Below are 57671 nucleotides of genomic sequence, written 5' to 3' on the forward strand. Positions count from 1 at the left end.
CCATGAACAAAACCAGAAGGAATAAGTGCTATGACATGTTTACCGGACACCAATAATTGGAATATGGTGAACAGCGACGGCATGAGAAACAGCAATGCCAATGTGCCCACTGTCATGCCGCCGATTACGCCTGTTGCAAGCGAGCGGCTGCCGTTGGCACTCACGCCATGAGCCGTCACCAGCGGAATAAGCCCGAACACAATAGACAAGCCGGTCATCATGATGGGGTGCAGACGAGCCTTTGCAACGCTGCATGCCACCTGTGACAATGTCACGCCTTCCGACCGCCGCCTGCCTGCATATTCGGTCAGCAGAATGGCGGTCTTGGAAAGCAGTCTGATAATCATAATCAGTCCGGTCTGCATGTAGAAGTTGTTCTCCAGCCCGAACAGCCATATGAAAACAGAAGCCCGCCTGCACAGATGGTACTGCGATGCAATGCGGGAGAGTAGGAGCCCGCCTTTTTTAGTTCCCCCGAGACACGGCAAAGAGTTTCTTTTTCCGGTAATCCGGAGAGATAAACTCTCTTTTTTTGTTTGGGATTGGGGATGATGGGAGGAAATTGATGGGAGAGATGGGAGATTTGTCGCCATGCGAACCTGAAGCATCCGGGCTGTCATAAGTAGCCTCCATTTGTCTCCTTTCCATCAGCATAGCACCACGTTGTTGCCCTTCTGGTGTGCTTTTTTGTAATATAATAAGGCTTTGTATATGTTGCGCCTCGTACCGTAAGCATGCTCGTTACATATGCCAAGGATATTTGCAGTGTACATATTTATAGTGTCTTCACTTGCCAAATATCTCTCATCGACAGTTCCCTTCAGCAAGTCGTATGACCATTTATAGTCTCGGTCTACGACTTCACCATAGAAATACAGTTTCCCGAGGAGGAATTTAGCATCCGTATTGCCTTGCGCGACACCTTTTTCCAGATATGCAGCCGCTTTCTTTTATCCGATGCGACACCCTATCCGGAATAATAGATATATCCCAACTCCGTGTAGCCTTTCCGATGTGAGACGATCGGTTGCCGAGTGCGTCGCAATAGCTTGCGAAATGCCTTACAACGGGTATTCCGTTGCGGATAGCGGCAAGAATAGTCACGTCATACGATGCGGTAATGACGGTGTGTATCGCCGTCCGTATCGTATGTACAGACATATTTCGACTGCAAATAAAGTGTTAAATCCGTGATATAATATTTACACCTGCTTATTCGCCGGACTTCTCATTTGGAATGTTTGCCTTCTCGTTCGGGATGTTTGCCTCCTTGGTCACGTACCGCTGGTAGTATGCGATGAGCAGGGTGGTAAGCGGAAGGGCAATTATCAGTCCGATAAATCCGAGCAACGCTCCCCATACGGATAGAGACAGGAGCAGTATGGCCGGATTGAGCCCCATGGCCTTACCCATTATTCTGGGAGTTAATATCATGTCTGTTATAAGCTGAATAATTCCGAACACAGCCAAGGCAGACAGTAATATCACCCAGAAGTTTGTTCCTGTGTCTGCCGCTTTGAGCAGTGAGAGGAATACGATGGGAATAAGAGCCAGAGTGTGTACGTATGGTATAAGGCTCATCACGCCTATCATTATTCCCATGCCTATAGCCATCGGGAAACCTATGATTGTAAATCCGATGCAGAAAAGCACTCCGATACATAGTGCCACAAGTCCCTGGCCTCTGATATAACTGTTCAGCTCACGTTCGGCGTCATCGATTAGGGCACGCCAGAACGGTCTGCTCTTCTTGGGAAATATCTTTATCAGCCCGGCTGCCAGTATCTCGTAGTCGAGCAATATGAAAAACATGTATAGCAGGGCTATCAATGATGCCACGATGCTTATGATAATATTTGCCGTCTGGCTTATCACAGCAAACAACTGAGGCATTATTTTTCGTGCTGTGTCGGGGAGATTGCTGTCTTTGAAGAATCGGTTTATATTGTCATGATTGTTTGATATCCAGTCTCTGGCGGCTATCGGGAAGTTGGGGATGTTTGTCACCTCATGCAGATATTTGTTTACCAGATAGCCCAATTTCTCAAACTGTTCCACCATCGACGGTATTATAAGATATGTTATGCCTCCGATTACCAGTAGCACCACAATCAGTGTTATCATTATAGACAGTACCCTGTTTTTGACGTGCATGCGGTATTGTACAAATCTTACAGCCGGATATAGCAGGTATGCGAGCAGCCAACCGATGAAGAAAGGCAGCAGAACGTTGCCCAGATAATTGGTTATATAGAGCAAGGCGGCGGCGAAAAGCATGCCAAGCATGAGCCGTACGAAGCGGTCGAAAGTAATGGTTTTGTCAAGCATTGTAGGTTACTCTATGTGATTATTCGCAATGGCTTTCTGATAACAGTCGCGGCATAACGGTTCGTATTCTTGCGTCTCGCCGAGCAATACTCTGCTGCTGTTCTCCACCGTGCGGTGACTTACGTATGCCAGCGCTCCGCATCTTACACAGATGGCGTGCACTTTTATCACTTCGTCGGCAATGGCGCATAGTGCCGGGATTGGGCCGAACGGTATTCCCTTATAGTCCATGTCAAGCCCGGCGATGATGACCCGCACACCCCTGTTGGCCAGTTCGTTGCATACTTCTGGCAGTCCGTTGTCGAAAAACTGTGCCTCATCTATTCCTATCACATCTATTTCCGAGGATAGAAGCAGAATTTGTGCCGAAGAATCTATCGGTGTCGATTTTATCGTATGCTTGTCGTGGCTGACCACTTGCTCATCGGAATATCTGGTGTCTATCGCCGGTTTGAATATCTCTACTTTTTGGCGTGCAAACATCGCACGTCTCATCCTCCGTATCAGTTCTTCTGTTTTGCCTGAAAACATCGAGCCGCACACCACTTCTATTCTTCCGGGGCGGTGTGTCTCCCCAGTCAAGTTTCCTGTCATTTGGTTGCAAAAATACAAATACGTTTTAAAAATTACAAAGAAACAGGGCATTTTTTTGGATATAGAGAATAATTACGTACATTTGCCAGTGATATGGGAACACTATATATCGTACCCACGCCGGTGGGAAATATGGAGGATATGACGTTCAGAGCGGTCAGAATCCTCAAAGAGGCCGACCTCGTGCTGGCAGAGGATACCCGCACGTCGGCCAAACTGTTGAAGCATTACGACATACAGAATCATCTGATGTCGCATCACAAGTTTAACGAGCACGGCACGTCGGCATCCGTTGTGTCCCGTTTGCAGGCCGGACAAACAGTAGCGCTTATCAGCGATGCCGGTACTCCGGGCATCAGCGATCCGGGTTTCTATCTCGTGCGGGAGGCAGTCCGTGCCGGTGTCGAGGTGCAGTGCCTGCCTGGTGCCACGGCATTTGTGCCGGCTCTGGTGTCAAGCGGTTTGCCTTGCGACAGATTCGCCTTCGAAGGTTTTCTGCCGCAGAAGAAAGGCCGTCAGACAAAACTGGAATCGTTGAGAGATGAAAGTCGCACAATGATATTCTATGAATCGCCATACAGGCTGGTGAAAACTCTCGGCCAGTTGTCAGAGGTGTTTGGCGAGGAGCGTCAGGTTAGTGTTTGCCGTGAGATCTCAAAGGTGCATGAAGAGAGTGTGCGCGGTACGCTTGGCGAGTTGACAGCCCATTTCGAGGCCACCGAGCCGAGGGGAGAGATTGTCATCGTAGTGGCAGGAGTGTCGGAAAAAGAGAATAAAAAGCATAAAGTCAGAGAGCAAGAAAATTAGAAACATAGATTAAGAAACATAAAAAATAATGAGTTATGAGAAAGTTATTATTTATATTAATGTGTTTGGTGGCCGTAGCGTCATGCAAGCAGGAGAGAGCAAACGCCGATCTTACGGCTGAACGTCAGCGCGATTCGTTGAATCAGATAATCGCTCAGCGAGACAATGAGATCAATGACATGATGGCTACTTTCAATGAGATAGAAGAAGGCTTCAAGGAGATTAACGAGGCCGAGCAACGTGTGAGCATAGCCAAGCAGGGCGAGGGAGCAAGCCGTGAGCAGCGTATCAGGGAGAATGTCCAGTTCATACAGTCGGCCATGGCGCAGAACAGAGAACTGATAAACAAACTTAAGCGTCAGTTGCGTGAGAGCGCTTTTCAGGGAGATCAGTTCAAGCGTACTATAGAAAATCTTACAAAACAGCTTGAAGAGAAAGACCAGCAGCTGACTCAGTTGCGTGCCGAACTGAGCGCAAAGGATATCCACATCGCCGAACTTGACGAGAAAATAACAGGTCTGAATACTGATGTCTCTTCACTGCAAGAGGAAAATACCCAGAAAGCGACCACAATCAGCACGCAGGATAAGCAGCTCAATACCGCATGGTTCGTGTTCGGAACGAAGAGCGAATTGAAGTCGCAGAAAATCCTTGTGGACGGAAAGGTGTTGCAGTCTAACTTCAACCGCGAGTATTTCACCAAGATAGATATCCGTGTCGACAAGGAGATAAAACTCTACTCCCGTTCCGCTAAGATGCTCACAGCCCATCCGGCAGGCAGCTATTCTTTGCAGCAGGATGCCGGCAAGCAGTATGTTCTTAGAATAACAGACCCGCAGAAGTTTTGGAGCACGAGCAAATATCTGGTTGTATTGGTAAAATAATAAGGGTTTATTAAATATTTAACCGGCTCTTTACGGCAGTCACTGACTCCGTAAAGAGCCGGTTTTTGCATACTGTAAATCCAACGCCGCTGCCATGTATGATGAAATTGACGGACAGTAAGCATATCTGTAGTGGTGTCTGTTAATTCCCAATATCCATTATATCAATCTTTATTAACAATCGTGGGTGATTTGTGAAATTATCTTTATCTTTGCAAAAACCAATACAGTATATATATATGAAGAAGTTGATTATCTTTTTAGCGGCATTTATGGCAGCAATGAATGCTTTTGCGCAAACAACCCAGACTCTTTCTTTTGTTACCAAGAAGAATGTCAACATGCGAGCCGCACCTTCTCCTCAGGGCAAGGTCGTTGGAAAAGCCGCCCAAGGCATGGTGTTTATCACGGAATCGTCGAAGAACGGTTGGACGTTAGTGAAAGATCCGCTTGGCAAGAGTGCTTATGTCAGTGCGTCGATGCTCGACAGGATACGTCCCGATGAGATGAAAATATATAAGGCCGCAGACCTGCTTATATCTCCGTCGGAGGTAGGTGGCGACGAACAGGACGCCCATTATGTTGACACCAAAAGTAATTCCGATTTCGAAACGACGGAGACATGGGCTTTTATCGGAGACAAGAGCGGTAAGAGCAGGAAAGTAAAGGCCGTCCATAAAGGCCGTGTGGTGTACAGTACCGGTCGCATCATGACATATGAAAACTATTACTCGGGAGAGCTTTGCGGCTGGTATATGCTGCTTACCAAAGAAACGGACCCGGATGGAAAGGTATTGGACAATTGCGAGACACCTATCGTTGTCTATCCGGCATTTTCATCAAACCGTGGCGCCTTTGTTGACGGAGCATATTTTATGGACATTACCGACACAGACAACTGGGATTGACGGCCGGTCTGCAGGCATGCCATTGCCGCCTTGATTATATTAACTACACTGTAAATAAACACATTGACACGTAAACATAATGGAATTAAAAGTATTAAACAAGTTAGAGAATGCGCTCTTTTCACGTTCGAATCCAAGCCATGTCCCAACTTCTGGAAGACTTGTTTTTCACGCTCTTATAGGCGGAGCGATAATAAGTCTTATAGTTTTTGTCCTTCAAATGACAAGTATCGGTAATGGCACTGTCGAGATAATAGCCGGCATACTGCTGGCCGGTCTGTTCGGTTATATGGGCTATAAGTGCCTGCCGGCAATAAAAGAGTTTCCCGGATGGGGCGGCAGGATAGGTTACGTAGTATACATGGCCGTGCTTACTTTCCTTTCGTTCTATCTCGCGATGATGCTCGTCATGGTGGCTCTGCTGGGTATCTTCCTTTACGTAATAGTGAAAGTGTTCTTCGGCGGTTCTAAGAAGGGCAAGTGGAAAGTAAGATACAGTGACGGGACCGAAGAGGAAGCTGAAGAAGTGGGAACCGGTATTTGTGGTGAAAAATACGTCAGTACAAAAGACGGCGTAGAGCATATAGTGCCCTGACTTTTCCTGTTGTTCCGATAGAAATCCTGTTTGTGTTTATCGGCCGCACTGCCGATAAACACAAACAGGATTGTAACATTGAGCTAATCCGTATCCAGTATCCTCACGTAGACTTGTTCCTGAACTGTATTGGTGATAGTCCCGTCTCTCTGCGAAACATCCTGCACATATATGAAGGATCTTCGAAGCCGAGCTTATTGGCTATATCTTTGACCGACATGTCAGTGTCGGTCAAATACGTTTTTATCTCAACTGTAAGTTGTTCGTTAATCATTGATTTCGGGGATACGCCGTAAATGTGGCGGCATACCTTATAAAGATAGCCCGTGGTGATGTTCATTTTGTCGGCGTAGAACTTTACGTCGCGTTTTGAGTGTACGTGTATCGAGAGCAGTAGCATAAACCGTGACGTTATGGCCCATGCCCTGTTCTTCTCTATGTATTTCAGGTTCGGATAGAATTTTGACAGGCATGTGTCTATTGCGATGAACAGGTTGTAAGTGTTGTTGTTCACGAGTTGTGCGCGCAATGCGCCCGATACGTTATTCATTATCCACTCGTTTTGGTCTGTCCACTGTGTTATTAAGGCCTGTTGCGGCTTTGTCGGCCTCAGGATGGGTGTGCGGTGAAGAAACTCCCACAGCCCGAAGTTCGGTATTTTATAATACGCCGAGTCGAGCATGCCTTTCGACAGCGATATATATCGGGCATGGAAATCTTCCGATACGTCTTCTATCGAGAAGTATATATCGGATGTGAGTATCAGTATTTCTCCCTTGACGAACGGTCTTGTGTTTTCCTCGTTATGCCATGTGGATACAGGTTCTGGTCGCCGTAGTGAACATTGCGCTCGATTGGTACATGATATTCTCTTTGGACATGGGTGTCAAGGGAGCGGCCGTGGCTACGTCGGCAGCGTGTGTTTTCGGAGGATTGATGGCCCTGGCGTATTTCGTCCGGTTCTCGTATAAGTTGAGGTTCTACCGACTGAAACTCTCCGTCACGTCCTTGCTTCTCTCCATACGCAATGTCACTTATATCATGAAGATAGGATTTGCCACTTTCCTGACCGAGCTTGCCATGGGCGTGATAATGCTCACAGGCAATTATATGTTCATGTCTATGCTCAACGAAGAGGGCGTGGCCGCTTTCGCCGTGGCGTGCTATCTCTTCCCAATAGTATTCTCTATAAGCAACGCTGTCGCCCAGTCGGCCCAGCCGATAATAAGTTTTAATCACGGAGTGCGCAGTGATGCCCGTGTGGCCCGCACCCTCCGTGTATCCCTCTTCACGGCCGCTGTTTGCGGCACGGTCGTGTCGTTGTGCTTGTGGATAGGCGCTCCAGCCATAACCGCCTTGTTCCTCACCCCGTCCGAGGCGGCCTACGGGATAGCCTTGGCTGGGCTGCCGTTGTTCGCTTTGTGCGCTGTCTTTTTCTCGGTCAACATCGCTTTCATCGGATATTACCAGAGTGTAGAGCGTGCCATGGCATCCACCGTGTTCACGTCGCTCAGGGGCATGCTTCTGCTTGTGCCGAGTTTTGTGCTCCTGCCGCATGCACTCGGTGTCAGCGGGCTGTGGCTTGCCATTCCCACCGCCGAGTTCCTGACTTTAGTTTCGGTGTCTCTGTTCTATCTGCGGCAAATCAAAAGATCAGCCGCATGACTTTTTTCAAGCATGAGCGTAGACGGATGTCGGAGGGGGCGAGCGGCCTTTTTCGCCATGTCCGCCCGTTATTCCGCCGCCGGATGCAATATGGACGCCGTTTGTCCGTTATATAAACATGAATATAGAAGCAGTCCGTGATTACTGTCTTACGAAGAAAGGATGCGAGGAGTCTTTTCCGTTCGACGACAAAACCCTTGTCTTCAAGGTCATGGGCAAGATGTTTGCCGTGTTGTGCCTTGATAACCCCGACCTCGTGATAGTGAAGTGTGACCCGGAGCGGGCCATCGAGTTGCGGGAGAGATATTCGGCCGTTGAGCCGGCTTTTCACTTCAACAAGAAGTATTGGAACCAGATATATTTCAATGCCGATGCCTGCGACCGGCTCATATACGAATCTATCGACCACTCGCTTGATGAGGTGGTCAGGAAGTTCACCAAAAAGATGAAAGACGAGTATGCCGCCATGTGACAGGCATCCGTTTGCCATTGGTCTAAAAGTCGGGCGTTTTCATTCGTCTGTAATGTGCATATACAGTGCGTTTCGGGTTGTCCGCAAGGGTAAATAGGAATGCGCTTTTCCCTTTAAATAATTGATACTCAACACTATGTAATAGCGTGATAAATACTCTTTTTCTATATTTTTCTTGGTTGTTCGGATTTTTTTTCGTAATTTTGCACCCGATAACAGAACAAGTATTGTTTTTGTCTCGCGGTGAGACGTTTATACTTGTAGTAAGTAAATAGGAGCCAGGCATGGCATTGATAGTGTTTGATTAGCGTCATGCCGAGGATATTTTAATGATGTCCAGTTCCATAAAATCATTTATGATGAGTATTTTTAATAAAATCGTATGTTTAGTTTTAATTTCAATTTTATCGAATCCTACTCCGGTCTTTGCCGGAAATAACTCTGCTGCATCATCAGCCTCATTTGACTGGAATCCGGTTATCGACGCCATAATAATGGTCGAGAGCGAGGGAAACCCAAGGGCGGTAAGCGGCAATTCGGTCGGCGTGATGCAGATTACACCTATTCTTGTGCGTGAGTGCAACAACATCTTGAAGGGCAGGAAAAGCAAGAAAAGGTATACGCTGAAAGACCGTTTCAGCGTGGATAAGTCTAAGGAGATGTTTCTTCTGATACAGTCTCGGCACAACACCGCAAACAATGTGGAGCGTGCCATCCGTTCGTGGAACGGCGGCATGCGTTACAGCGTGAAACGCACACAGCGTTATTACAACAAGGTGATGGCGAAGATGAAAAAGCGCGGCTCCTGAGCCGTGTCTCTTACGGCGATAAGTCAATGCAAACTGATAGTCATGGCGGCGGGCGACAGTCCGGCGCCGTTCTTTTTTTTCAGTCGGTTTTATTCCGTGGTGTATCGTGAAGTGTATCGTGGTAAAATTTGCTTTGCGCCGCTTTTTGACATATCTTTGTGGCGGATAACCCTTGATTAAACATTAGTATTTATGATAAAAGTTTACAAAGCGACATCATTGTGCCATACCTTAATACGCTTCCGGTGCATAAATATACATCATTTCGTGACATTGTTTTTTGATAAAAGGAGATTTTGCGTCTCCTGACACATATTTGTTTATATATCCGTGTCTGCATTTTCGTATTTCCGTGCAGGCGTAAAAGGCTTCCGGCGTTCTGCGCTTGAAGCCTTTTATGTTTTGTCCAAGACGGCTTTTGGGCCTGTATTCGGCTATCGGTTGTCTTGCGTTTAGCCGCTAAACGCAAGACAACGGGTATCCCGTTGCAATCCAACCAGTATCCGAATGCAGAGCGACGGGATACCCGTTGTGAAAAGTTGGCGTTTGGGTTTTATTACAATGTCTTTACTGTCAAAAAACAAAGGATTTTTCCGGTTTTTAATTTGCTTTTTGCATTAATATGCATTTCTTGCGGATTATGTCGTGTGTGATATTTTTATTACAAACTGAAGCTCTCTTCCACTCTTCTTTAAGGTGCCCCCGCGTCTGTGGCAGATATAACCCGGCAATATTTTTTTCAGTCGGCGTTTTGCCATGTTTGCCACCCGGTATTATAAAAATATGATAAAATACTGATTAATGTTTAAAAGAGTGTCGTAAACTCGGTATTTAGCATTATTTTTGTAGAATGATAAATGTGGGGAAGGTCCCGCTCAAATTTAACGAAAAAGAATTATTATGACAACAGTAATTATTATTTTAGTGGTAGTGGCGGTTATCGCCATCTGGTGTATCGGAATCTACAACAACCTCGTGAAGTTGAGAAACAACCGTGAAAACGCTTTTGCCAATATCGATGTTCAGCTCAAACAGCGTCATGATCTCATTCCACAGCTTGTGTCTACGGTGAAAGGTTATGCCTCGCACGAGAAAGAACTGCTCGTAAGGGTGACCGAGGCCCGGACGGCAGCAATGGGCGCCTCAGGCATCAACGACAAGATAAAGGCTGAAAACGCGTTGAGCAACGCTCTCTCGGGGCTGCGAGTGTCTCTCGAAGCATATCCCGACCTGAAAGCCAACCAGAACTTCCTCCAGTTGCAAGGCGAGATCTCCGATATAGAGAACAAGCTCGCCGCGTCCCGTCGTTTCTTTAATTCCACCACACGCGAGCTTAACAATGCCGTGCAGACATTCCCGTCCAATATTTTCGCAGGCATGTTCGGTTTCCACCGTGAGCCGATGTTCGAGATTCCCCAGGCCGACCGCGCCACCCTCGACAAGGCGCCGGAGATTAAATTTTAAGCCATGAAGTATGTAGGAATGCAGACCCAGATAAGGCATAACAACATGATGAGCATGTTGTTGCTGCTGTCGTTTCCGGCCATTCTGCTCGGCACGGTCTGGGTGTTTCTCGCTCTGGTCAATTATTTCGGCACTTACTATTACGACGAGTACGGACGGATGGTAAATGTGTTCGATGCCGAAGTGGTGAACAGCCATTTCGTGGGCACCATACCATACGTTGTCATAGGTGTGGGCGTATGGTTCCTGATTGCCTATTTCTCTAACACGGCCATGATAAAGAGCGCCACCGGTGCTCGTACGCTCGAGCGCAGGGAAAATCCCCGGGTATATAATATTGTGGAGAACCTGTGCATGTCGTGTGGCATGGACATGCCGAAGATTAACGTGATTGACGACCCGCAGCTCAACGCTTTTGCGAGCGGTATCGACCGCAAGAGCTACACGGTGACCGTCACCACGGGATTGTTGTCTCTGCTTGACGACGACGAGTTGTCGGGGGTGATAGCCCATGAGCTTACGCACATCCGTAACCGTGACACACGCCTGCTGGTCATCAGCATCATTTTCGTGGGAATAATCTCGGCGATAATGGGTATGACGGTACGCATGATGTACCATGTGATGTGGTTTGGCGGCGGCAGCAACCGCGACGGTGAGAAGGGCAACGGCCTCTCGATGCTGGTAATCATGCTCGTGGGACTCGTTTGCAGTGCCGTGGCATATTTCTTCACGCTGCTCACCCGCTTCGCAATCTCTCGCAAGCGTGAGTATATGGCCGATGCCGGTGGAGCCGAACTGTGCGGCAATCCGCTCGCCCTGGCTTCAGCGTTGCGCAAGATTTCAGGCGATCCGGGTCTGCGTAATGTAGGTCGCGACGACATTGCCCAGATGTATATCATCCACCCGAAAAACTTCTCGCAGGGCATGATGAGCATGGTGAACTCGCTTTTCAGCACTCATCCGAGCACAGAGAGCAGAATAAGGATACTCGAACAGTTCTGACGATGGACATCCGATTTTTAATATCAGCATGCGCATGCCTCATGGCTGCGCATGTTTTCGCTCAGAAGGTGGCTTACCGTCCTACCCGCCACTATGGCGAGCGGGTGGACATGTTTGCGTCGCTGCCTGCGGTAGACTCCACCGCCACGGTGATGCTGGGCAACAGTCTTACCGAGTATGGCGGCGATTGGGGCAGGATGTTGCGTGCCGATAATGTTGTAAACCGCGGCATTGCCGGCGACGATGCCATGGGCATTGCCCATCGCCTGTGCCAGATCTTGCCGGGGAAACCGCGCCGCATATTCCTCATGGTGGGTATCAATGATCTCAGTCACGGTATCACTGCCGCCCAGACAGCGTCGCTCGTCTGCCGGTTGATAGACCGTATACGCCGCGACGCTCCCGATACCGAGCTGTATGTGCAGAGCGTCCTGCCGATAAACGAGAGCACGGGGCGGTGGAAGCGTCTGGCGGGACGCACAGACGATATACCCGAGATAAACCGCCTGCTCAATATTCACTGCTCGAAGCTCGGCATAGTTTATGTGGACCTGTATCCAAAGTTTGTCAGGCGTGGCACCAATGTATTGCGCCGCGAGCTTACTTCCGACGGGCTTCATCTGTCGCCGCAAGGATATAAGTTGTGGGCTTTCGAGCTGAGAAAGTACATGTGAGGATGTGGCCGGCATGAATGTATGCGATGTTGCCGCATGGATGATAGCCTGTAAAACTGCCGGTTGTCTTTGAATTTGATATTTTTATCGGTAAAAATATTACGATTTGTTTGTTGTTTTGAGTATAAATCGTTAACTTTGCAACGAAATAAAAAGAAGAAACATCATGGTTAAGTCAAATCTTCTACACATTATTAATATTATCATTCGACTTAAACAACCGGTCGGAAGTGAAAAGGTGTGTATGTAGACGAGCCGTAATAACGATATGGAGCCTTTCTCACTTCTGATGTGGGAAAGGTTCTTTTTTTAGTTCTCATGACGGTATCGTATTCACGATGTAGGATAGTTGGGGAGCCTGGCATAACGGACTGGATGTTCTTAAGTGATAAAAAGAAAAAGAGATATGAGCGACAGACTATTTATTTTTGACACAACGCTGCGCGATGGCGAGCAAGTGCCGGGATGCCAGTTGAACACGGTAGAGAAAATTCAGGTTGCCAGGCAGCTTGAACAATTGGGAGTGGATGTGATAGAGGCCGGTTTCCCGGTATCGAGTCCGGGTGATTTCAATTCGGTGATAGAAATATCGAAAGCTGTGACGTGGCCCACAATCTGTGCGCTGACCCGTGCGGTGGAGCGCGACATAGAAGTGGCGGCAGAGTCTTTGAAGTATGCCAAGCACAAGCGGATACATACTGGAATAGGCACGAGCGACTCCCATATACGCTATAAGTTCAACAGCAACCGCGAGGAGATAATAGAACGTGCCGTGGCGGCGGTGAAATACGCCCGCCGCTATGTGGACGACGTGGAGTTTTATGCCGAGGATGCCGGCCGTACTGATAACGAGTATCTCGCAAGGGTGGTGGAGGCTGTGATAAAAGCCGGAGCTACGGTTGTTAATATTCCCGATACCACCGGCTACTGTCTGCCCGCCGAGTATGGCGATAAGATAAAATACCTCATGGAGCATGTCGACGGAATAGACAGGGCTATAATCTCGACACACTGCCATAACGATCTTGGCATGGCTACGGCAAACACGCTCAGCGGTGTGCTCAACGGCGCAAGGCAGGTGGAAGTGACGATCAACGGTATCGGAGAGCGGGCCGGAAACACGTCGCTCGAAGAGATTGCCATGATATTGAAGTGCCACAAGCATATCGACATAGACACGAACATCAACACAAACAAGATATATCCGACAAGCCGCATGGTGTCGAGCCTGATGAACATGCCCGTGCAGCCCAACAAAGCCATTGTCGGCCGAAACGCTTTCGCGCATTCCAGCGGTATCCATCAGGACGGTGTTTTAAAGAACGTGGAGACATACGAGATAATGAATCCCAAGGATGTGGGACTTGACGACAACTCGATCGTTCTCACGGCGCGTTCGGGGCGCGCCGCGTTGAAATACCGTCTCGGTGTGCTCGGCGTGAATGTGGACAATGAGGAGACGGTGGATAAGATTTACCAGAAGTTCCTCCGGTTGGCCGACCAGAAGAAGGAGGTGAACGATGACGACATACTGATGCTTGCGGGTGCCGATACCGCTGACGCTCATGCCGTGAAACTCGACTTCCTTCAAGTCACCACAGGCAAGGGGGTGAAAAGTGTGGCGAGCATAGGTCTCGATATTTCTGGGCAGAAATTTGAGGAGGCTTCGAGCGGTAACGGCCCTGTGGACGCGGCTATCAGGGCTTTGAAGAAAATCATACGCCGCGAGATGTCGCTCAAAGAGTTTACCATCCAGGCCATCAGCAAAGGCTCTGACGATGTGGGCAAGGTTCACATGCAGGTGGAATATAACGGCAGCATATATTACGGTTTCGGGGCAAATACGGATATAGTGACGGCTTCGGTCGAGGCTTATATCGACTGTATCAATAAGTTTAAGTAGTAAGGAGATGAGTGGTAAGGAGATGAGTGGTAAGTGGAAATGTAATATAAAGCAGTAATAATATAAGATGAACACATTATTTGATAAGATTTGGGACAAGCACGTGGTGCAGATGGTGGAAGACGGCCCCACGCAACTTTATATCGACAGGCTGTACTGTCATGAGGTGACTTCGCCTCAGGCTTTTGAAGGCATGCGCCGCCGCGGGCTAAAATGTTTTCGCCCGGCGCAGATATACTGCATGCCCGACCATAACACGCCGACGCACGACCAGGACAAGCCTATAGAAGACCCGGTATCTAAAAAACAGGTTGACACGCTGGCGGCAAATGCGGCAGAGTTCGGGCTGACACACTACGGAATGATGTCGCCCGATAACGGTATCATCCATGTGGTGGGACCGGAAAAGGGATTGTCGCTGCCCGGCATGACCATTGTCTGTGGCGACTCGCACACTTCGACGCATGGCGCTATGGGTGCCGTGGCGTTCGGCATCGGTACGAGCGAGGTGGAAATGGTTATGGCATCCCAGTGCATATTGCAGCAGAAACCGAAGTCGATGCGCATCAATATAGAGGGAACGCTCGGCAAGGGAGTCACGGCCAAGGATGTGGCTCTCTATCTGATGGCACGTCTCACAACATCGGGCGCTACGGGATATTTTATCGAATATGCGGGCAGTGTGGTCAGAGACATGACAATGGAAGGTCGTCTCACGCTCTGCAACCTCTCTATCGAGATGGGTGCCCGTGGCGGATTTATCGCCCCCGACGCCACAACCTTCGAGTATATCAAAGGACGTCAGTATGCCCCGGCAGGCGAAGAGTGGGACAAGGCGGTGGAATACTGGAAGACATTGAAGAGTGGCGACGATGCCGTGTTCGACAGGGAACTGACTTTCAATGCCGCTGACATAGAGCCGATGGTGACTTACGGCACCAACCCCGGTATGGGAATGGGCATCACCGAGGCTATACCCACGCTTGATGAGATAGACGAGGCCGGTAAGGCTTCGTTCTCGAAATCGCTCGATTACATGGGATTTGCTCCCGGAGAGAAACTTGTCGGGCACAAGATTGACTATGTGTTCCTCGGAGCATGCACCAACGGACGTATCGAAGATTTCCGTGCTTTCGCGTCTATCGTGCGTGGACGACATAAGGCCGAGGGTGTCACGGCATGGCTCGTGCCGGGTTCTTGGGCTGTGGATAAGCAGATACGGGAGGAGGGGCTTGATGCCGTTCTTGCCGCGGCGGGGTTTGAAATCCGCCAGCCTGGATGCTCGGCATGTCTCGCCATGAACGACGATAAGATACCGGCGGGCAAATATTCCGTGTCTACGAGCAACCGTAACTTCGAGGGACGTCAGGGACCCGGCGCAAGAACTATACTCGCCTCGCCGCTCGTGGCGGCGGCAGCGGCGGTGACAGGAGAAATAACAGACCCACGAACACTAATGTAAGAACAGGCAATGAAACAGAAATTTGACATCATAACAAGCACATGCGTGCCGCTTCCGCTTGAAAATGTGGATACAGACCAGATAATACCGGCACGCTTTCTCAAAGCGACTGATAAGGAAGGATTTGGAGAAAACCTCTTCCGTGACTGGCGATATGACAAAGACGGGTCGCCAAAGGCCGATTTCGTGCTGAACAATCCGCTTTACGGCGGTTGTATACTCGTGGCCGGCAAGAATTTCGGTTCGGGCTCGAGCCGTGAGCATGCGGCATGGGCTATTGCGGGATATGGTTTCCGGGTGGTGATAAGCAGTTTCTTCGCAGATATTCATAAGAACAACGAACTGAACAATTTCGTGCTTCCTGTGGTTGTCTCTGAGTCGTTTCTCGAAGAGCTTTTCGACTCTATAAGCACCGATCCGAAAACGGAAGTGGAAGTGAACCTGCCTCTGCAAACAGTCACCAACAAATCGACGGGCAGGAGAGAGACGTTTGAGATAAACGGATATAAGAAGCATTGCCTGATGAACGGGCTTGACGATATCGACTATCTCATACAGAACAAGGATAGAATCGAGGGATGGGAAAAGCGCAACAAGTGAACAGACGGCGGGGGATACAGCCGTTTATCGAGATAATGGACTGTACGCTTCGTGACGGTGAGCAGACCAGCGGCGTGTCTTTTCTTCCGCATGAGAAACTTGTCATTGCCCGTATGCTGCTCAAAGACATCAACGTGGATCGCATAGAGGTGGCGTCAGCGCGTGTTTCAGAGGGCGAAAAGGAGGCTGTGAAGATGATTTGCCGCTATGCCAAGCAGATAGGCATGATAGAACGGGTGGAGGTCCTGGGCTTTGTGGACGGCAAACTGTCTATCGACTGGATTGCCGACTGCGGCGGAAAGGTTATCAACCTGCTTGCCAAAGGGTCGCTGCGCCACTGTACGCATCAGCTCCATAAAACGCCCGAAGAGCATATCGACGAGATAAAACGCTCGATAGATTATGCCTCAAGCCGGGGCATCAGTGTAAATTTGTATCTCGAAGACTGGAGCAACGGCATGAAATCGTCGCCCGAGTATGTATATATGATGATGGACGCGCTGCGGGACACGGCCATAAAGCGGTTCATGTTGCCGGATACTCTCGGCATAATGAATCCTTTGCAGGTCATTGAGTTTTTCAGGAAGATGCTGAAGCGTTATCCCGAAAAGCACTTCGATTTCCATGCGCACAATGATTATGACCTTGCGGTGAGCAACTCGCTCGCTGCCGTTCTCAGTGGTGCAAGAGGCTTGCATGTCACGGTCAACGGGCTTGGCGAGCGCTGCGGAAACGCCCCGATGTCGAGTGTCCAGGTGATATTGAAAGACCAGTTTCAGGCAAAGACAAGCATCAATGAGGGTAAACTGAATGATATAAGCCGCTTGGTTGAAGGCTATTCAGGTATTGCGGTGGCTCCGAATCAGCCTATTGTCGGTGAGAATGTGTTTACGCAGGTGGCCGGAGTGCATGCCGACGGTGACAACAAGAGCAATCTTTACTGCAATGATCTTGTGCCGGAGCGTTTCGGGCGGAAGAGGGAATATGCCTTGGGAAAGACCAGCGGGAACGCCAATATCGAGCGGAACCTGCAGGAACTCGGTCTCGAGCTGACCGACGAGCAGACCCGTAAGGTGACGAGGAGGATAACGGAACTTGGCGACCGTAAGGAGATTGTGACACGTGAAGACCTGCCTTTCATTGTAAGCGATGTGCTGAAGCATACTACCCCTGAGGACAAGGTCAAGCTTGTGAGCTACATGGTGTCATCGGCATACGGCTTGAAGCCCATCGCCTGCGTGAAAGTGGAGATAGACGGCAGGCAGTATGAGCGGGAATCGACCGGCGACGGACAGTATGACGCATTCGTGAAGGCTTTGCGCAAGATATATAAGGATGCCCTTGACAGGACATTCCCTATATTGGCAAACTATGCCGTCACCATTCCACCGGGCGGACGGACCGACGCTCTCGTGCAGACGGTCATCACATGGCGTAGCGGAGAGAAGATCTTTCGCACGCGCGGACTTGACGCCGACCAGACGGAAGCGGCCATCAAGGCGACAATAAAGATGCTCAACATGATAGAGGAGGATGGCAATTGATGTAAATGCAGATGTCATCTATTCGGGCTTTTACTGATTAATGAGTGCTGTTTATGCGGATAACCGATATTTTATAAGCAACCAATATCAAAAATAGCGGTAAAGCCGGATATTACTTACAGTGAGAATGGATACATATCCGATAGGAATAAATACAAAAAACAACGATATTATGAAATTGAAGATAGCGGTTTTGCCCGGAGACGGAATCGGGCCTGAGATAATGAAGCAAGGCGTGGCGGTGATGGATGCCATCGCTTGTAAGTTCGGACATGAGGTAGAGTATGAAGAGGCTATATGCGGTGCGCATGCGATAGATGAGGTCGGTGACCCGTTCCCCGAAGATACATACCGCGTTTGCCGTGATGCCGATGCCGTGTTGTTCGCAGCTGTCGGCGATACTAAGTTCGACAATGACCCCACGGCCAAGGTGCGCCCCGAGCAGGGATTGCTTGCCATGCGAAAGAAACTCGGTCTTTTTGCCAATATCCGTCCTGTGCAGACGTTCAAGTGCCTTGTGCATAAGTCTCCGTTAAAGCCGGAATTGGTTGAAGGGGCTGATTTTATTTGCATCCGTGAACTTACCGGCGGAATGTATTTCGGTGAGAAATATCAGGACAACGACAAGGCGTACGACACCAACTATTATACTCGTCCCGAGATAGAACGCATCCTTAAAGTGGGTTTTGAATATGCCCGGCGTCGTAATCGCCACCTTACTGTTGTCGACAAGGCCAATGTTCTTGCTTCAAGCCGTCTTTGGCGACAAATAGCCAAGGAGATGGAGCCGCAGTATCCTGATGTGGATGTAGACTATATGTTTGTCGATAACGCATCTATGCGAATGATAGCTGAGCCTAAGTTCTTTGATGTCATGGTCACAGAGAATACTTTTGGCGATATACTTACAGACGAGGGGAGCTGCATTTCCGGTTCAATGGGACTGTTGCCGTCGGCCTCTACCGGTGAGAGCACGCCGGTGTTCGAGCCTGTCCACGGCTCGTGGCCGCAAGCCAAGGGGCGGAATATAGCCAATCCGCTGGCTCAGATACTTTCCGTCGCCATGCTTCTTGAATACTTCGACCTTAAAGAGGAGGGCGCGTTGGTGCGCCGTGCCGTCGACGCGTCGCTCGACGCCAATGTGCGCACTCCGGAAATACAGGTTGATGGCGGGGCCGAATATGGCACGAGTGATGTCGGTGCATGGATTGCAGACTATATAACCAAAGCCTGACGTGCGTAGAATATTTGTTATTATTACAGTGTTGTTGCCGCTGTCGCTGTCTGTCTGCGGACAGACAGCCGGCCGGTGGCGGGACTCACTGTCTGTGATTAACAGGCAAATAGCCTCATATCCGTATTCATCGGACCTGCATTTGCGTAAGGCTGCTATAAACATAGAGCTGCAACAATGGGAATATGCCGTCGACGAATACGGCACGGTGCTTTCCCATGAACCGGACAATCTTGCCGCCTTGTTTTACCGTGCTTACGCAAACACACACTTGCGGCATTACGATCTTGCCAGGAATGACTATGAGGCTTTTCTTAAATTGGCTCCCGTGAATATGGAGGCTCGTCTCGGACTTGCTCATGTACTGGTTAAAATGAAGCGCAGTGCCGATGCGATGGACCAGATGAACAGGCTTGTCGAGCTTCATCCCGACAGCGCCGTGGTATACGCCGCCCGTGCCGGTTTCGAGTCGGAGAGCCGTGCTTACGATGCCGCTCTGTATGATTGGGACGCGGCCCTGCGCCTTGCTCCCGGCAATACCGATTATATCATATCACGTGCCGATGTGCTTTTGCGGCTTGGCAAGAAAGCCGAAGCCCGCCGTGCTCTCGACGATGCGGTGAGAAAGGGCGTGGCACGTGGCGCTCTTCGCGAGTGGTACAGGCGTTGCAAATAGTGCCTTCGGGATAGGTTCCAATGCTTTTTTCTGTGAAAGTACAACGTGGGGAAACAGACATCACCACGAAATATAAGATTGGTTCAAATGCTATCCAGCGAAAGTACAACGTGAAATAAGTTATATTTACAAGCAATATAATTTATTTCACGTTATCCCAATGGCTCCGTTATGTCTTGACTGTGCCTGGATATGCTCGTCAGGCCGCCAATCAGGCGCGGCTGCTTTTCTTCGGTCACTCCATGCTTACAATCTCGATGTCGGCATGTTCGTTCAATATGCCGTTCATCCAACTGTCGTATACTACTCTTTTCACTTTCAGCTCGATCGTTATGCAGTACTTCTTCTCATTGGCACTGCCTTTTTCTTTTATATTGTATGTATATAGTTCCACACATTCCTTCTTGATTAGGGCGGTCACTTCTTTAAGGTTTTCCTTTGAAGAAGATTGCAGGGTGATTGACATGTTCCTCGTCCCCAGGCGTCGCATGATGACGTTCAGAACCTCAAGACACAGCAGGACGAGAGCCGTAGTGGCAAAGGCGAGTGTGTAAAGCCCCGCTCCGCATGTCAGTCCGATAGCCGATGTGACCCATAGTCCGGCAGCCGTGGTGAGCCCGCGGATCACGTTTCTTTGGAATATAATCAGTCCGGCACCTATAAATCCGATGCCCGTCACCACTTGCGACGCTATTCGCGACGGGTCGAGCGATGCCGTCCTGTCGAGGTTCAGTGATGTGTCGAATCCGAATTGCGACAAAATCATGAACAGCGCGCTGCCCAAAGCCACAAGGAAATGGGTCCTGAAGCCGGCGTCTTTCGCTCTGTATTCCCTTTCAAGGCCTATCAGTCCGCCAAGTATGGCGGCTATGAAGATACGTAAAAAAAACTCGAACGTCATATTATTCTTTTCCTACAAACTTGTTATATCCGAAATAAAGCAGGGCGTAGATGGCCACGGCAGAAACCCAGCCGGCGAAAACGTCTATCGCATAGTGCGCGTATATATATACGGTAGACAGGCACAGCAGTATGTACAGCGGCAGGATGCAGTAGAACATCCGGCGATTGCGGCTGTCCCATGCCAGTATCATGAGTATTGTCGTCACTCCTACATGACTGCTTGGGAATGCCGCCGTGGGGCGTTCGCCGGCGTTGTGCGCGTCTACCACCATCTGATAGAACATACCGTCGGTGTATCCCGGTGTGGCGAGTGCCTCCTGGTTTGCGGCGAAGAAACTGCCGACATCGGGAAACACACCGTGTGCTATCTGATCGAGTCCTACGGCGTTGTAGTAGTATTGCGGACCGGCTACCGGCAGTATTATGTATATGATGTAGTAGATGAAGAACGAGCCGAGTATTATGAACGACGCTCTGGCAAACTGATTGTATCGCCGCACGAAATAAAACATTGTCACTACGGCTATCAGCGGGTAGTAGCTTGCATACCCGAGACACATCAGCTCGCTGAACACACCGTTGCTGAACACTTGAGAGAATAGCAGTGCGGGCTGGCATCCGAACAGGTACTGCTCGTATGCGGCGAACAGATGGTCGAGATTGGGAAACATGCGGTTGAACTCATACGTGTCGGGATACCACCATGAGAGCAGTGCCATCTGCACTATTATGCGGCATAGCCTGGTCATTCGGCACGGTATCATCCTGTATACGCCCCATAGCGCAATCGTGATGGCAAATATTCTGACACGTCCCCATAGCATGGATTCGGGGTTGGTGAGCTTCGTGTATGTGAAGAACATCAGCAATAGTGTTATCACAAGATATGCCATTGCTGCCCATTCAGCCGCGAGAAGTCCTTTCTTCGGCTTTTTCTCTATTTTGAAAAGATTGTTCATTTTGTTTGGTTGTGGGTGGAAAAGTGCAGTGTCGTGAGTGAGGGTGTTGGCTGTCAGGTATCAGAGCCATCCGTTTTCCTTATACCATTTCACGGCTTCGGTCACTCCACGGTCAAGGTCGTACTCCGGTTTGTAACCCAGTTCTTCTTTTGCCGGAGTGATGTCGCAGCGCCAGTTGCGCTGTCTCATTATGTTGTACTTGTCGTTGTTCAGTGCCGTCACCTTCCCTCTCAGCCTCCCGGCATATTCTCCGATCCATGTCACTATGCGCAGTATCCATATCGGAGCCTTTATCCGAAGTACCCACGGGTTGCCCAGTTCGCGGCAAAGCAGGTCGCTGAACGTTCGCGATTGGTATGTGTTTCCGTCGCTGAGAATGTATTTGGAGCCGTTTTTCCCTTTGGCTATGGCCTTGAATACTGCCTGCACAAGGTCTTTGACGTAAATGAATGTCAGGTGTTGGGGGCGGTAGCCGACAGAGAAGTCTGTATGTCCCTTTATGCTTTTTGCCATCATGAAATAGTCTGTCTCTCTCGGACCGTATACTCCGGTCGGCCTTAGCGTGACGCATGGAAAATCTTCCAGCGAGTCGAGAAACTTCTCTGCTTCCAGTTTGCTCTGCGCATAGAGCGTGTCGGGCACCGGTGTGTCGGTGATTTTTATGTCCTCGTCGGGGCGCGAGTCTTTCACCGGCCCATATACGCTGAGGCTGCTTATGAACACAAACATTCTCAACTGCGGCTGTGTCTGTCGTATGGCGAGTGCCAGATTGCGAGTGCCGTAGTAGTTCACACGGTTGAAATCGCTTGCCCGCAGGCATTTGGTGGCTCCTGCCGCATGTACCACATAGTCGAGTTCGAGTCCGGTCAGTTGTCCGGCAAGTTCTGCCGGGCTGTCAAGATTAAGTTCTATGAAGTTTATCCTGTTGTCGGTAAGATACTTCTTGCTGCTCGTCTTTCGCATGGCGGCCCACACGTTCATGCCGCGTCTCAGTGCTTCCTCGACCACAAAACTGCCGATAAAACCGCTTGCGCCTGTGATTAGAATGTTCATTATATATAGCTATTTGGTTGCAAAGATACTATTTTAAAATAAATTATTACTCTAAATGCCTGAAATAGGGATTAATTTTGTTTCTTTGCAGGGAACGGAGGACTAAGGAATAATAAAAAACATAATGACCATGGGAAAGAAAAAAGGTGGAAAGCGAATGACTAAAAAACAACTGTGCGAGGCTCTGCAAGAGTTTTTCATGAACAGTCCGGAAAAGACATTCAGCTTCAAGTACATATTTAAAGAACTCAAACTTAACACCCATCCGCTCAAGATGCTTGCCATCGACCTGATGGAAGAGATGGCGTGGGATGATTTTCTCACCAAGGTGAGCGAGAACTCATACCGTCTGAACACAAAGACACAGGTGCAGGAGGGACGTTTCCGCCGTAAGGCGAACGGTAAGAACAGTTTTGTTCCCGATGATGGCAGTCAGCCGGTGTTCGTGGCAGAGCGCAACTCCATGTCGGCTCTCGACGGCGACAAGGTGCAGGTGGCGTTCCTTGCGCGGCGTGCCAACCATATCAAGGAAGCTGTGGTGACGGCAATCATTGAGCGGGCGCGCGACTCGTTTGTCGGCCGTCTGCGGGTGGAGCGTGACTATGCGCTGCTCGTCATGCCCGACAACGTGTTTGCCCACGACATGATAATACCCAAAAAGAAACTCAAGGGAGGCAAGACGGATGACATGGCCGTGGTGAAGGTGACGCAATGGCCCGATGCCGAGCATAAGAACGCCGTGGGCGAGGTGATAGACGTGCTTGGCGAACATGGCGACAACGATGTCGAGATGAACACCATTCTCGCACAGTATGGCTTGCCGTATAAATATCCCAAGGCGGTGGAAGAGGCTGCAAACAAGATTTCAGACGTGATTACGGATGAGGATCTTGCCGGGCGGGAAGATTTCCGCGGTGTGTTCACTTGCACTATCGACCCGCACGATGCCAAGGACTTCGACGATGCGTTGTCCATAAGGAGAATATCCCCTGAGTCACGGACGCAATCATCGAGGAGAGGGTCCTCCCTATGGGAAGTCGGTGTCCACATAGCCGATGTGTCCCATTACGTCACTGAAGGATCTGTCATAGACCGTGAGGCGGTCAAGCGTGCCACGAGCATATATCTCGTAGACCGGACCATACCGATGTTGCCCGAGAGACTGTGCAACTATATATGCTCACTGCGTCCCGATGAGGATAAGCTGGCATACAGTGTGATTTTCGATATGACGGACGGTGGCGAAGTGAAGCGCTGGCGGTTGGCGCATACCGTAATACGCAGCGACCGCCGCTACGCATACGAGGAGGTGCAGGCCATTCTCGAACAGAACGGGGTCGTCGACGGGACGGGAGAGCCGGCGCCGCCGGCCGGCAAAGACGGATATACTGGCGAGAATGCGGAGATGCTCATACAGCTTGACCGGCTGGCCAAGAAACTGCGTGAGGCTCGGTTTAAGAACGGTGCGGTGAAGTTCGACCGCGAGGAACTTCGTTTCGATATCGATGAGAAAGGGCGGCCCACACGTTGCTACTTCAAGAAGTCGAAAGATGCCAACAAGCTGATAGAAGAGTTCATGCTCCTCGCCAACCGCACGGTTGCGGAGAGTGTCGGACGGGTGAAGAATGGAGGCACTGCCAAGACATTGCCCTATCGTGTGCACGACCAGCCCGACCCGACCAAACTCGAAACGCTGCGCGGTTTTGTCGTCAAGTTCGGATACAAGATGAAGACGGCAGGCACCAAGGGTGCCATAGCACGCAGCCTCAATACCTTGCTCGACGAGTGTGCCGGCAAGAACGAGCAGAAGCTCATAGAAACAGTGGCGCTAAGGGCTATGATGAAGGCCAAATACAGCATTCACAACATAGGGCACTACGGACTGGCGTTCGACTATTACACGCATTTCACCTCTCCGATCCGCCGCTATCCGGACACAATGGTGCACCGTCTGCTCACGAAGTATCAGCAGGGAGGGCGCTCTGCCGGCAAGGACAAGTATGAGGAGCTGTGCGAGCATTGTTCCGACATGGAGCTTGTGGCGCAGAACGCCGAGCGCGATTCCATCAAGTACAAGATGGTGGAGTTCATGGCCGGGCATGTTGGCGAGGTGTTCGACGCCCATATCAGCGGCATACAGAGCTACGGCATATACTGCGAGATAGACGAGAACCACTGCGAGGGTATGGTGCCGATGCGTGATCTCGATGACGATTATTATGACTTCGACGAGAAAAACTATTGTCTTGTGGGGCGTAGGCGTCATAATAAATACCAGCTTGGCGACGCCGTGCGCATAAAAGTGGCGCGGGCAAATCTCGACAAGAAACAGCTTGACTTCACAATAGAGAGATGATTAATTCACATAAAACCGGCCGGCCTCAGGAAAATCCTGAGGCCGGTTTGTGTGTTCAATCGCCATCCCCAACAATCGAAAAAAACATTCTGTCATTCCTTGGTGTTCGGTGGGTTGAGCCTTCGTCGCAAGGCAATGGATATGTTTTTCCGGGCGAAACCGTTGATACTAAGTTAAGAAAAACACTTCATATCCGAGAAATACTATCGCATTCTATATAGTGTTATTCCTTGTTTTTCGGTGTGTTTTTGACTATATTTGTGTGTCGAAAATGAAAAAAAGAACATGAAAATAACGAGAAATATTTACAGAATACAGTCGTGTCTCAATTTTGGCGCAGGCCGAAAGTGCATATTTATGCAGAGCGGTGGAGGTAATGTGTATACAGGCTGGTCTGTGATTTTTGATAATTCGGATAAAGCCGGGCTGCCTGTAAAGAGTGCTTTTGACATGAAATGCGCCGTTTATAACACTTATATATAGCGTTTTTCGGGTATTCCGTATCGTATGTATATCTTTCGGGTGTGATATTCCGGCATGACGGTAATCGGTGTTTAAGGCTTCCGACGCTTGGTGTCGGGGGCCTTTTTTGTTGCAATTCGGCCTTTTTTTGATCTGCATTTAGACGCTCGTTGGCTTCCATTTAGATGCTAAACGCACTCTAACGGGCATCTAAATGCAGAGCAACGGGTATCCCGATGCAGCATGGCGGGTATCCCGTTGTGGCGAAACAGTATTTTTGCGTTTTATTACTGGACGGTTGTCGGTTTTAATTACTTTTTCTGTCAAAAAACAATGGGTAACCGTTTGTCTTACAATCTGTTTTTGCATAAATATTCACATCGTATATTGAATATTCTGTATGGATGTTTGTTATATATCTTATGATGTTTTATTTACATACTGTATGCTTGGTTTTCTTTATCGGTATATGTCGTGATTTCCTTTGACTGCTGTTTCTCTACCATGCTTTTGTTCTGTCTTTCATTTTTTATTTCTTGGCTATTATTTATGTGTAAGTTTGCCTGTTATATATAAATATGTGACTAAACGGTAGATGTTTGAAAATATGTTAAAAGGCTGTGGGTGTAAAATGTTTTCACATTTGTTTTCTTTTTTTTGTCAAATTTTAACTACCTTTGTCCTGACCTAATGATAAAAGTATCGAAGTGTATTTATTATATTAACTAAAAACAAAATGAAAAAACTATTTACTTTATTGACGCTTGTGATATGCTCTATAGGAGTTTCATGGGCAGGTGATGTTTTTACCATTTCATATAATGGTAAAGATGTCCAATCGACAGACGGATATTTTACCCATTCGGCAAAACATAATTTTAATACCAAGTTTTCCGGTGGAAATTATGGCGGCATAAGTTTTAAGAGCGGACTTAAAATGGAAGGAGCCACAGAAATATATTTCACGTCCAATTCCACCGCTACTTTGACGATAGTCCAGTCTGCTTGGGAAAGTAACGGTGTTGTGCAGACAAACAAGCTCGATGGAACAGAGCTTGTAGAGGGGGTGAGAGACGATGTAAACAAAGTAGTAGTCCACACAATAGAGAATTTGCCGGCTGGCGAGCATAAAATAACCCGTGGCAGCGGAGAAAATGGACTGTACTATGTTAAAGTGGAATATACGGGCGAGGCAATGATACAGTTGGCAACTCCTGAAATTTCCTATGATGCGTCTACCGGTGTAGTGACGATTGCGGATATATCAGATGCAAATGGTATTTATTATACAACAGACGGTACGACACCGTCTGCCGATAACGGAACAAAGTACGAGACATCTTTCACGGTTGATGACGGAACGTTAGTTAAGGCTATCGCTGTCGGTAATGGTACAACGACAATGAGTTCTTCTATTGCCGAGAAACAAGTCATTCGTACCGGTATAACAATAGCCGCTCCGGTCATTTCGGTTTATAATGGGACTGTGGCTATCATGTGTGCCAGCAAGAATGCTTCTATAGAATACAGTACTGATGGAACAACATATACCGCTTATGGACGTGCCTTTACTCTGATGGAGGATAAGACCGTGTACGCTCGTGCCTCGAGAGAGGGCTGTACTACGTCTGAAATCGCGAGCAAGGCAGTGGCAGCGGTTCCGGCAGGTGTGAAGTCTAAGACTATCTACATGGGATTCGGCTCTTTTGACTCTCCTGCGAATATTGACGGATTTCACACATTAAAAGGTCGTGCTGGTGATCCGGCAGAGGGATATTCGCTGATATTGAATGTATCCGGCAAGACTTGGAGCAGTTCTAACGCTAAGGTTACTATGGCCAATAATGAAACTCGCACCGCTATTAAGGGTTCAAACGGAGCACAGACCATTTTGAGACTTCCCGAAGGGATAAAGGCAACAAAGCTGACCCTTTACAGTTTCATCAACGCCGCAAGCGGAACAAGAACCACAGGATGGAGAGAAGTGAACGGTGAGGATTTGACATCAATAGTCAATGAAGTGCCGATGGGAGCCAATAGTGACAAGAAAGATTATCTGACAAATCCGGATATGCGCGTGTTCCCCTTGGATAATGTCTCAGGTGAAATTACATTTGCAAATACAGGCGAGCAGGTTTGTTTTGTTATCGCTCTTGATGTGATAGAGCCTTCTCAGACTGTCACAATCTCCGATGCCAAGTTCGCCACTTGTGTGGCAAATACCGATCTCGACTTTGCCGGTACAGACGTTACGGCGTATACCGTGAGCGAGGTTGGCGAGACAACCGTGACACTTGTGAAGACAGACAAGGTGAAGGCCGGACAGACTGTGGTAGTAGGGGCGGAGGCCGCCGGAGCGTATGACATTCCCACTACTACGGAAGTGTTTACGGCTGCGACCAGTCTTATGGCATCTTCTGAAACCGAAGTGCCCGTGACGACCGAAAACAGCTATTATATCGTGGCTAACGGTGACAACGGCGTGGGATTCTACCCCGTACAGACCGGCACGTCAATCCCGGCCGGCAAAGGCTATATAGAAGTGCCGGCCAACAGTGCCAAAGGCCGTTTCCTAAGTTTCGGAATCGGTGGCGGTACAAGCGGTATCAGTGACGTGAAAGCCGCAACGGCAGAGAAAGGCGAGATATACAATCTCAACGGACAGCGTGTGGCCGCTCCCGCAAAAGGTCTCTACATCATGAACGGAAAGAAGGTTATATTCAAGTGATGAGCCGGTAAACCTTTTTGAAACAACAAGAAAGCGTAATCAAAATAAGAAACAATTTAAAGAAAGGAAACAAGAAATGAAAAAATATATCAAACCCGAGATAGAAGTGTGTGTGTTGAACGTGGAGAATTGTCTGCTTGCGGCTTCCGATCCACGCGAAGGCGATAATATCTTCAATACGACACCTGTGGATGGTCCGTCGGCTCTGTCAAAGGACCATAGCTTCGACCTCTGGGCAGACGATGAGGAATAAGAATAGAGGATAAAGATTTAATATAAAAACCAGTCGGGTGGCCGTTTGCATGCAAACGGCCACCCGACTGGTTTTTTGAATAATGACAGGCGCATGGTTGGTTTACCATAAATCCGCTCATACCGCGGGGGCGTTGACATGCGGCGACCCGTTTTTTGTTTTGAAAAAAATCACATTAATATTGGATTTTACATATTTTCTTCATATATTTGCATAACCGTTGTTTATGGCGGAATAACCTGATGACTGTGGAATCATGATATACGTGGAGTTGCCCGACGATAGGGTGAGGAGGCTTTCTTTCTATCTGGCGATGGAGGAATATGTGGCACGGCACATGGATGAGCGTGACTTCTTCTTCATGTGGCAGGTGGAACCGAGTGTTATTTTCGGCCGTAATCAGTTGATAGAGAACGAGGTCAATCTCGAATTCTGCCGCAACCGGGGCATAAGGACATACCGGCGCAAGAGTGGAGGCGGGTGCGTGTATGCCGATATGAAAAACATAATGTTCTCATACATCACGAGCGAGGAGAATGTGGGCTTCACATTCAACCGATATATAAATATGGTGGTGCTGGTGCTGAACCGTCTCGGAGTTGATGCCAGGGCCAACGGCCGCAATGACATAATGATAGGCGACCGCAAAGTGTCGGGCAACGCATTCTACAAACTCCCGGGACGGAGCGTCGTTCACGGTACCATGCTGTATGACACGGACATGGAAAACATGGTGGGAAGCATCACTCCCACGGACGGGAAACTGCTGAGCAAAGGGGTGCGGAGTGTCCGTCAGCGTATAGCGTTGCTGAAAGACCATATCGGTATGGATATGGATGAGTTCAAACTGTTCGTGCGGGATAATCTGTGCAAGAACCGCGTGACGCTCACCGAGAGCGACGTTTCGGCTGTTGAACACATCGAACGCGGTTATCTGTCGGATGATTTCATATACGGGAACAACCCGAGATATACCGTGACGCGGCGCGGCAGGATAGAGGGCGTTGGCGAAATGGAGGTGCGGATGGAATTGAAAAACGACATTATAAAGGCCGTCAACATCGTGGGCGACTATTTTCTGACAGGTGATATGGATTCAATGTTAATAGCCCCGCTCATAGGAACAAGGCTGACAGCGGAGGAACTGACCGCCGCCCTTCCCCGAAATACGGAAGACGTGGTGATGAATCTGAGTCGGGAAGAGCTTGTCAAGCTGTTGATGTCAAAGTGATAAAGGTCCGGAACTGTGTATGGCGGCGCTTGCGCTCGGAGATTGGTTACGATAAAGGGAGATGAAAGACCGGTGGTACAAGTATATCGCCATTGCATAATTAATTTAGGAACTACTAATTAAAACAACTATATGGAAAACAAAAGAACATGTCTTTACGATAAGCATGTGGCTTTCGGGGCATTGATAAGTCCGTTCGGAGGTTTCGACATGCCTATACAGTACAGCGATATAAAAGACGAGCATAACGCCGTGCGCACGGCGTGCGGTGTGTTCGACGTGTCGCACATGGGCGAAGTGATGGTTGACGGCCCTGATGCCGAACGCTATGTGAACCGCATTTTCACCAACGATGTTACCGGAATGCCGGCCGGAAAGATACTCTATGGCATGATGCTGTACGACAACGGCGGAACGGTGGACGACCTGTTGGTATACAAGATGGGCGGTGACAGTTTTTTCATAGTGATAAACGCCGCCAATATAGATAAGGACTGGGAGTGGATGGTACGTCAGGCTGAGGGTTTCGACATCGACATACGCAACATGTCGGAGCATTACGGTCAGATAGCCGTACAGGGACCTCGGTCGGAAGAGGTGGTCGAGCAAGTTCTCGGACTGCCTTGTAAAGAACTGTCTTTCTATACATCGAAAGTCATTGCGGCTGCCGACGGAAGCGAGGCGGATACAGCCGCGTCTTCGCTTGATATCATAATAAGCCGCACGGGATATACCGGAGAGGACGGTTTTGAAATATACGGCACTCACGGTTTCATACGTGAGCAGTGGGACAAGCTGATGGCGAGCGGACGTTGCAAGCCCTGCGGACTCGGATGTCGCGACACTTTGCGTTTCGAGGTCGGGCTTCCTCTATACGGAGACGAGCTTTCTGCCGACATATCGCCGCTTATGGCCGGTCTCGGTTTCTTCTGTAAGCTCGACAAGGAAGGGTTTATCGGCCGTGAAGCGCTTCTCCGTCAGAAAGTCGGTGGCGTGCGGCAAAAGATTGTAGGAATAGAGCTTGCCGACAAGGCGATACCCCGTCACGGATATGAGGTGCTCAAAGACGGTGTGCGGATAGGTGAGGTGACGACCGGATACCACACCATTTCGACAGACAAGAGCGTGTGCATGGCACTCGTCGATTCGGATTACGCCGCCCTCGATACACCTGTGGAGATACGGATTCGCAAAAAGACGTTTCCTGGCAAGGTCGTGAAAAAGAAGTTCTACGACAAGCATTACAAGAAATAATACGGTTAATCACAAGCAAAATATAAATTTAAAACATAACAATATGGCAAAAGTTATTGAAGGACTCTATTACTCGGAGTCGCACGAATATGTGAGAGTGGAAGACGGTTTCGGTTATATAGGCATTACGGATTATGCGCAACATGCGCTTGGTAATGTGGTTTACGTGGACATGCCTGAGGCAGACGACGAGGTGACGGCGGGCGAAGAGTTCGGTGCAGTGGAGAGTGTCAAGGCCGCAAGCGACCTCAACTCGCCTGTGAGCGGTACGGTGGTGGAGGTCAACGAGGCGCTCGACGATACCCCGGAGTTGCTCAATAAGGATGCATACGAGAACTGGATAATAAAGGTTGAGTTGTCGGATAAGGCCGAACTCGACAGCCTCATGGATGCAAAGGCATACGAAGAGTTTTGCGAATAATTACGGTCTATGAGCCGATGGCATGATATGCGTCGGCTCATAGACCGCAGGTTATCAAGCAATGATTTGCCGATCGCGGTGCCGGGAGCGGATAGGCGTGGACAAGGAATTTTAAAACCTTGATCTATGGCCTGCCGGTTCAGGGCCGATGAGTTGTAAATCTTCAATCTGTTAGTTACAAATACTGAAACAATGAGTTACAAATATTTTCCTCATACAGACTCCGATATTCGGGATATGCTTGCCAAAATCGGTGTCACTTCGCTTGAAGAGCTTTACGCCGAGGTGCCTGATGAGATACGTTTCAAAGGCGATTATGAATTGCCCGAGGCCATGAGTGAGCTTGATGTGCGCCGTTTGTTTGCCACGCTCGGTTCACAGAACAGGCAACTGACATGCTTTGCCGGTGCGGGCGTATATGACCATTATACTCCTGCCGTGGTGCCGGCCATTGTCAGCCGTTCCGAATATCTCACGTCTTACACCCCGTATCAGGCCGAAATATCTCAAGGCACGCTGCATTATATATTCGAATACCAGTCTATGATGGCCGAACTTACTGGCATGGATATTTCAAACGCTTCCATGTATGACGGCACTACGGCCACGGCTGAGGCCGTGATGATGGCTGTCGCCGCGGCCAAGAAGTGCGATAAGGTGCTCATATCGTCTACCGTTGATCCGAAAACACTTGCCGTAGTGCGTACTTATGCACATTTTAAAGGTATAAGGATAGAGATGATAGACTCCGTGGACGGTGCCACTGACAAGGCCGATTTAGAGCGGAAGATGGCTGCCGGAGGTGTCGCCGGCGTGCTGGTGCAGCAGCCAAACTACTTCGGTGTGGTGGAAGACTATTCCGGATATGCCGAAACTGTGCATTCGGGAAAAGCGGTTCTGATAATGAACAGCGTGGCGGCAGACCTCGCCGTTCTTAAAACGCCGGGTGAGTGGGGAGCCGATATCGCTGTCGGCGACGGCCAGAGCCTTGGCATACCGATGGCGTTCGGAGGCCCGTATGTCGGTTATATGTGCTGCACGGAGAGGCTGATACGAAAGATGCCCGGCCGTATTGTCGGCCTTACGAAAGACAATCGCGGGCAGAGGGCGTTCGTTCTCACCCTGCAAGCGCGCGAACAGCATATACGAAGGCAGAAAGCCACGTCGAATATATGCTCAAACGAGAGTCTCATGGCGCTTTTTGCCACCGTCTATATGTCTGTGATGGGCAGGCAAGGACTGCGTGAGGCGGCCGAGCTGTCGTATGCCGGAGCGCACTATCTGTGCGACCGTCTCATGGCTACCGGACGTTTCTCTCTTGCTTATGACCGCCCGTTCTTCAACGAGTTTTGCGTGCGTTATGATGGCGATGTCGATTCACTGCAGGAGCGTTTCACTGCCGCCGGCTTCTTTGGAGGCGTAAAGGTGGCGGGCGACACGATCATGTTTGCCGTCACCGAGAAACGCACAAAAGAAGAGATAGACAGGCTTGTGGAAGTAGTATAACAACAGGAAAGTACATTTTAGGATATGAACAACAGATTATATGGAAGCCTGATATTTGAGCTTTCCCAAGAAGGAAGACGCGGTTATTCGCTGTCCAGGAACCGTTTCGGAGACTATAAGGTTCCGTCGGAGATGCGGCGCAAGGAAGATGCCCGCCTGCCGGAGTGCGATGAATTGACCGTTGTGAGGCATTATACCAATCATAGTGCAAATAATTTTGGTGTGAACAACGGTTTTTATCCGTTGGGTAGTTGTACCATGAAATATAATCCGGCAATAGACGAGGAGGTGGCGGCAATGCCTGAGTTCGCCAATCTGCATCCGCTTCAGCCACACGGCACGGTAAAAGGGGCGGAGGCTTTGTGCGGTATGCTGTCGAGGGCGTTGCAGGCAATCACCGGTATGGCTGCGTTTACTTTCAAGCCATATGCCGGAGCGCACGGCGAGCTGGCCGGACTGATGGTCATTAGGGCATATCATGAGAGTAGGGGAGACGTCAAGCGGACGAAAGTCATCGTCCCGGACTCCGCTCATGGCACCAATCCGGCGTCGGCATCAGTGTGCGGTCTTGATGTTGTCGAGGTGAAAAGCCGTCCCGACGGCACTGTCGATGTAGATGATTTGAGAGGTCTCCTTGATGACACTATAGCCGCGATGATGATGACTAACCCCAATACGCTCGGGCTTTTCGAGAAGAGTATTCCGGAGATTGCCGCTTTGGTGCACGACTGCGGAGCGCTGATGTATTATGACGGGGCAAATCTCAATCCGATGCTCGGTGCGTGCAGGCCCGGCGATATGGGCTTCGATGTGATGCACATCAACCTGCACAAGACATTCGCCACGCCTCATGGGGGAGGCGGGCCTGGTGCCGGGCCGGTGGGAGTGCGCCACGGTCTCGAACAGTTTATGCCGATGGTGAGTCCTTATCACGGCAACTTCGCGGTAGAGATGCGTGCATACGCCTATATACTCAGCCTCGGACGGGAGAACATCAAGTATGTTGGGCCGCTTGCCACGCTGAACGCCAATTATATAAAAGAATCTCTTAAGGATGATTACGAGCTTCCCATCGACGGCCTGTGTAAGCATGAATTTGTGTTTGACGGCCTTAAGGACAAGTCTACAGGTGTGACGACGATGGACATTGCCAAGCGCTTGCTTGACTACGGATACCATGCCCCGACGATTTATTTCCCGTTATTGTTTCATGAAAGCCTCATGATAGAGCCTACGGAGAGCGAAAGCAAGGAGACGATGGACGGGTTCATAGATGTGATGCGTCGTATAGCCGTGGAGGCACGGGAGACCCCCGATGTGGTAAAGACCGCTCCGCACAGCACTCCGATAGGTCGTGTCGATGACGTGCTGGCAGCCAAGCATCCTGTAGTCACCTACCGGCAAATGTGTTCCGGAGCATAGAGTGAAACACGTACACACGCAAATATTTCAGCTATGAAGACAGATTTGATAATCATAGGCAGCGGCCCGGGAGGATACCGGGCCGCCGAATACGCAGCCGCTCATGGTCTGCAAGTGGTCGTGATAGAGGAGAATGAGGCCGGAGGGACATGTCTTAACCGGGGCTGTATACCCACGAAGGCGCTCTGCCGCAACGCCGAACTTATAGATTCCCTGCGCGATGCCGAGGCGCTTGGGTTTGCCAACATGGCATACGACATTGATTTCGGCCTTGTAAAGGAGCGTCAGGCCAAAGTTGTGGAGCAGTTGCGTGCAGGTGTCGAGTATCTGATGGCGAAGCCGGGGATAACGTTTGTCCGCGGCCGGGGGTGTTTCAATGACTCACATACCGTGGCAGTCGGCAATGAAGAGTATATGGCCGACAATATTATTATAGCCACTGGGGCGCGTCCCAAAATGCCGGCCATACCGTCGCTCGATGCCGATGCTGTGATTACGTCCGACGGGTTGCTTGCCGTAGACCGTATCCCTGCCAGGCTGTGTATAGTCGGTGCTGGTGTGATAGGCATGGAATTTGCGTCTGTTTTCGCCTCTTTCGGCAGTGAGGTGACTGTTGTCGAGTATCTGAAAGAGTGTCTTCCTATGATAGACAGCGATGTGGCGGGGCGGCTCCGCAAGGCCGTAGCCCGCAAGGGAGTGAAGTTTTTCATGCAGTCGGCGGTCACATCGGTAGCCAAGGGCATTGTCACTTTCGAACGCAAGGGCAAGGCTCAGACCGTGGAGGCCGATGAGATACTGATAGCCACCGGCCGGCAGCCGAATGTAGAGGGACTTTATCTCGAAGCGGCGGGTGTGCAATACAGTCAGCACGGAATACCGACAGACGACAACATGACGACAAACATCCACGGGATATATGCCGTCGGCGACGTGAACAGCCGCTGTATGCTGGCACATGCCGCCACGATGCAGGGTATCAGGGCTGTAAATGCCATTCTCGGGCTGTCGGACAGCATACGTTTCGACATCATGCCGTCTGCCGTGTTCACCAATCCAGAGGCTGCAAGCGTTGGTGTCAGTGAGGATTACTGCAAGGAACAAGGACTTTCATACGTATGCCGTAAGGCTTATCACCGTGCCAACGGAAAGGCGCTGGCCATGAACGAGCCGGACGGCATGCTCAAACTGATTGCCGACAGCGGCGGACGCATAATCGGTTGTCATGCTTTCGGAGCCCATTCGGCCGACATGGTACAGGAGATAGGCGCGCTTATGTGCCGCGACACCACTCTCGAACAGCTTAAATATATAATCCACGCTCACCCCACCGTGAATGAGATGTTGCAGGAAGCGGCGGCGAACGCACAGGGTTGATAGTGGTTTCGTGGTGTGGAAACTGTCCGTTATTTGAAAACGTACTTCATTTTTACGAAAAACCGACATGGCTTTCTCAAATGTCGAGAAAGCCATGTCGGTTTATTTGCAAAGCCGTTTTTATCGTTTTACTTTTTGTTTTCAACCAGTCTTACTCCCGTGAGCTTCAGTTGGGCGGTTTTTTCGTCGATGTCCAGCCCCGTCTTGTCGTATACGAATGTGCTGTTGTCTATCGTTATGCCGTGTACGCAGTCCAGACCCTCGATACCTTTAGCCGCTATTGCCGTCTTGGCACCTCGGCATATAATGTCAGATATATGGATGTCGGTAAATTCAGGCACTTTTTCTAATTTCTGATGACTTGCCTTGCCGTCGTCTTTCGCTCCGGCCGGCCGGTTCACGTAGTCGCATTGGAATATTATTCCCTCGCCTGTGATGTCGGTCATTACGATGTTGCTTATATATATGTCTTCCGTCTTACCGCCACGGCCTATTCCGCTCTTGAACCGCAGGCCCGTTTCCGTGCCGGCGAACCGGCAGTTACGTACTACGATACGCTTCATTCCGCAAATGTCCTCGCTGCCGATCACAAATCCGCCGTGGGCGTTAAACACCGTGTTGTTTTCTATCACTATGTCCTCGCAACCGTTCACGAGCGCGCCATCTTTATAGTCGCCGCTTTTCATGCATAATCCGTCGTCGCCTGCATCCACCGTGCAGTTGACTATCAGTGCCCGGTGACAGTCGCTCAAGTCTATGGCATCGCCGTTCTGCGCATTCCACGGACAGCGCACCGTGATGCCGTCAATGATTATGTTGCGGCTGTTGAACGGATGTACGTGAAATTTCGGTGAGTTCTGTATTGTCACTCCTTTCAGCATCACGTTCTCGCAGTGGTTAATCCTGAAGATGTCGTTACGCTTGCTTTCCTGCTTCTCGGGTGTGTCGGCTATGTTCGCATAGCCAGACTTCATGTCCCACGGATACCACAGGCTGCCGTTCTGGCGCTCCACACCGCCCATGGCCTTAAACCGCTTCCACTCCGTATCGCTCACCTTGCCGCGCTTTACCGGCCGCCACTGTGCTCCGTTACCGTCTATAATTCCCTCGCCCGTGATGCTTATGTTCTTGCACCGTGTGGCTCCTATGCATGGCAGCACACGTCCCGCTTTAGGGTTCTTGTCTATGTAAAGTGTCTTGTCCGGTGAGAAATATATGATTGCGTTCTTCTCTATATGCAGGTCAATGTTGCTTTTCAGTGCAATGGGACCTGTCAGCCAGATGCCCTGCGGCACGGTCAGGTGCCCGCCACCTTTTGCCGCCAGCGCGTCAATGGCTTTGGCGAAAGCCTCCGTGTTCAGTGCCACGCCGTCGCCCACACCGCCGAAATCCTCGATACTCACTGTGTTTGAAGGTATGGTGAACTCGGCTACTTGGTTTACTTTCACCGGTAGGTTCTGGTAATACTTTCCGTAGTCGGCCATAGCCGGAGAAGAGAACATGAGGGATAGCGCCATCAGTCCTGTTATTAATGCTTTTTTCTTTTTCATTGTCTTTTTTTGTTTTATGATTTGTTTCGTATTCCGTTTGAGGCCGTGCAGCCTGTTTGTTGATGGTTTCTGTTTTTTCGAAAGATGGGCAATGTCCTTTTGTGGATGAATGGATTTTTAATTATCCGCCGGACGTTTTCTTATGTGAGTTCTTAATACGCCTTATATTACTGCCGATATGCTTTGGGGATTACGGCATCTGTTGTTTTTGACCTGTAGGTCGTCGGTTTGCAATCCGCTGCAAACTTAATTAAAAAATATGATAAATCGTATAACATTATCTTTTTTTGCTTTTATAAACAATCTGTAATTGTACAAGTTTGTTGTTGAAATCTATGTCATGACATGGATTTTAAGCTCCATTGTATAATGACCATAATAAACTAAACAGAGCGCAGTCATTTCATTATGGATAAATTATAATTACAGAAAAATATAAAGCAGTCGCAGAGATATTTCTGCGACTGCTTTAATATAAATAGACAGCGTCTTGGCCTCAATTTTATCCTCTTTTTATACCAGATGTGCGATGAGCTCCTCGCGGCTTCCGGGCAACATGTCTACCACAGGAAGTTCTATCATCGTATAGCATCCGGGCTGTTGTCTAAGCGACGCGCGGGCTACGTTGACAAGTACTTGAGCTGTCAGTGCGGGGTTGTTGATGCTCATGTTGAACTCGAAACGCTGATTTTGTGTGGTTCCGCTGACACCCTTGCGCACGAGGTGCACGCCGTGTCCCATGTCGCGTACAGCGTCTACCGACTCAACAGCGAAAACGTGTGTCTCGTCGCTGGCGAAATACGGGTCGGCCTTGATTGCCTTTGTCACCTCGTCGAGGCTTGCGCCATCCTCGAGTTCAACGTATACCATACGGCGGTGTATACCCTCGCCGAGCGGAATGGTCATTGAAAGGGCGTTCCTGACGCCTTCTTTCGAGCGCACGCAGACACTGTGTCCCATGGACATGCCCGGGCCGAAATTGGTATACGACAATCCTTTCGGTGCGAGACTCTGCATCAGTGTGCGCACGATTGAGTCTGAGCCCGGATCCCATCCGGCGGCAATCACAGCCACAGTGCCATTCTGTCTGCACACTTCCATGAGATTGGCGCGGTACTCTACGATGCCTCCGTGTATGTCGAAACTGTCTACCGTGTTTATTCCTAACGGTAATATCTTTTTTGCATATTCCTCACAACTGCGTGTCGGGGTAGCAAGTATCGCTACATCTACGTCTTTTAATTCTGTGATATCTTTGACCACATCGTAGTTTGCCAGTTCGGCCGGTTTGTTCTCAGCCCCGTTACGGCGCACTACGCCTGCCAGTTCAAAATCTTCCGAAGCCTCTATTGCCTGTACTGTGTATTGTCCGATGTTGCCGTAGCCTACCACGGCCGCTCTTATCTTTTTCATGTTCGTATTGTTGTTTGATGTTTATACTTCTTTTACTGTGCAAAAATACGTATTTTACCGCAGAAACCGTAATGAATAAGCACTTAAAAATAAAGGTGCGGATTGTTTTGTTTTAATTTGTTGCTGTTGTGTGGTGTTTCTGTTATAATTCGTGTTTATAATAATCTTATTGATTTCATATCCGAACTGTTGGCTTGCGTGGTCGGTATAAAGGCCTTTTGTGCTCTTTAAAGTCTCTTTTCCAACTTTCGCTGTATGGCGATACAATAAAAAGACGGGTGATGTCGTTTAAAGAAATGTATATATACGTAAAATTATAATAATGATAGAATACATCAAAGGCGAGCTTACAGAGCTTAGCCCCGCTCTTGCCACGATTGAGACGGGCGGGGTGGGATACGGTCTGAGTATCTCTCTCAATACTTATAGTGCCATTCAGGGCAAGCACGATGTTAAGTTATATGTGTATGAAGCCATACGTGAGGACGCCCACGTGCTTTACGGGTTTGCCGCGAAGAAAGAGCGTGAGCTGTTCGAGTTGCTTATCAGCGTGTCCGGTGTGGGGGCCAATACCGCCCGCATGGTGCTCTCGTCACTAAGTCCTTCGGAACTGTGTGACAGCATATCCACTGGCAATGAGCGGATGATTAAATCCGTGAAAGGAATAGGTCTTAAGACGGCACAGCGCATCATAGTGGATTTGCGCGACAAGATAGTGGCTCTCGGCATCACGGGTGAAATACCTGTGGGCGGCACCGTTACGGCTCCTGTTGACAATAAGGTGAAAGATGAGGCTGTTGGTGCACTCACGATGCTTGGTTTCGCACCTGCGCCATCGCAGAAAGTGGTGCTGCAAATACTCGAAGCCAACCCTGACGCTCCGGTGGAGATGGTGGTCAAGCTGGCTTTGAAACAGATAAAATAATGATTGTAAACCGGAATAGCGAGCGACAGTAACGTGAGACTTAACAGGCGTAAAATAGCGTTCTATATACTTACGGCCCTGTTCGGTATAGGTGCGATAGCCATGCCGCAGGACGACAAGACGGGGGCAAGGAAGCCTGCGCCCAAGGCGCAGCCCAAGCTGATTGTCGAGGATGAGGCCATTCCCGATTCATTGTTGCATCCGCGGTGGAAGATAAAGAAAACGGCTCCGATGCTTGTCGCTGATCTCGATTCGTCCGCACTCGACTTGAAGATGCCCGACAACATAAGGCAGGAAGTGATATACGACGATTCGCTCGATCTGTATTTTGTGGGCTCCAAGATAGGCGACTCATATCTGAACACGCCTGTGCTGATGACTCCCGAGGAGTATCGCCGATGGAGCGAGAGGCGTGCCATGCAGGAGTTCTTCCGCAAGAAAGACGCAGAGAATGTAGCGGCAAAAGGCAAGGAGAAGTTCTCTTTCTCTGATATGAAATTCGAGTTGGGGCCGGCCGAGAAGATTTTCGGCCCGGGCGGAGTGCGCATAAAGACGCAAGGAACGGCTGAACTTAAAGTGGGAGCTAATTTCAAGAGCATTGACAACCCGTCGTTGCCGATAAGAAATCGCAAGACAAAGGCTTTTGACTTCGACGAGAAGATAAACCTCAGTCTTAACGGTAAGGTGGGAGACAAGGTAAACATGAACCTGAACTACAATACTGACGCCACATTTGACTTCGACTCTAAGAACATCAAGCTGAGATATGAGGGTAAGGAAGACGAGATTATAAAGTTGGTAGAGGCAGGAAATGTGAATTTCCCGTCCAACTCGTCTCTTATCAAGGGAGCAAGCTCACTTTTCGGAGTGCGTACGGACATGCAGTTCGGAAAGTTGAAATTACAGACGGTGCTGTCGCAGAAAAACTCAACGACCAAAAGCGTATCGTCTCGCGGAGGCACGCAACTCACTCCTTTTGAGATAAACGTGGCTAACTATGAGGAAAACCGCCACTTCTTCCTCGGACATTATTTCCGTGAACGGTATGACAAAGCCATGTCTACACTGCCCAACATCACTACCGGAGTGAAGATAACGCGTGTCGAAGTGTGGGCAACCAACAAGACGGGAACCACGAGCAATACTCGAAACATCGTGGCACTGACAGATCTTGGAGAGGGACGTAACGTGAAAAATCCACTGTGGGGTGGTGCGGGAGACGTGGCGCCGTCAAACGGAGCCAATACGGAATACTACGCCATGACACATGATTATGTTGCGGCAAGAGACATAGACCAGACCAATACAGTGCTCGATGCCATAGGGGGATTTGTGGGCGGAGTGGACTATGAGAAGGTGCAGAGCGCCCGCTTGCTGTCACCTTCCGAGTATACGGTGAACACCGCCCTCGGATATATATCATTAAAGACAACGCTGCAAACGGATCAAGTGCTCGCCGTGGCATATGAATACACTCTCAACGGACAGACATTTCAGGTGGGAGAGTTCGCCTCGGACAATACAAACACCGGCGAGGCCATCTTTGTGAAGTCGCTTAAAAACACAAGCAACAATCCGATGATGGGAAACTGGCGGCTGATGATGAAAAACGTATACTTTCTTGCTTCTACGGTTGAGAAGACCAAATTCCGTCTTGACGTCAAATATCAGAGCGACACATCGGGAGTATATCTGACGTATATCCCCGAACAGCAGGTAAAGGACAAGACTCTTATCAAGGTACTGGGCGCTGACCGGCTCGATAATAACAACAAACCGCACTCAAACGGATACTTCGACTTTGTAGAAGGATATACGGTGAGCAACGGCCGTGTGTTCTTTCCTGCAGCCGAACCGTTCGGAAGTTATCTGCGCACATATCTTATAAGTGCTGGAGTCCCGGCCGCCACGGCAGACAAATATGCGTTTACGGAACTGTATGACACCACTAAGACAGCTGCGAGACAGATAGCGGAGAAAAACAAATACGTGCTGATGGGACAGTACAAAGGAACGTCGGCAAACGTGATTTCGCTCGGGGCGTATAATGTTCCGCAGGGATCGGTGGTGGTGACGGCCGGTGGAGTGGTGCTCACGGAAGGTGCCGACTACACCGTCGACTACTCTGCCGGTGAGGTGACGATACTCAACCAGAGCATCATCGATGCCGGAACGTCGGTAAATGTAAGTCTTGAAAGTAACACAGACTATGGCATGCAGCGCAAGACAATGTTCGGGCTGAACTGGGAATATGACATAACGAAAGATTTCCAGATAGGCGGAACGTTCCAACGGCTTTCCGAACAGACCCTCACGTCGAAAGTGACAATGGGTTCGGAACCGCTGAATAATATTCTGTGGGGATTTAATCTCAACTGGAAAAAGGAGAGCCAGTGGCTCACCAACATGCTCGACAAGATACCTTTCCTGCACTGCACGCAACCGTCGCAAATATCGTTTACAGGTGAGTTTGCGCAACTCATTGCCGGACAGGCAGGCGGTACGCAGGACAATGCGTCGTATATAGACGATTTCGAGAACACGAAGAACGGCATAGACGTATCTGAGCCGAAGTCGTGGGTATTGTCGAGTGTACCTTCACTTTTCCCGGAACATAGCGACAAGACGGGCCTTACAAGCGGGTTCAACCGTTCGTTGCTTGCATGGTATACCATTGATCCTTTGTTCACGTACCGCAGCAGTTCTCTGACGCCGGCCCATATCAAGAGCGATCTTAACCAACTGTCAAACCATTATGTGCGTGAGGTCTATGTAAGCGAGCTTTATCCGAACCGTGATCAGAGTTCATACAACGGAGCCACGTCCACTCTTCCAATTCTCAATCTTGCATATTACCCCAATGAACGCGGACCGTATAATTTCTCTACGGCGGTCAATCCCGATGGAACGGTGCAGAACCCGATGGCAAAATGGGGCGGTATGATGCGCAAGCTCGATACCAATGATTTTGAAGCCGCCAACATCGAGTATATAGAGTTCTGGCTGCTCGACCCTTTCATATATTCCCGTATAAACGGAGATGCCTCATCGCATGGCGGAGATCTGTATATAAATCTTGGTGAGGTGAGCGAGGATGTGCTGCGAGACGGCAAGAAATTCTATGAAAGCGGTATGCCGGTGGACGGATCCGGCAGTTTCACCACAACGCAGTGGGGAAAGATACCTGTGCAGGCCACACAGACTTATGCTTTTGCCACCACACCGGGTTCACGCGCTTTGCAGGATGTAGGTCTCAACGGACTTAATGATGAGGAGGAGCGGAACTTCGCTCCGTATGCCGATTTCAATACCTTTGTAGGAACATTGGCAAACGACAGTGTGCGTAAAGCATGGACAGACGATCCGGCAAATGATGATTATCATTATTTCAGAGGCAGCGACCTCGATGGCCGTAAAGCATCTATTCTCGAACGATACAAGCGGATAAACAACCCGCAAGGAAACTCGCCCGACAACGACGGGAACAACGAGAGTTACGACACATCGTATAAGACGATGCCGGACGTTGAGGATATAAACCAGGATTATACGCTGAACGAATATGAGCGGTATTATCAGTATAAGGTAAGTATACGCCCGGAAGACATAAACGAGAACAATATAGGACAGAATTATATCACGGATGTGCGCCGTTATACAGCTTCTCTGCGTAATGGAAACAAAGAGACCGTGAACTGGTATAAGTTTCGTATCCCGGTGAATGCGGCCGATAAAGAGCGCATAGGGTCGATAAACGACTTTACCTCGATACGTTTCATGAGAATGTTTCTTACCGGTTTTGAGAAGCCCGTAATATTGCGTTTCGGAAGTCTTGACCTTGTTCGCGGAGAATGGCGCATGTACGAGCAGAACCTGAGCAACACGGCATCGAGTAACAGCGGTACGCTTGAGGTCAGTGCGGTGAATATAGAGGAGTATAACGACAAGCAACCGGTGAACTATGTGCTTCCGCCGGGTATCAGCCGTGTTACCGACCCGTCTCAACCGCAGCTTGTGGAAAGTAACGAGCAGGCGATGAACCTCACCGTCAAGAACCTGTCAAAGAACGAGGCTAAGGCCGTATATAAGAATACCAATCTCGATTTGCGTCAATATAAGCGGTTGCAAATGTTCGTGCATGCCAACAGTTTCATGCAGAACACCACCAATTTGCAGAATGACCAGCTTGCGCTTTTTGTTCGTCTGGGCAGTGACTATAAGAACAACTATTATGAGTATGAGATACCTTTGAAACTGACTCCCGAACGGCAGTACAGCATGTCGGCTGAGGAGAGACGCATAGTGTGGCCGGAAGAGAACATGCTTGATATAGATCTTTCTCTCTTTACTGCCTTGAAGAAAGCCCGGAACAGAGCCAAATCAGCCGGTGGGGCATCGTATACGGCGGTGTTCTCCGATTATGACGCTAACCGTCCTAACAACAAAGTCAGTGTGATGGGAAATCCGTCGCTCGGAGAGGTGAAGACAATGATGATAGGTGTGCGCAATATTTCCTCATCGGAGAAGTCGGGAGAGGTATGGGTTAACGAACTGCGACTGCTTGAATTCAACAACAAGGGAGGGTGGGCCGCATCGGGAGCGCTGAACATGCAACTGTCGGATTTCGGTACGGTGAACCTTACAGGCAAGATGATTACCGAGGGGTTTGGCGGAATCGAGGAAGGACTGGCGCAGCGATCTACCGATGATTATAAGACATACAGCCTCACGGCCAATCTCGAACTGGGTAAGTTTTTCCCTGACAAGGCAAAGGTCACAGCGCCGTTATACTACTCAGTGACTAAGGAAGAGACAAGGCCGAAGTATAATCCGCTCGATACCGATATGCTGCTGGATGACGCTCTTGAGGCAACCGCTGACAAGCATGAGCGTGACTCGATAGAATCGATAGCTGTTACGAAAACGACGAACACCAACTTCTCGTTGTCGAACGTTCGTGTGGGTATCAAGACAAAGCGTCATCCCATGCCGTATGACCCGGCAAACTTCTCTTTCAGTTACAGTCATTCGCACAGATACACATCGGGCGAGACGACGATATATGAGAAAGAAGACCAATGGAGAGGCTCTGTGAACTATAATTACACCCCTGTCTATAAACCGTATGAGCCATTCAAGAAATTGAAGGGAAAGAGCAAATGGCTCAATTTCCCCAAAGCCATAGGCATAAATTACCTGCCCCAAAGTGTTTCGTTCAACAGTGAGATGATACGTAATTACTATGAGTTGCAGGAGAGGGACCTCGAAAGTATCGAAGGCTCAAAACTTCCGCTGACGTTCAGCGAGCAGTTCTTGTGGAACCGGGAATTCTCTTTGAGGTGGGATTTGACGAAAAATCTGCACATGAACTTCCAGTCGGCTACACATGCACAGATAGAAGAGCCTTATACTCCGGTAAACAAGGACCTTTATCCCGAGCGTTATCAGGCGTGGAAAGACTCTGTGAAGCACAGTATAAGAAATCTTGGTACGCCGCTTGATTACCAGCAGTCGTTCACGGCATCTTATCAATTGCCGCTCAACAAGTTGCCGATATTTGATTGGCTCAATGCCGATGCATCATATACGGCTACTTATTCGTGGATAAGAGGTACGGAACTTGATGACGGAACGTCTCTTGGAAACACAATATCGAACAACCGCAATCTCAACATCAATTCTACGTTTAACATGGAGACGCTGTACAATCACGTTCCGTTCCTTAAAAAGGCGAACGAGCGGTTTAACAAGCGTACAAGAGTGCAGCCTGCCAGAAAAGTAAAGAAACCGGCGGCAACCCAGAAGACGACTGACAATAAGGATAAAAAGGGAGGAACGGACGGTAAAAAGGAGGAGACGAAAGAGCAAAAAGAACTGCCGAAAAACAAGAATACATATCAGCGTGAGCTTACGCTCGTGCCTGATACGACAATGACAGTGTCGCACAATAAGAAGAGCAAACGACTTATAGTGACGGCAAAGACCGCTGACGGCAAACCTTATAAGGTGAAGTACAAAGTGGTTGACGACAATAAGATAATAGTCAAGGGGCGCGATTCTGTCAAGATAAAGTTGAGTGTAACCCCGAAAGAACCTCTTGAAAAGAAGTGGTGGTACAGTCCGGCGCAGAGTGCGGCCCGCTTTCTGATGATGGTGCGCAGCGTAGGTATCTCGTATAGAAGTCAGTACTCGATGGCTCTGCCGGGATTTATTCCCAATATCGGTGATGCTTTCGGTCAGCGTACGGGCAGTGTCCTTTCTCCAGGACTCGATTTCGCTTTCGGTATGGTTGGCGACGGGTATTTGCAGAAAGCATACGATAACGGTTGGTTACTCTGCAACGACAGTGTTGCCACTCCTGCCACGACAAACAGCAGTGAGGATTTGCAGGTACGCATGACACTTGAACCTGTGCGCGACCTTAAAATAGATCTCAACGCCAGCCGTACAGTCAACAAGGCACGCAGTGTCCAATATATGTATTCCGGTATGCCCACAACCCAAAGCGGCTCATTCAACATGACGACAATCAGTTTGAAGAGCGCGCTTGAAGGCATTGGCGATGCCAACAACGGTTATAGTTCTAAGTCGTTCACACGTTTCTGCCAGTCAATAGAGTCTTTCCGCGACCGTGTACAGGCACGTTATACAGGCACGACATATCCTTCCGGTGTCTATGATGCCAATGGGGTGGATCTCGGTGGCGCACAGTATAATCCGGAGCTTGGAATGGTGAATAAGTACAGTGCAGATGTGCTTATCCCGGCGTTTCTGTCAGCGTATACGTCGAGTGGCGGCTCGTCGCTCGATATATTCCCGGCGTTGAAGCGCATGCTGCCAAACTGGACTGTCCGTTACAGCGGTCTGTCGAAACTGAAGTGGTTTAATGAGCACTTCAAGAGCGTGAATGTCAATCATGGATATAAAAGTGTTTTCGCTGTGGGAAGTTACGCTACATACAGTACTTTCCATGAGTATATGGATGGATTGGGCTTCATCAACGACGCGACCACCGGAAACCCTGTGCCAAACAGTATGTACAACGTAAGTACAGTGAGCATCAACGAGGCTTTCTCGCCATTGCTCGGAGTAGATGTAACGCTTGAAAACAACCTTACATGCAAGCTCGAATACAGGACCACGAGAGTGCTCAGCCTTAGCATGACCAGTGTGCAGATAAACGAGGCGTTGAGCAAGGACTGGGTAATAGGCATGGGATATAAGATAAGCAACTTCAATCTTTTCGGCAGCGGAGCGTCGCGCAAGATAAAGAAATCACAGCGTGGACGTGGACGGAAGACCGAGGACAATAAGAGCAAGCAGACTGCCACAACCAATGTCCGTGGTGGAGTAAATCACGATTTGAACATGCGTCTTGACATATCATTCAGGAAACAGGCTTCCATCACACGTGACATAGCCACTATAACCAGCGCGGCGAGCAGCGGGAACTCGGCATTTAAAATGTCGTTCATGGCAGATTATACTTTGTCAAGGCTCATAACATTGAGTGCATATTACGACCGCCAGACCAACACACCGCTACTGGCGAGCAGCAGTTATCCTACGACTACACATGATTTTGGTTTCAGTCTGAAAATGTCGCTTACAAGATAGGTAGATTTTGTGTATACATGATGTAAACGGTACATGCGGGTTAACAAAACTGCATGTACCTTTTTTTATGTCGCAATGAAAATGTCTTTATATTCCGGTTTACTGTTTTTGATAAATATTGTAGTTTATGATGATATAACTGTAATCGTGATTTGCAGAACTCGATATGTGGTTTTATTTTTGATGTGTAATCACATATAATTACATAATGAATAATGACAAGTATAAGATTAAGGTTTCGTCCTTCTTCTGTATCAGGCAAAGAAGGGACATTGTATTATCAGGTAAATCATTTTCGTAGAACGGGAGTAATAGGTACTTCTTATCGCATTTATCCGCATGAATGGGATGAAGAGCATGCTTGTATTGTAATCTCAGGAAGTGTTTGTTGTGATAGTGAGCGTAAGGCTGTATTACAATTATATCAGTCGAAAATCAACATGGATATGGATGTTATGAGAGAAATAGTGAATGAAAGAGAGAATACTATTCGTCGTTACACTCTTGAAGACCTGTTGGATGTTTTAAGAAAACGAACTAATAGCATGAGTGTTTTCCATTATATCAGGTCACAGATAGATAAGAAAAACAGAATGGGATGCTATGGGACGGCAAAGACATATAATAATGTATTGAGGTGTTTCACTAAGTTTCGTGAGGAAAAGGATATTGCGTTTGATGGTATGGATAATGAATTGATACAGGAATATGAGGCATGGATGCTCCATGCCGGACTAAGACGCAGTTCAGCCGCATGTTACCTTCGTACGTTACGGACACTTTACAGGCAGGCGGTGGATGATGGACAGGCTGAGAATAATGATATTTTCCGTAAAGTACATGTGTCTGTCGGGAAGACTTGTAAACGTGCCGTTCCGATAGAGACAATCCGCATGATACAATCCCTTGACCTGTCGGGAAAAACTTCATTGGATTTTGCCCGTGACATCTTTATGTTCAGTTTTTATACACGCGGCATGTCGTTCATAGATATTGCATATTTGAGAAAGAGTGACCTGCGAAACGGATTTCTAACCTATAATCGTCGAAAGACGTTTCAAAGTCTGGTCATTCAGTGGGAGCAGCCAATGCAGAACATAGTGGACAGGTATGCCGGACAGACACACGATTCTCCGTATTTCTTTCCAATAGTAAGAGGGGAGACTTTGGCGGATAGGCTTTCTTATGAACAGGCCCTACAAAGGATAAACCGCAGTTTAAAGCGGATAGGAACTCTCATTGGTCTACATATTCCACTAAGCACATACGTCGCGCGCCATTCATGGGCCAGTATAGCCAGAAATATGGATGTGCCGTTGTCTATAATCAGTGAGGGATTGGGGCACGACTCAGACAAAACCACACAAATATATCTTGCATCACTCGACAAATCAATGGTAAATAAAGCAAACAAGGAAATAATAAGCAAGATAACATTGATATAAAACGATTTTCTAATTGCCCGTTTTCATATAGTAAAACGAGCAATTGGATATAAATCATTAATAATCAGGTAAAGACATGAAAACGAGGATTTTGCTTTGCTAAATATTGGAAATATATATAAATGGAATTTATTTAGATTTTTATGAAAAACATAATATGAACTACAAGCTTTTCGAGAAAGAAATAGTATCTTTGCAGCAAATTGCTCGTTTTACTATATGAAAACGGGCAAGTGACGATAAGAAAGGCATTCTTTATTTATAAGAAAACTTTATGTTATGGTGAAAGATATAAGTTGTTTGAGACTGTTGCCAGTTTTATGCAGACAACAAGCCAACGACATAAAATAGTGTGGGAATGATGACGCAGGATTGCTTAATTCTCATTCTATAAGCCAACGAAAACAAACCTGATATTAAGACGTGATGGACACGGTATTCCATACAAAGGTTCGTATTCCAAATGGCATTGATATTTCTGGATCGGTAAAAAATATCGGTTCAGCAATAGAAGAATGTAGTAAATCCAAAACAGACTTAAAACAAAAAAACTCTGATAGTCAGGATGTTTGGGGGTATTTGTTTGTTCATAACAGTAAAGTTAATACTTTTACGGATAGGTTGGAAAAAGACAATATAACATATTTTGTTCATAAGTCGGTCATTTATTATCGTAAAAAGCATACCCGTGGCATTCAGACGATAGACAAACCGACCGTAAGCGGTCTCATATTCTTGAAAGGAATACCACAAAAACTTCAGGAATATCTCGACCTCAGGTTTACAGGGTATCATCTCGTGAATGATTGCAGTACCCACCGTCCTGCCGCCATTCCCGACACGGTGATGCAACCTTTCATGCGTGTGGTGGACATATCTCCCGAGCGTGTGCGCTTCTTGTTAAAGCCGTTCAGATATTACGCCGGTGGCAATATCAAGCTGCGCATCACGTCCGGATTTCTTGCAGGACTTGAAGGCTATGTCATTCGTATAGACCGTGATCGCAACTTAGTATTGGATGTCGGAGGTATGAGTGTGGCGATTTCCGGCGTTCATTGCGAGAAGTTCGAGGAGGTAGAGGATATATAAATACCGACTAAATGATAGACATAAAATATAATAAAGATTGTTGCGGTTGTAATGCATGTGGAGATATTTGTCCTAAAAAAGCAATTACTTTTAAAACCGATATGGAGGGATTTTGGTATCCTGAAATTAACCGTGATCTATGTGTCGATTGTGGATTATGTGAGAAAGTATGTCCCATGTTACATCATGCGGATAATATTAAAAGATATAATGCCCCCAGAATTTTTGCTGCATATACCAAAGATGAGAAAATACGCATCGACAGTACATCCGGTGGAATTCATTCTATGCTTGCGCTGGCAATGTATAAGCAAAATGCTTATATTGGTGGTGCAGTATATAATGAGGATCATACAGTCAGTCAGATAGTAGACCCCAATCCGGAGCGACTGTCTGAGATACGTAGCAGTAAATACCTTCAAAGTAATACAACTGGTGTATATAAAGAGATAAAGCGATTACTCAGAGATGGGCAGAAAGTATTTTTCTGTGGATGTCCGTGCCAGATACACGCATTATATAACGTGATTGGAAATAAAGAATATGACAATCTTATAACCTGTGATTTTATATGTAGAGGAGTCAATTCGCCGAAAGTGTTCACAAAATATATAGATATGTTGGAACGCAAATTCAGAGCGAAAGCGACTGAAATAAAGTTCAAGGCAAAGCGATGGGGATGGCATAATTTTTCCATGCGTGTGAATTTCAGCAATGGAAAAGAATATTGCAAAGACCGTTGGCATGACATGTTTTTTATCGGTTATTTACAAAGCGGTAATTTTGCCCGTCCTTCTTGTTACTCATGTAAGTTTAAAGGTTTTCCACAGAAAGCAGACATCACACTTGCAGATTTTTGGGGAATAGAAAAGATTGACCCTGCAATGGATCAAGATAAGGGGACTTCGTTGGTGATGGTTAACTCAAACAAGGGTTTGGCTCTTTTTGATTTGATAAAGGATGATATAGTATTTAAGGAATACTCTATGGATGATGCAAAAGCGGGAAATCCAGCCATAGATTCTTCTCTAATTCCTGTGTCAGACAATAGAAGAGACTTTTTTGAAGCACTTGACAAGTATCCGTTTGAGCAAGTTGCGAAAAACTTTTTCCCTATACCAACATATCGAAGAAGAATTAAATCCAAGATAAAGCAAATTCTGCGATGTGTAAAACAGATGATGAGAATAATTCGTCATAACGGTTTATCTCTTTCTGCATGGAGAAAAAACTTATATTATAATTTTTTGTGCAGAAAAATATGTTCAAATGTACTAATGCCCATCAGATTGAGCAAGTATGTACTCATACAGATGGACAAGAACACCAACATAGACATACGTAAAAAACTTATTCTTGGCAAAAAACAGGTGAAAGCATCGAAGATGGAAACAAGGATATGGCTTGAAGAGGACAGCGACATTACCATACACGATACATTCACCGTATATGCCGGGTCTTATATTCGTATAACAAAAGGCAGTCATTTGATATTGCATGGAGGATTTATCAATGAGAACGTACAGATTATCTGTGGCTCGACAATAGAAATCGGCAGGGAGTGCACTATCGGCAGGGATGTCGTGATACGTTCATACGACGGACACACAATTCTTGATAAAGACTATCAAATATCGGAACCTATCAAAATCGGTAACCATGTGTGGATCGGACAAGGAGCAACAATCTTAAAAGGCGTGACCGTTGGTGACGGGGCAATAATAGCTGCGGGAGCTATAGTGACTAAAGATGTACCGGCAGATACTATTGTTGGAGGTGCACCTGCTAAAATCATAAAACGAAATATTTATTGGCAAATATGAACCAAACAGATTTAATCGAATTGTTTATTAAAGATAAAATTCCCCCTATTGGTTTTGGACCGGGAATTATAGGTTATACAACGAGAAAGAAAAAAAAACATGGGTTGTATTTAATAATAGATAAGGTAATAAACAAGTTGTTTTATCGCACATGGATAGAACATAAATATGTAAGAGCAATAAGTAATGCATTTACTATTGGTTATAGATTGATTGATTATTCTTCTGCGTATGGTGACGGACGTCTCATAGGTAAAGCTATAAGGAATAGTGGAATTAAAAGAGAAGAGTTTTTTATCACAACTCGTGTCAGTAATAAAGCTCAATATAAAAACGATGTCCGTGCAGAATTTATGAAATGTATAAATGGACTAGGTGTTGACTATGTTGATCTTCTACAACTTCATTGGCCTGTGACAGGATTGTATATTGATACATGGAGAGAAATGGAAAATCTTTATGAAGAAGGCTATGTAAGGCATTTAGGGGTCGCAAACTGTCATGAACATCATTTGGAAGAAATTTTAAGGATATGTAAATATCCTCCTAAAATTGGTCAATTTGAAATACATCCTCTCTTTACACAAAAACACCTTATAGAGTATTATAAACGGCATGGTATTATTGTTGAAGCATACACCCCAATAGCGCGTTATGATGACAGACTTATTCGTTTACCGTTATTAAAGCGTCTGGAACAAAAATACAATAAAAACTTTATTCAAATAATTCTTCGTTGGCATATTCAGAACGGGGTAATTCCAATTATACGCTCACTTAATCCTAAACACCAGCATAGTAACTTTCAGATTTTTGATTTCCAATTGGATCATGAAGATATGTTAGCTATTGATGCTATAAATATAAACAGCCGATTAAGATACGACCCTGATAATTGCGATTTCTCAATACTATAAGACATGCATTCCACTACTATTAATAAGACTATAGCCACAAATACAATGTTCTTGTATTTCCGTATGATTTTCTCGACAATAGTATCATTATATACGAGTCGGGTAATCTTACAGATATTGGGAATAGACGACTATGGTATCTACCAGACTGTTGGAGGGGTGGTCGGAATGTTATCTTTCATTAACAGCGCATTAAGTATGGGGTCTTCCAGATTTTTAACCTATGAAATGGGTGTCGGAAATTTTGAGAGACTTAGACGTACATTCTCATCTGTACTGACGGTACATATTATTCTTGCTGTCATCATTGTTTTGGTAGCGGAAACAGCGGGATTATGGTTTGTTTATAATAAACTTGTAATACCGTCAGAGAGAATGGATGCCGCTATTTTTGCTTATCATTTGAGTATCCTGGCTGTGATTTTTTCCATTACTCAGGTTCCATATAACGCCAGTATAATTTCTCATGAAAAAATGAGTGTCTATGCATATTTGAGTATCATCGAAGTATCATTGAAGCTCATTATTGTATACATGCTTACGATAGGCGAATGGGACAAACTGAAACTATATGCGTTGCTTTTCTTTTTGGTTAATGCTGGTATAGCGTTATTCTATCGGTTCTATTGTATAAGAAAATTCTCAGAGACTCATTATAAGCCTATATGGGATAAAGAAATAATAAAAGGAGTGTTAGGATATTCCGGATGGAATCTTTTTGCCAATGCGGCAATCGCATTGTCCAATCAAGGAGCTACAATACTTGTGAATATGTTTTTCTCACCAGGTGTTGTAGCGGCACGTGCCATAGCAAATCAAGTAAATATGGCAGCATTTCATTTTATAACGAACTTCAGGACGGCTGCCAATCCTCAAATAGTTAAAAGGTATGCGGCTGGTGATTTCGTCGGCTCGAAATCGTTGCTATTGATTTCAACCACTTTCTCATATTACCTAATGCTTATTTTAGCCCTGCCGATTTGCCTTGTCGCGTCTCCATTACTTGATATCTGGTTAGGTAAGGTACCGCAATATACAGTCTCTTTCATGCAATTGACTATCATAACAAGCCTTTTTCAAGTTTTCGACTCTTCATTTTACACTGCTCTTTACGCAAAAGGCAGAATACGTGAGAACGCATTGATTTCTCCCTCTGTATTATTCATTAGCTTTCCTGTAACATATATATTGTTTTTAATGGGATATTCACCAACAATACTTGCCGTTGTGTTGCTGGTGGCATACGCAGTCTTGGGGCTGGTAATAAAGCCTCTTCTCTTAATAAAAATAGTCAGCTATACATGGAGCGACATATTACGTGTGTTCCGTCCTTGCCTGAATGTCACGGTCGTAAGTCTTATTCTCCCGATTGTACTCTATATTTTCCGTGAAGAATGGTTCCCGAATCAAATCATGCGGTTCATCTCATTGTTTATGGCGAGCGTAGGCTCGGTGGTCGTTTCTGTATGGTTTTTAGGAATAGACAAAGCGATGAAAACGAAATTAACGGAAACAGTCGCTAAAAAGATTTATTTAAAACGGCAATGACATAATGGGTGATAAAGAATTAAAGGTGAGGAAAGACCTTGCTTTGGAGGCAATTCCCTTGACCAGGTTTGCTCATATTGATTATCACTGTTGTCATTTATGGCATCAGTGTCGTATGTAGCAACACTATATGCCTGTATTTGCAAAATTATTGGGGTGTAGATAATTTAAATTTTTATATGTACAACAATAAGTATCCGGTTAAACTACATTTACTTCCATTTCTGACAGTATTGGCTTCAGTCTGCTTTTTCAAGCCGTTTGTTTTTCCAACGTTTTTATTTCTGTCGGGCAGTTCTTTGATATTATTCATTATCATAATGATGTTTGGCATGAATCGTTCAGGTTATAGGTTGGGAGATATGCCATACAAGAATTTGTTCATACTATATGCGATTTTCCTGATTATAAATACGTTCTCATGCCATTATTTTAGAGAGCAGTCCGTTTGGCTTTCATTTAAATGTGTAGCGCCTTTCTTCCTCGTGTTTATAATGCCGACTTTTAAATCTTGGAAATTAAGCAACGAGAGTTGGGAGAAAATCCTTCTGACTTTGTTTGCCATTTATATTATATGTAATTACCTGCAATACATATTTATAGATACCCAATTGTTTTACCTGATGAAAGAATTTGAACGCATGGAAACAGAAAAACGCGCAGTTCTATTTGGCGAGGGTATACTTTCATTAGGAGCGTTGATGTGCCTCAACCGATATTTGCTGAATAAGCAAAAGAAATATCTGATTGTCTATATCGCCGCTTTTTTCCTTATTTTCCTGCACGGTTTCAGAATGGTGCTTTTAGGATTTGGAATAGCCTCCTTGTGTCAGACGTATGCAATTATCAAGTTCTCACGTAAATGGTTCGCCTATCTTGGCATTGCTCTTATTACCACAGTTGTTTTGTACCAGATGCCTGCCGTACAAGAAAAAATTAAAGAGATAGAGACACGTAGCGAGAGTTCTTCCATAACAGATGAGAATTACGCACGGTACAAAAGTTGGTATTATTTTAATAATGCCTATTTTAAAAATGATGTTGAAAGATTCTTAGGGTCCGGACAGACTATTATTTACAGTAGGGGGCGACAGCAAGATGAGTCAGGTCTTAGTTATTTATCAAAGTACAGTAAAGAAAGGAGTGAGCTCGTGTATCACTACTATATCTGGTCAGTAGACTGGGGACTTATCGGTCTGTCTTGGGACTGTGGTATTCCTTTTACTATTGTTTTCATCTTGATACTGTTTTCCATGTTCAGGCAGAAAGTGAGAACCGAACATCGTTATATAAATTTCTGGGCTTTGATGCTTATGTTAATTGGAGTGACAGGAGCACTAAGCTATACGGAAAATATATTCATCTACTATGCCGTCCTGTTAACTATCATTGACAGGGACATTACCGACAGGAAGCGATCATTAATAGCGAAACAATGAGAATAGGGGTTTTGACACTGCCACCACATACAAATTATGGTGGAATTTTGCAGGCATACGCCTTGCAGACCGTACTTGAAAGGATGGGACATGAAGTCTGGATTATATATTCCCCCCGCTCACATGCTTTGCCTTTATTTAGAATCCCGTTTGCGTATTCAAAACGAATATTCAAAAAATATGTATTGGGAAAGAAAATAGCTATTAATCAAGAACGGATAAACAGGCAGAACAAACTTATGTTGCAAACTTATACCCGTTCATTTGTTAATGAATATCTTCACCTTAAACACTATCCTTGTCTCGAACATGTAAAAGAGAATGACTTTGATGCCATTGTTGTGGGAAGTGACCAGATTTGGCGCTCCAGATATATAAAAGAACTCATCACAGACAAGGTCGAGAATGCCTTTCTATATTTTACCAATGGGTGGAATATAAAGCGATTTGCCTATGCCGCCTCATTCGGTATCGATAGTTGGGAATATACAAGGAGGCAGACTTGTAAATGTAAGAAAGGAATAAGTCTGTTTAATGCAATCAGTGTACGTGAGTTGTCCGGGGAAGCTTTATGTCGTGAGAAACTTAATGTTGAAGCACAGATTGTATTGGATCCGACATTACTGCTGTCAAAGAATGATTATATCAATCTGATAAAAGACTCGAGCTATAAAATTGATGGAGAGATAATGTCTTATGTACTTGATGAGAATGAAAATATTCACAATATAACGGATTTGTTATCAAGAAAGACTGGGTGGCATTATTTCAGAAGTAATAAACAGGTAAATGATAAGTCTATTCCTGTACAAGAACGGATACAGCCTCCCGTAGAGAATTTTTTGGTCGGATTCAGAGACGCTCGATTTGTGATTACAGATAGTTTTCATGCTTGTGTGTTTTCTATTATTTTCAATAAGCCGTTTTTAGTGATAGGGAATGTTGAGCGTGGAATGTCAAGGTTCTTTTCTTTATTGAAGGTATTCGGATTGGAAAAACGTTTAGTACAGGATACAGAGAATTTCAGGTTGGATGATTGGTGCTTTGAAAATCCCAATGTGGATTTGCGTAAGTTCAGAGAATCCTCTGTTTTGTTTCTTGAAAAATCATTAGCTTAATGACATATCCCCAAATAAGTATTATTGTCCCTGTTTATAATGCAGGCCGTTTTCTCGATAAATGTGTAACAAGCATATTGTCTCAGTCATTCAGGGACTTTGAGTTGTTGCTCGTAGATGATGGCAGTAAAGATGATTCCGGAGTATTGTGTGACCTATATGCCCAAAAAGATGCGAGGGTAAAAGTTTTTCATAAGGAAAATGGAGGAGTTAGTTCTGCACGCAATTTAGGACTTGATAATGCAAAAGGAGAATGGATCGCATTTGTAGACAGTGATGATACTTTATATTCGGATGCGCTGCAAACATTTATGAAATTTGTGAGAACGGATATAGATTGCGTTACAGCCGGGTATGTAAAGGTCGACAAAAATGATAAGATAATAGATAGCCAAGATATTAAGGTAACAGAAATAGTCTCATACGAAACAATGCTATATCGTTTCTATGTTAGAAAATATAATCTTTTTGATGGATATTTGTGGAATAGAATTTATCGTTCGTCTGTAATAAAACTTAATCATATAAGATTTAGGGAAGATATATATTTCAAAGAAGATGGATTGTTTGTTGTTGAATTCTTTTGTGCAAGTAAACGATTGTCTGTCATTACTACAATTCCCATATATAGGTATTTAGTGAATGAAGAAGGTGCTATGGAAACTTTAAAAAAAGCGTTTAATCAAAAATATCTCACAGATTTGGATGCGGCTATTTTATGCCTGAAAACCTTGCGCAGAACTGTAAATGATAGAGATTTGATTTGTGTTGCAAAAGAATACACTTGTGTTATATATTGTAGAGTAGCAAAGCATCTATGTACATATCAGGCATATAATTGGAAAGGGCAGATAGGCTTAATGGTAAAAGTTTTAAGTGTATTATCTTTTCCTTTTTGGATATCCCAAATAGGTCAACTTATATTAAAGAAACTCATCAAATAATGTTTTCTCATTTTAAATATTATTTTTGTGTAATATTTGCATTTTGGATATCGACAATAACTTTATCTAAAACTATATATGGTAATGTCTCCTGTATGTCCAATGGTTTGAATAGTGTTATTGTCTCTGACGGATATATGTGTACGCAAACAGATAAAGATGGAAATTACAGTATAGAGGTAAACGATAGCGCATATTGTGTTTTTATTGTTACTCCATCCGGATATATAGCGGAAGAGAAAGACGGGCATCCCCAATTTTATAAAAACATCAAATCAGATGGTTTTGATTTCAAAT

45 protein-coding genes and 3 pseudogenes (1 of these 48 running past the window's edge) are annotated in these 57671 nt (G+C 47.0%); 37 read left to right on the forward strand and 11 right to left on the reverse strand.

The window, feature by feature from the left end; all coding sequences use genetic code 11:
- From MoGM_RS08285 to MoGM_RS08300, 4 genes and pseudogenes are all read right to left on the reverse strand, one after another.
- Positions 1 to 404 (reverse strand): annotated as a pseudogene (locus MoGM_RS08285) (efflux RND transporter permease subunit); the annotation flags it as partial.
- A 490-nt stretch (positions 405 to 894) separates the two neighbouring features.
- Entirely contained in the window at positions 895 to 1161 is a 267-nt protein-coding gene (locus MoGM_RS08290; RefSeq protein WP_104369610.1) for a hypothetical protein, read from the reverse strand.
- A 51-nt stretch (positions 1162 to 1212) separates the two neighbouring features.
- A complete protein-coding gene (locus tag MoGM_RS08295; protein ID WP_104369611.1) occupies positions 1213 to 2328 on the reverse strand; it encodes an AI-2E family transporter in 1116 nt (371 codons plus the stop codon).
- Between the two features lie 6 nt (positions 2329 to 2334).
- Positions 2335 to 2922, reverse strand: coding sequence for a thymidine kinase (locus tag MoGM_RS08300; RefSeq protein WP_104369612.1), 588 nt, complete (start codon positions 2920 to 2922; stop codon positions 2335 to 2337).
- Between the two features lie 93 nt (positions 2923 to 3015).
- On the opposite strand from MoGM_RS08300, the gene rsmI reads away from it, so the two are divergent.
- From rsmI to MoGM_RS08320, 4 genes are all read left to right on the forward strand, one after another.
- Positions 3016 to 3729 carry a 16S rRNA (cytidine(1402)-2'-O)-methyltransferase gene (gene rsmI, locus MoGM_RS08305; RefSeq protein ID WP_104369613.1) on the forward strand — a complete coding sequence of 238 codons (714 nt, stop codon included), beginning with the start codon at positions 3016 to 3018 and terminating at the stop codon, positions 3727 to 3729.
- Between the two features lie 35 nt (positions 3730 to 3764).
- Entirely contained in the window at positions 3765 to 4613 is an 849-nt protein-coding gene (locus tag MoGM_RS08310; protein ID WP_104369614.1) for a hypothetical protein, read from the forward strand.
- A gap of 239 nt (positions 4614 to 4852) precedes the next feature.
- Positions 4853 to 5521: an SH3 domain-containing protein gene (locus MoGM_RS08315; RefSeq protein ID WP_104369615.1), complete on the forward strand. Its 669-nt coding sequence runs from the start codon at positions 4853 to 4855 to the stop codon at positions 5519 to 5521.
- Positions 5522 to 5600: 79 nt separating this feature from the next.
- Positions 5601 to 6116, forward strand: a complete 516-nt coding sequence (locus MoGM_RS08320; protein ID WP_146078693.1) for a hypothetical protein — start codon at positions 5601 to 5603, stop codon at positions 6114 to 6116.
- Positions 6117 to 6219: 103 nt separating this feature from the next.
- Here MoGM_RS08320 and MoGM_RS08325 read toward each other — a convergent pair whose 3' ends face one another.
- Positions 6220 to 6798, reverse strand: a complete 579-nt coding sequence (locus MoGM_RS08325) for an AraC family transcriptional regulator (RefSeq protein WP_104369617.1) — start codon at positions 6796 to 6798, stop codon at positions 6220 to 6222.
- Between the two features lie 128 nt (positions 6799 to 6926).
- Here MoGM_RS08325 and MoGM_RS08330 point away from each other — a divergent pair, with 128 nt between their 5' ends.
- Positions 6927 to 7781, forward strand: coding sequence for an MATE family efflux transporter (locus tag MoGM_RS08330; RefSeq protein WP_104369618.1), 855 nt, complete (start codon positions 6927 to 6929; stop codon positions 7779 to 7781).
- 118 nt (positions 7782 to 7899) lie between these two features.
- Positions 7900 to 8253, forward strand: coding sequence for an MmcQ/YjbR family DNA-binding protein (locus tag MoGM_RS08335; RefSeq protein WP_104369619.1), 354 nt, complete (start codon positions 7900 to 7902; stop codon positions 8251 to 8253).
- Positions 8254 to 8563: 310 nt separating this feature from the next.
- On the opposite strand, the gene MoGM_RS13345 is transcribed toward MoGM_RS08335, so the two are convergent.
- The gene (locus tag MoGM_RS13345; protein ID WP_233210234.1) at positions 8564 to 8743 is read right to left on the reverse strand and encodes a hypothetical protein; all 180 of its coding nucleotides are present in this window, start codon (positions 8741 to 8743) and stop codon (positions 8564 to 8566) included.
- Here MoGM_RS13345 and MoGM_RS08340 point away from each other — a divergent pair.
- From MoGM_RS08340 to MoGM_RS08385, 10 genes are all read left to right on the forward strand, one after another.
- Positions 8655 to 9062: a lytic transglycosylase domain-containing protein gene (locus MoGM_RS08340; RefSeq protein WP_233210232.1), complete on the forward strand. Its 408-nt coding sequence runs from the start codon at positions 8655 to 8657 to the stop codon at positions 9060 to 9062. The two genes, MoGM_RS13345 and MoGM_RS08340, sit on opposite strands and share 89 nt — an antisense overlap.
- A 900-nt stretch (positions 9063 to 9962) precedes the next feature.
- Complete coding sequence (locus MoGM_RS08345) at positions 9963 to 10526, forward strand: LemA family protein (RefSeq protein ID WP_104369620.1); 564 nt, start codon at positions 9963 to 9965, stop codon at positions 10524 to 10526.
- Positions 10527 to 10529: 3 nt separating this feature from the next.
- Positions 10530 to 11531 carry a M48 family metallopeptidase gene (locus MoGM_RS08350; RefSeq protein ID WP_104369621.1) on the forward strand — a complete coding sequence of 334 codons (1002 nt, stop codon included), beginning with the start codon at positions 10530 to 10532 and terminating at the stop codon, positions 11529 to 11531.
- 2 nt (positions 11532 to 11533) lie between these two features.
- Positions 11534 to 12205 carry a GDSL-type esterase/lipase family protein gene (locus tag MoGM_RS08355; RefSeq protein ID WP_104369622.1) on the forward strand — a complete coding sequence of 224 codons (672 nt, stop codon included), beginning with the start codon at positions 11534 to 11536 and terminating at the stop codon, positions 12203 to 12205.
- A 406-nt stretch (positions 12206 to 12611) separates the two neighbouring features.
- A complete protein-coding gene (locus tag MoGM_RS08360; RefSeq protein ID WP_104369623.1) occupies positions 12612 to 14108 on the forward strand; it encodes a 2-isopropylmalate synthase in 1497 nt (498 codons plus the stop codon).
- 67 nt (positions 14109 to 14175) lie between these two features.
- Complete coding sequence (gene leuC, locus MoGM_RS08365; RefSeq protein ID WP_104369624.1) at positions 14176 to 15570, forward strand: 3-isopropylmalate dehydratase large subunit; 1395 nt, start codon at positions 14176 to 14178, stop codon at positions 15568 to 15570.
- A gap of 9 nt (positions 15571 to 15579) precedes the next feature.
- The gene (gene leuD, locus MoGM_RS08370) at positions 15580 to 16170 is read left to right on the forward strand and encodes a 3-isopropylmalate dehydratase small subunit (RefSeq protein ID WP_104369625.1); all 591 of its coding nucleotides are present in this window, start codon (positions 15580 to 15582) and stop codon (positions 16168 to 16170) included.
- The gene (locus tag MoGM_RS08375; protein WP_104369626.1) at positions 16149 to 17714 is read left to right on the forward strand and encodes an alpha-isopropylmalate synthase regulatory domain-containing protein; all 1566 of its coding nucleotides are present in this window, start codon (positions 16149 to 16151) and stop codon (positions 17712 to 17714) included. The genes leuD and MoGM_RS08375 overlap by 22 nt, the downstream gene beginning before the upstream one ends.
- 172 nt (positions 17715 to 17886) lie before the next feature.
- The gene (gene leuB, locus MoGM_RS08380) at positions 17887 to 18948 is read left to right on the forward strand and encodes a 3-isopropylmalate dehydrogenase (RefSeq protein ID WP_104369704.1); all 1062 of its coding nucleotides are present in this window, start codon (positions 17887 to 17889) and stop codon (positions 18946 to 18948) included.
- A 1-nt stretch (position 18949) separates the two neighbouring features.
- Positions 18950 to 19624 carry a tetratricopeptide repeat protein gene (locus MoGM_RS08385; RefSeq protein WP_104369627.1) on the forward strand — a complete coding sequence of 225 codons (675 nt, stop codon included), beginning with the start codon at positions 18950 to 18952 and terminating at the stop codon, positions 19622 to 19624.
- A gap of 235 nt (positions 19625 to 19859) precedes the next feature.
- Here the strand turns inward: MoGM_RS08385 and MoGM_RS08390 are convergent, their stop codons facing one another.
- Genes MoGM_RS08390 through MoGM_RS08400 form a run of 3 tightly spaced genes read right to left on the reverse strand, consistent with a single transcriptional unit; the run spans position 19860 to position 22539 of the window.
- On the reverse strand, positions 19860 to 20525 hold the full coding sequence (locus MoGM_RS08390) for an MgtC/SapB family protein (protein WP_104369628.1): 666 nt from the start codon (positions 20523 to 20525) through the stop codon (positions 19860 to 19862).
- A 1-nt stretch (position 20526) separates the two neighbouring features.
- Entirely contained in the window at positions 20527 to 21486 is a 960-nt protein-coding gene (locus tag MoGM_RS08395) for a phosphatase PAP2 family protein (RefSeq protein ID WP_104369629.1), read from the reverse strand.
- A gap of 60 nt (positions 21487 to 21546) precedes the next feature.
- Positions 21547 to 22539, reverse strand: coding sequence for an NAD(P)-dependent oxidoreductase (locus MoGM_RS08400; protein WP_104369630.1), 993 nt, complete (start codon positions 22537 to 22539; stop codon positions 21547 to 21549).
- Between the two features lie 130 nt (positions 22540 to 22669).
- Here MoGM_RS08400 and rnr point away from each other — a divergent pair, with 130 nt between their 5' ends.
- The 9 genes from rnr (at position 22670) to lpdA (ending at position 35546) form a co-directional block, all read left to right on the forward strand.
- Complete coding sequence (rnr, locus tag MoGM_RS08405) at positions 22670 to 24895, forward strand: ribonuclease R (RefSeq protein ID WP_104369705.1); 2226 nt, start codon at positions 22670 to 22672, stop codon at positions 24893 to 24895.
- Between the two features lie 1198 nt (positions 24896 to 26093).
- Complete coding sequence (locus tag MoGM_RS08415; RefSeq protein WP_104369632.1) at positions 26094 to 28085, forward strand: FN3 associated domain-containing protein; 1992 nt, start codon at positions 26094 to 26096, stop codon at positions 28083 to 28085.
- 76 nt (positions 28086 to 28161) lie between these two features.
- Positions 28162 to 28338, forward strand: a complete 177-nt coding sequence (locus MoGM_RS08420) for a toxin PIN (RefSeq protein WP_104369633.1) — start codon at positions 28162 to 28164, stop codon at positions 28336 to 28338.
- A 256-nt stretch (positions 28339 to 28594) separates the two neighbouring features.
- Positions 28595 to 29569 (forward strand): lipoate protein ligase C-terminal domain-containing protein, encoded by a 975-nt coding sequence (locus MoGM_RS08425; RefSeq protein ID WP_104369634.1) that lies wholly within the window; start codon positions 28595 to 28597, stop codon positions 29567 to 29569.
- A 132-nt stretch (positions 29570 to 29701) separates the two neighbouring features.
- On the forward strand, positions 29702 to 30823 hold the full coding sequence (gene gcvT / locus MoGM_RS08430) for a glycine cleavage system aminomethyltransferase GcvT (RefSeq protein WP_104369635.1): 1122 nt from the start codon (positions 29702 to 29704) through the stop codon (positions 30821 to 30823).
- A 43-nt stretch (positions 30824 to 30866) separates the two neighbouring features.
- A complete protein-coding gene (gene gcvH, locus MoGM_RS08435) occupies positions 30867 to 31244 on the forward strand; it encodes a glycine cleavage system protein GcvH (RefSeq protein ID WP_104369636.1) in 378 nt (125 codons plus the stop codon).
- A gap of 192 nt (positions 31245 to 31436) precedes the next feature.
- Positions 31437 to 32750 (forward strand): aminomethyl-transferring glycine dehydrogenase subunit GcvPA, encoded by a 1314-nt coding sequence (gcvPA, locus tag MoGM_RS08440; protein WP_104369637.1) that lies wholly within the window; start codon positions 31437 to 31439, stop codon positions 32748 to 32750.
- A 24-nt stretch (positions 32751 to 32774) separates the two neighbouring features.
- On the forward strand, positions 32775 to 34172 hold the full coding sequence (gene gcvPB / locus MoGM_RS08445; protein ID WP_104369638.1) for an aminomethyl-transferring glycine dehydrogenase subunit GcvPB: 1398 nt from the start codon (positions 32775 to 32777) through the stop codon (positions 34170 to 34172).
- Between the two features lie 33 nt (positions 34173 to 34205).
- Positions 34206 to 35546, forward strand: coding sequence for a dihydrolipoyl dehydrogenase (gene lpdA, locus MoGM_RS08450; RefSeq protein ID WP_104369639.1), 1341 nt, complete (start codon positions 34206 to 34208; stop codon positions 35544 to 35546).
- Positions 35547 to 35674: 128 nt separating this feature from the next.
- On the opposite strand, the gene MoGM_RS08455 is transcribed toward lpdA, so the two are convergent.
- Positions 35675 to 37096 carry a glycoside hydrolase family 28 protein gene (locus tag MoGM_RS08455; RefSeq protein ID WP_104369640.1) on the reverse strand — a complete coding sequence of 474 codons (1422 nt, stop codon included), beginning with the start codon at positions 37094 to 37096 and terminating at the stop codon, positions 35675 to 35677.
- Between the two features lie 513 nt (positions 37097 to 37609).
- Positions 37610 to 38509 (reverse strand): diaminopimelate dehydrogenase, encoded by a 900-nt coding sequence (locus MoGM_RS08460; RefSeq protein ID WP_104369641.1) that lies wholly within the window; start codon positions 38507 to 38509, stop codon positions 37610 to 37612.
- Positions 38510 to 38831: 322 nt separating this feature from the next.
- Between MoGM_RS08460 and ruvA the strand changes: the two genes are divergently transcribed.
- The 12 genes and pseudogenes from ruvA to MoGM_RS08515 form a co-directional block, all read left to right on the forward strand.
- Positions 38832 to 39434, forward strand: coding sequence for a Holliday junction branch migration protein RuvA (gene ruvA, locus MoGM_RS08465; protein ID WP_104369642.1), 603 nt, complete (start codon positions 38832 to 38834; stop codon positions 39432 to 39434).
- A gap of 102 nt (positions 39435 to 39536) precedes the next feature.
- Positions 39537 to 47051 (forward strand): cell surface protein SprA, encoded by a 7515-nt coding sequence (gene sprA / locus MoGM_RS08470; RefSeq protein WP_104369706.1) that lies wholly within the window; start codon positions 39537 to 39539, stop codon positions 47049 to 47051.
- Positions 47052 to 47266: 215 nt separating this feature from the next.
- Entirely contained in the window at positions 47267 to 48496 is a 1230-nt protein-coding gene (locus MoGM_RS08475; RefSeq protein WP_104369643.1) for a site-specific integrase, read from the forward strand.
- 621 nt (positions 48497 to 49117) lie between these two features.
- Positions 49118 to 49585 (forward strand): hypothetical protein, encoded by a 468-nt coding sequence (locus tag MoGM_RS08480; protein WP_104369644.1) that lies wholly within the window; start codon positions 49118 to 49120, stop codon positions 49583 to 49585.
- Positions 49586 to 49596: 11 nt separating this feature from the next.
- Positions 49597 to 50562 (forward strand): annotated as a pseudogene (locus MoGM_RS13500) (Coenzyme F420 hydrogenase/dehydrogenase, beta subunit C-terminal domain); the annotation flags it as partial.
- Between the two features lie 672 nt (positions 50563 to 51234).
- Positions 51235 to 51387 (forward strand): annotated as a pseudogene (locus MoGM_RS13505) (DapH/DapD/GlmU-related protein); the annotation flags it as partial.
- Between the two features lie 17 nt (positions 51388 to 51404).
- Entirely contained in the window at positions 51405 to 52325 is a 921-nt protein-coding gene (locus MoGM_RS08490) for an aldo/keto reductase (RefSeq protein ID WP_104369646.1), read from the forward strand.
- A gap of 117 nt (positions 52326 to 52442) precedes the next feature.
- Positions 52443 to 53873, forward strand: coding sequence for a lipopolysaccharide biosynthesis protein (locus MoGM_RS08495; RefSeq protein WP_371410518.1), 1431 nt, complete (start codon positions 52443 to 52445; stop codon positions 53871 to 53873).
- A 623-nt stretch (positions 53874 to 54496) separates the two neighbouring features.
- Positions 54497 to 55312, forward strand: a complete 816-nt coding sequence (locus MoGM_RS12795) for a hypothetical protein (protein ID WP_146078694.1) — start codon at positions 54497 to 54499, stop codon at positions 55310 to 55312.
- The gene (locus tag MoGM_RS08505) at positions 55309 to 56430 is read left to right on the forward strand and encodes a polysaccharide pyruvyl transferase family protein (protein WP_104369649.1); all 1122 of its coding nucleotides are present in this window, start codon (positions 55309 to 55311) and stop codon (positions 56428 to 56430) included. The genes MoGM_RS12795 and MoGM_RS08505 overlap by 4 nt, the downstream gene beginning before the upstream one ends.
- Positions 56430 to 57374: a glycosyltransferase gene (locus MoGM_RS08510; protein WP_104369650.1), complete on the forward strand. Its 945-nt coding sequence runs from the start codon at positions 56430 to 56432 to the stop codon at positions 57372 to 57374. Before MoGM_RS08505 ends, MoGM_RS08510 begins: the two co-directional genes overlap by 1 nt.
- A gap of 56 nt (positions 57375 to 57430) precedes the next feature.
- Positions 57431 to 57671, forward strand: partial view of a calcineurin-like phosphoesterase C-terminal domain-containing protein gene (locus tag MoGM_RS08515; protein ID WP_371410521.1) — the start only. The gene runs 1112 nt beyond the window's last position; 241 of the gene's 1353 nt are visible here — the first part of the coding sequence; it begins with the start codon at positions 57431 to 57433; the stop codon falls past the right edge of the window.

The organism is Prevotella sp. MGM1, from assembly GCF_002933775.1.
In the GTDB taxonomy this organism is placed as follows: domain Bacteria; phylum Bacteroidota; class Bacteroidia; order Bacteroidales; family Bacteroidaceae; genus Prevotella.

Coding starts and splice junctions, on each gene's coding strand:
- leuD (WP_104369625.1), top strand. CDS start 15,580: ATGAAACAGAAATTTGACATCATAACAAGCACATGCGTGCCGCTTCCG.
- MoGM_RS08375 (WP_104369626.1), top strand. CDS start 16,149: ATGGGAAAAGCGCAACAAGTGAACAGACGGCGGGGGATACAGCCGTTT.
- MoGM_RS08345 (WP_104369620.1), top strand. CDS start 9,963: ATGACAACAGTAATTATTATTTTAGTGGTAGTGGCGGTTATCGCCATC.
- MoGM_RS08425 (WP_104369634.1), top strand. CDS start 28,595: ATGATATACGTGGAGTTGCCCGACGATAGGGTGAGGAGGCTTTCTTTC.
- MoGM_RS08510 (WP_104369650.1), top strand. CDS start 56,430: ATGACATATCCCCAAATAAGTATTATTGTCCCTGTTTATAATGCAGGC.
- MoGM_RS08420 (WP_104369633.1), top strand. CDS start 28,162: ATGAAAAAATATATCAAACCCGAGATAGAAGTGTGTGTGTTGAACGTG.
- MoGM_RS08320 (WP_146078693.1), top strand. CDS start 5,601: ATGGAATTAAAAGTATTAAACAAGTTAGAGAATGCGCTCTTTTCACGT.
- MoGM_RS08350 (WP_104369621.1), top strand. CDS start 10,530: ATGAAGTATGTAGGAATGCAGACCCAGATAAGGCATAACAACATGATG.
- sprA (WP_104369706.1), top strand. CDS start 39,537: ATGCCGCAGGACGACAAGACGGGGGCAAGGAAGCCTGCGCCCAAGGCG.
- rsmI (WP_104369613.1), top strand. CDS start 3,016: ATGGGAACACTATATATCGTACCCACGCCGGTGGGAAATATGGAGGAT.
- MoGM_RS08415 (WP_104369632.1), top strand. CDS start 26,094: ATGAAAAAACTATTTACTTTATTGACGCTTGTGATATGCTCTATAGGA.
- MoGM_RS08315 (WP_104369615.1), top strand. CDS start 4,853: ATGAAGAAGTTGATTATCTTTTTAGCGGCATTTATGGCAGCAATGAAT.
- MoGM_RS08460 (WP_104369641.1), bottom strand. CDS start 38,509: ATGAAAAAGATAAGAGCGGCCGTGGTAGGCTACGGCAACATCGGACAA.
- MoGM_RS08325 (WP_104369617.1), bottom strand. CDS start 6,798: ATGCTCGACTCGGCGTATTATAAAATACCGAACTTCGGGCTGTGGGAG.
- MoGM_RS08295 (WP_104369611.1), bottom strand. CDS start 2,328: ATGCTTGACAAAACCATTACTTTCGACCGCTTCGTACGGCTCATGCTT.
- MoGM_RS08390 (WP_104369628.1), bottom strand. CDS start 20,525: ATGACGTTCGAGTTTTTTTTACGTATCTTCATAGCCGCCATACTTGGC.
- MoGM_RS08330 (WP_104369618.1), top strand. CDS start 6,927: ATGTGGATACAGGTTCTGGTCGCCGTAGTGAACATTGCGCTCGATTGG.
- gcvH (WP_104369636.1), top strand. CDS start 30,867: ATGGCAAAAGTTATTGAAGGACTCTATTACTCGGAGTCGCACGAATAT.
- MoGM_RS08290 (WP_104369610.1), bottom strand. CDS start 1,161: ATGTCTGTACATACGATACGGACGGCGATACACACCGTCATTACCGCA.
- leuC (WP_104369624.1), top strand. CDS start 14,176: ATGAACACATTATTTGATAAGATTTGGGACAAGCACGTGGTGCAGATG.
- gcvT (WP_104369635.1), top strand. CDS start 29,702: ATGGAAAACAAAAGAACATGTCTTTACGATAAGCATGTGGCTTTCGGG.
- MoGM_RS08395 (WP_104369629.1), bottom strand. CDS start 21,486: ATGAACAATCTTTTCAAAATAGAGAAAAAGCCGAAGAAAGGACTTCTC.
- MoGM_RS08300 (WP_104369612.1), bottom strand. CDS start 2,922: ATGACAGGAAACTTGACTGGGGAGACACACCGCCCCGGAAGAATAGAA.
- MoGM_RS08335 (WP_104369619.1), top strand. CDS start 7,900: ATGAATATAGAAGCAGTCCGTGATTACTGTCTTACGAAGAAAGGATGC.
- ruvA (WP_104369642.1), top strand. CDS start 38,832: ATGATAGAATACATCAAAGGCGAGCTTACAGAGCTTAGCCCCGCTCTT.
- gcvPB (WP_104369638.1), top strand. CDS start 32,775: ATGAACAACAGATTATATGGAAGCCTGATATTTGAGCTTTCCCAAGAA.
- MoGM_RS08355 (WP_104369622.1), top strand. CDS start 11,534: ATGGACATCCGATTTTTAATATCAGCATGCGCATGCCTCATGGCTGCG.
- MoGM_RS08455 (WP_104369640.1), bottom strand. CDS start 37,096: ATGAAAAAGAAAAAAGCATTAATAACAGGACTGATGGCGCTATCCCTC.
- MoGM_RS08400 (WP_104369630.1), bottom strand. CDS start 22,539: ATGAACATTCTAATCACAGGCGCAAGCGGTTTTATCGGCAGTTTTGTG.
- rnr (WP_104369705.1), top strand. CDS start 22,670: ATGGGAAAGAAAAAAGGTGGAAAGCGAATGACTAAAAAACAACTGTGC.
- gcvPA (WP_104369637.1), top strand. CDS start 31,437: ATGAGTTACAAATATTTTCCTCATACAGACTCCGATATTCGGGATATG.
- MoGM_RS08310 (WP_104369614.1), top strand. CDS start 3,765: ATGAGAAAGTTATTATTTATATTAATGTGTTTGGTGGCCGTAGCGTCA.
- MoGM_RS08490 (WP_104369646.1), top strand. CDS start 51,405: ATGAACCAAACAGATTTAATCGAATTGTTTATTAAAGATAAAATTCCC.
- MoGM_RS13345 (WP_233210234.1), bottom strand. CDS start 8,743: ATGGCGTCGATAACCGGATTCCAGTCAAATGAGGCTGATGATGCAGCA.
- MoGM_RS08475 (WP_104369643.1), top strand. CDS start 47,267: ATGACAAGTATAAGATTAAGGTTTCGTCCTTCTTCTGTATCAGGCAAA.
- leuB (WP_104369704.1), top strand. CDS start 17,887: ATGAAATTGAAGATAGCGGTTTTGCCCGGAGACGGAATCGGGCCTGAG.
- MoGM_RS08505 (WP_104369649.1), top strand. CDS start 55,309: ATGAGAATAGGGGTTTTGACACTGCCACCACATACAAATTATGGTGGA.
- MoGM_RS08360 (WP_104369623.1), top strand. CDS start 12,612: ATGAGCGACAGACTATTTATTTTTGACACAACGCTGCGCGATGGCGAG.
- lpdA (WP_104369639.1), top strand. CDS start 34,206: ATGAAGACAGATTTGATAATCATAGGCAGCGGCCCGGGAGGATACCGG.
- MoGM_RS12795 (WP_146078694.1), top strand. CDS start 54,497: ATGAAAGAATTTGAACGCATGGAAACAGAAAAACGCGCAGTTCTATTT.